This window comes from Shinella granuli, assembly GCF_004341885.1.
Taxonomy (GTDB): domain Bacteria; phylum Pseudomonadota; class Alphaproteobacteria; order Rhizobiales; family Rhizobiaceae; genus Shinella; species Shinella granuli.
Window position 1 is genome coordinate 1 of the sequence record NZ_SLVX01000015.1, and the last position, 55,235, is coordinate 55,235.

Below are 55,235 nucleotides of genomic sequence, written 5' to 3' on the forward strand. Positions count from 1 at the left end.
TACAAGGTATGACCGCTGCGCTCACACATTCTTTTCCGCCATCTGCATCGCAGCAACAGTTATATTCTGGCTAAATCAATGAGTCCTGACCATAGCAAATCGGCTTCAAGGGCCGATGCGATGAACCATTCGCCCTAGATAACAACCTCGTGTGACAAATGCCAGAAGCCCCGCCACAAAAAAGTGCGGGGCTTCCTTACCATTTCAGCGGTGTTGCGCGTTCGCCGCGCCCGGTTTGCGGCCTATCCGGCACGCTGGCGGCTGCGGCTTGCCGCCGTGCGACGGCGGCTCACCTGCTTGCGCGGGCGCTTGGCCGGCGTCTTCTCCGGCTTCAGCACGGCTTCTATGATGTCACCGAGGAGCCCGCCGGACGCTTTCTTGCCCGTCGTCGTCTTGCGGCGCGTGCGCTTCGTCGAGGCCTTGCGCACGCCGGTCTTCTTCAGCACCTCCTTGAGGGCTGCATCGACCACGCCGTTGACGAGTTCCTTGATGAGATCGGCCATGGCTGGATCAGTCCGGGATCGAGGTCTGCAGGGCAAGGGCATGCAGGATGCCGCCCATATTGCCCTTCAGCGCATCGTAGACCATCTGGTGCTGCTGCACGCGGGTCTTGCCGCGAAAGGCTTCCGCGACGACTTCGGCGGCGTAGTGATCGCCGTCGCCGGCAAGATCGCGGATGACCACCTTCGCTCCGGGAATGCCGGATTTGATCATGTCTTCGATATCGCCGGGTGACATAGGCATGTGAACTGCTCCCTTATCGTTATTCCGCGGCGGCAGCGGCGGTGCCGTTGCCATCCATGAAGTCAGGGAACCACGATTCATGGGTGTCGCGCAATTGTTCAATCGGCAGCGACAGCAGGCCGTCCACGACGAGCGCATCGCCACCGACCGTGCCGAGGCGGCGGAACGGCACGCCCGCGCCTTCCGCATTGGCGCACAGGAAGTTGGCGAGATCGGCCGGGACGGCGATCACGTAGCGGGCCTGGTCTTCGCCGAAGAGCAGCGCATGGGCCGGGCCGTTGCTTCCGGAAAGGTCGACCTTGGCGCCCTTGCCGGAGGCCATCGCCATTTCCGCGAGCGCGACGGCGAGACCGCCGGAGGAGATGTCGTGGCAGGCGGTGACCTGGCCGTTGCGGATGGCCGAGCGCACGAAATCGCCGTTGCGGCGTTCGGCGTGGAGGTCCACCTCCGGCGCCGGGCCGTCGACAAGGCCGAGCACGTCGCGCAGATAGACGGACTGGCCGAGATGGCTGCCGTCGACGCCGATCAGCACGAGCTGGTCGCCGTCCTTCGCGCCGCCGATCCTCGCCATGGCGGACCAGTCCGGCAGCAGGCCGACGCCGGCAATGGTCGGGGTCGGCAGGATGGCGATGCCGTTCGTCTCGTTGTAGAGCGAGACATTGCCGGAGACGATCGGGAAATCGAGGGCGCGGCAGGCTTCGCCGATGCCCTGGATGGCTTTCACGAACTGGCCCATGATTTCCGGCTTTTCCGGATTGCCGAAGTTGAGGTTGTCGGTGGAGGCGAGCGGCTCCGCGCCGGTTGCCGTGATGTTGCGCCAGCATTCGGCGACGGCCTGCTTGCCACCCTCGAACGGATCGGCCTCGACATAGCGCGGGGTGACGTCCGAGGAGAAGGCGAGCGCCTTGGTGGGATGGCCCTCGACGCGCACGACGCCGGCGTCACCGCCGGGGATCTGCAGCGAATTGCCCTGGATCAGCGTGTCATACTGCTCGTAGACCCAGCGCCGGCTCGACTGGTTCGGCGAGCCGACCAGCTTCAGCACGGCCTGGCCGTAATCGCCCGGTTCGGTGACGAGGTTTGCCGGCAGCGGCGCGGGCTTGCCCGGTTCGCGCCAGGGGCGGTCGTATTCCGGTGCCTGGTCGCCGAGGTCCTTGATCGGCAGGTTGGCGACTTCCTCGCCCTGGTGCAGGATGCGGAAGCGCAGGTCGTCCGTCGTCTTGCCGACGATGGCGAAGTCGAGGCCCCACTTGACGAAGATCGCCTTGGCGACCTCTTCCTTGGCGGGTTCGAGAACCATGAGCATGCGCTCCTGGCTTTCCGACAGCATCATCTCGTAAGCTGTCATTCTCTCTTCGCGCACCGGCACGAGATCGAGATTGAGTTCGATGCCGAGGTCGCCCTTGGCGCCCATTTCGACGGCCGAGCAGGTGAGGCCGGCCGCGCCCATGTCCTGGATGGCGATGACGGCGCCGGTCTGCATCAGCTCGAGGCAGGCTTCCAGCAGGCACTTTTCGGTGAAGGGATCGCCGACCTGCACGGTCGGGCGCTTTTCCTCGATCGACTCGTCGAATTCGGCCGATGCCATGGTGGCGCCGCCGACGCCGTCGCGGCCGGTTTTCGCGCCGAGATAGACGACCGGAAGGCCGACGCCCTTGGCTTCCGAGAGGAAGATCGCGTTCGACTTGGCAAGGCCCGCGGCAAAGGCGTTGACGAGGATGTTGCCGTTGTAGCGCGGGTCGAATTCCACTTCGCCGCCGACGGTCGGCACGCCGAAGGAATTGCCGTAGCCGCCGACGCCGGCGACGACGCCGGAAACCAGGTGACGGGTCTTCGGATGGTCGGGCGCGCCGAAACGCAGCGCGTTCATCGCCGCGACCGGGCGCGCGCCCATGGTGAAGACGTCGCGCAGGATGCCGCCGACGCCCGTCGCCGCGCCCTGGTAGGGCTCGATATAGGACGGGTGGTTGTGGCTCTCCATCTTGAAGACGACGCAGTCGCCGTCATCGATATCCACCACGCCGGCATTTTCCCCGGGGCCCTGGATGACGCGCGGACCCTTGGTCGGCAGCGTGCGCAGCCAGCGCTTGGAGGACTTGTACGAGCAGTGCTCGTTCCACATGGCCGAGAAGATGCCGAGTTCGGTGAAGGTCGGCTCGCGGCCGATCAGCGAGAGGATGCGGTCGTATTCATCCGGCTTCAGCCCATGGGCGGCAATCAGCTCCGGGGTGATCGGGCGGGTGTTCGAAATGGTCATCGTCGCTCGTCTTGTCGTGGAGGGCAGGATTGCGGTCTCTTTAACCTATGCCGCCCGGCAGCGCGACAGGAAAATGTCCCCGATCACAGGCGAAACGGCGCGTTTTCAGGCCGGGCTGTCATAGCCCGTCGGGCCATGGGCGATGAGACGGCGCAGCCGCGAGAGGCCGGTGACGACATCCGCGCGGCTTTCCGGCGAGGACAAGCCGATGCGCACGCGGTAGAACGTCTTCTCCGAACGGCCGGCCTTGAACTCGTCCTCGTCGTCGATGAGGATGTCCTCGGCGAAGGCCGCCTGGCGGAACGTGCCGGACAGCCACGGGTCCGGCAGCTTCAGCCAGAGGAAGGGCACGCGCGGGTGCGAGTTGAAATCGAGCCCCGCGAAGATGTCGCGGGCATGCGCCTCGCGCGCCTCGACCTCCGCGGAGACCTTCGCGCGGATGGCGTCCGCCATGCCGGACAGCACCAGCCGGGCGCCGAGTTCGGCGAGCAGGTAGGGCAGGCCGCCGCTCACCATCTTGTGGGCGATGCGCACGCGCTGGGCAAGGTGCGGCGGACAGGCGATCCAGCCGCCGCGCACGCCCGCCGCCACGCTCTTCGACAGGCCGCCGACGAGGAAGGTCCGGTCCGGCGCGATTTCCGCCAGGAGCGGAATGCCGGCGTCGATCGTGCTGCCATAGAGATTGTCCTCGATGAGGAAGACATTGTGCCGCCGGGCGATGGCGGCGATGGCGCGGCGCCGATCTTCGGGCATGACGGCGAGCGTCGGGTTCTGGCCCGACGACATCAGGAAGGCGAGCTTGGGATGCTGCTGCACGCAGACGCGCTCGAAATCCTCCGGGATCACGCCGTGGGCATCCGATTCGACCAGCACCGTCTGGCGGCCGATGAGGGCGGTGCCGCGGCTCACCTGCGAATAGGTGACGTGTTCGAAGACGATGCGGTCGCCGGGCGCGGTGATGACCGAGACGGCGGCGATGACGGCGGCATGGGCGCCGAGCGTCGGCACGATGCTCTCGATCGCCGGCTGCCAGTCGTCCCGCCTCAACCAGCGCCGCCCGGCCTCCAGCCATTGGACCGGGAAGTTCCGGGTGTAGCTGGCGATCTCGTTCGGCTGCTCCCGGCAGATGTCCGTGAGGATGTCGGTGATCGCGGTCGACTGGCCGACATCGGTGGCGGCCGTCGTGTCGAAGCGCAATTTGCCGGGCGGTGCATTGGCCGCGCGGGTGCCGACCAGCCGGGCGCTGACCGGATCCATGGCCGCCGGATCATTGTCCTGCGTCGAGCCGAGCACATAGGTGCCGCGGCCGACCTCGCCGCTGACGAGGCCGCGCTCGCGCACCATCGTATAGGCGCGGCTGACGGTGCCGATGGTCACGCCGATGTCATAGGCGAGGTTGCGCTGCGGCGGCAGCTTGCTGCCGGCGGCGAGCGCCCCGGTGCTGATTGCCTGCTCGATCTGGTCGGCGATGCGCACATACAGCGGGCCATCGGAGGCCTGGAGATCGGGAAGCCAATTTGTCATGGTGCCAATTCTTAGATTGCACCGCACTGAGAGTCAATTATTTCCTGAATGCACCGTTTGTCACGAGAGCTTGTGACGCTTCAGGAGAGACGACTATGGCAATCGATACAATATTCACCGCGGCAGAGCCCGGCAGGCCCGGTGGCCTGCGCGCGATGCTGCGTCGCGCCTGGCACACAGGCCGTGCCTGGAGCGTCACGCGGCGCACGCGCCACGCGCTGGTGGAAATGACGGACGATGAGCTCCGCGACATCGGCGTCAGCCGTGCCGAAGCAGCGCGGGAGATCCGCAAGTCGATCTATTGGGATTGACGGCTGCCGTCAGCAGCCCTTGCCGCCGGCGGCCCAGCGCTTGACGTCGGTCGCGATGCGCGGGCCGACGGCCTCGCCCATCATCGGGCCGAAGGCATCGAGCCTGGCCGGGTTGCCCTCCGCCTGCACGACGAGCAGCGGGCGCGATTCCGGTGAATTGCGGTGGACGACGAGGATGCGCGGGCGACCGGAGAAGGAGTTCAGCTCCGGCGCGAGGCGATAGGCCTTGAAGGCCGGGTCGCCCGACTTGAACCAGCAGCTGTTCGCCGCGAGCGCGACGCGCTCCATGGTCGGCAGGGCGGCGCCGTTGACCTGCGGTGCCGGGGTCTTCGCCTGGCAAGCCGCCAGAGCCGCAACGGCGAGGAGCGGCAGGAAGAGCTTGGCGGCAGGAAGAGAGCGCATGGAGGGCCTTTCGGGGGTGGACATGCGCCCTTGATAGCAACAGGGCGTTAAGAGAGCCTGACGAAACGGCGCGCGGGCCGGCGGCATCCGTTTCCGTCATCCGAGCCGATGCTCTCGGCATCGACATACATCTGCGGGCCGGTGACGATCCGCGATCATCTCGGCCCGAAAGATTTCCTGCGGTTGTCAGGCCGCGATGACGTCGAGCACCGAGGCGAAGAGGCCGCGACCGTCGGAACCGCCATGGGCGGCCTCGATGAGGTTTTCCGGGTGCGGCATCAGGCCGAGCACGTTGCCCCTTGCGTTCATCACGCCGGCAATGTCGTTGATCGAGCCGTTTGGGTTGGTGCCTTGCGCATAGCGGAACACGACCTGGCCATTGCCTTCGATGGCGGCCAGCGTCTCGGCGTCGGCGAAATAGTTGCCGTCGTGATGGGCGACCGGGCAGCGGATGATCTGGCCCTTCTCATAGGCGCGGGTGAAGTCGGTCTCTGCATTGGCCACTTCGAGCTTCACCTCGCGGCAGACGAATTTCAGCGAGGCATTGCGCATCAGCGCGCCGGGCAGGAGGCCGGATTCGAGCAGGATCTGGAAGCCGTTGCACACGCCCAGCACCTTCACGCCGGCCTCGGCCTTCGCCTTGATCGCCTGCATGACGGGCATGCGGGCGGCAATCGCGCCGCAACGCAGGTAGTCGCCGTAGGAGAAACCGCCCGGGATGACGATCAGGTCGACATCCGGCAGCTCCGTTTCCGTCTGCCAGACGGTGACCGGCGCCTGGCCGGAGATCTTGGTCAGCGCCGCGATCATGTCGCGGTCACGGTTGAGGCCGGGAAGTTGGACGACGGCGGACTTCATGGGTGTGGTTCAAACCTTGCCTGGGCCTCGGCGAGTTCACGCAGTTCGAGGCGGTTTTCGATACGGTCGAGGCGCTGGTCCACGCGGTCCAGGCGCGAGTAGATGTGATGCACATCCTGCTGGATGGTCACGATGTTACCGCGCATCGTGATCATCTCGCTGCGGAGGTCGGCCAAACCCCTGTCCAACTTGTCCATGCGGACATGAAAGCTTTTCAGCAATTCATGGAGCAGGTCGTTTGTCGCATCCGCCATTTGCCATCTCCTTCAACCGTCAGGCGAGGGCGATAGTATAGTTCTCGATTACCGTGTTGGCCAGCAGCTTGTCGCACATGGCCTTGAGGTCGGCTTCGGCCTTGACGCGGTCGGCGGTGGCGAGCTCCAGGTCGAAGACCTTGCCCTGGCGGACCTGGCCGACGCCGTCGAAGCCGAGGCTGCCGAGGGCGCCCTCGATCGCCTTGCCCTGCGGGTCCAAAACACCGTTCTTGAGCGTAACCGTTACGCGTGCCTTGATCATGTCTGTCTGTCCATCCTTGGAAGGCGTGTTACTTCACCAGAACCGGGCCGGTGCCGCGCACGGGCTCGTTCTCGTTGATGATGCCGAGGCGGCGGGCCACTTCCTGGTAGGCTTCGACCAGGCCGCCCATGTCGCGGCGGAAGCGGTCCTTGTCCATCTTCTCCTGGGTGGCGATGTCCCAGAGGCGGCAGCTGTCCGGCGAGATCTCGTCGGCGATGATGATGCGCATCATGTCGCCTTCGTAGAGCCGGCCGCACTCGATCTTGAAATCGACGAGCTGGATGCCGACGCCGAGGAAGAGGCCGGAGAGGAAGTCGTTGACGCGGATGGCGAGCGCCATGATGTCGTCGAGTTCCTGCGGGCTCGCCCAGCCGAAGGCGGTGATGTGCTCTTCGGAGACCATGGGGTCTTCCAGCGCATCGGCCTTGAAATAGAATTCGATGATCGAGCGCGGCAGCACGGTGCCTTCCTCGATGCCGAGACGCTTGGAGAGCGAGCCGGCGGCGACGTTGCGCACGACCACTTCCAGCGGGATGATCTCGACTTCCTTGATCAACTGCTCGCGCATGTTGAGCCGGCGGATGAAGTGGGTCGGGATGCCCATCTTGTTGAGCTGGGTGAAGATGTACTCGGAGATCCGGTTGTTCAGCACACCCTTTCCGTCGATGACATCGTGTTTCTTCTTGTTGAAGGCGGTGGCGTCATCCTTGAAGAACTGGATCAGCGTGCCCGGCTCGGGACCCTCGTACAGGATCTTGGCCTTGCCCTCGTAGATACGGCGGCGACGGTTCATGGATTTTATCTCTGTTGTTGGCGCGCTTGGGCCGCGCAGGTGTCGTTCGTTTGCGCTCCCATAAACGAAATGCCGCAGTTTAACAATCGCTGTCACGGCCGATCCCCCGTTTTCCGGGAAGTACGGACCTCACGAAAGTTCGCATTGCACTTTTGCCGTTGTTTTGATTTATGGGCGGAAAGCCTAACGGGTCAGAGAATCTACGGGAGCCATAGATGACCAGCATGCAGGATCGGGAAAAGGCCTTCGAGGCCAAGTTCGCGCTGGACGAGGAGCTGCGCTTCAAGGCCGAAGCACGCCGCAACAAGCTGGTCGGCCTGTGGGCTGCCGGCCTGCTCGGTAAGACGGACAGCGATGCGGACGCCTATGCCAAGGAAGTCATTGCCGCCGATTTCGAGGAAGTCGGCCATGAGGACGTCGTGCGCAAGATCAAGGCCGATTTCGACGCGGCCGGCGTTGCCCGCAGCGAAGACGAGATTCGCGTCCAGATGATCGAGCTCCTGGCCGTCGCCATCGCGCAGCTCGAAGTGGGCTGACCGGCGTTTGCGCCAGCAGGCCGTGCCATTCAAAGCCGTCCGGTCCGCCGGGCGGCTTTTCTCGTTCTAGCGGGTGACGGCGCGGCGGACCTCGTTCTGGAGGTCGCGTGCATTGCCGCCCTGGTGGCGCCATTCCTGGCGCTGGACGAATTCCGGAATGGCGCCTGCCGGCATGGGCCGGGCGAGCGCATAGCCCTGCAGGATGTCGCAGCCGAGATCGCGCATGATGGCGACATGGGCCGACGTCTCGACGCCTTCGGCCACCACCTCGATGTTCAGCGAGCGGCCGATCTCGACGATGGTGCCGACGAGCTTGCGCTGGCCGGGCGAGCGGCTGACCGGCTTGACGAGCTGCCGGTCGATCTTCAGCCGGCGCGGCGAGAGCTTCATCAGGCTGATGATCGAGGCATGGCCGGTGCCGAAATCGTCTATCTCGATATCGATGCCGAGCTTGCGCATCTCGGCGAGGTTTTCCAGCACGGTGCGGTCGCAATCGTCGAGGAAGATCGATTCCAGGAGTTCGAAGGACAGGGATTTCGGGCGGATGGCCAGCGTTTGCAGCGAGCGGGCCAGCTCCGGATCGTGCAGGCGCTTGGAGGAGACGTTGACCGAGATCTTCTCGATGCCGAGGTCGAGCGCCTGCCAGCAGGCATAGTCGGCAAGCGATTTTTCGAGCACGATGCGGTCTATCATCGCCACGCAGTCGAGATCCTCGGCGATCTTCAGGAAGGTGTCGGGCGCGAGGATGCCGCGGGTCGGGTGGTCCCAGCGCGCCAGCGTCTCGACGCCGACGACGTCGAGCGTGCGGGCACAGAACTGCGGCTGATAGTAGGGCAGGAAGCGCTGCTGCTCGATGCCCGTGAGGATTTCGTCGGCCGTCTTCTTGTTGACGATGATCTGTGCCTGGAAATCGCTGGTGAAGAATTCATGCCGGCTGCGCCCGCGGTTCTTGGCGCGATAGAGCGCGAGATCGGCATTGACGAGGAGCTGCTTGGCATCGATGGCGTCGCCCGACTGGCTGGCGATGCCGACGCTCGCGCCGAAGCGGCAGATATGGCCGTTGAAGGTGACGGGCTTGCGCATCGCCGCCACGATCGCCTCGGCGAGCATGGCGAGGTTGCGTCCGGCCGAGCCGGTCGACAGGAAGACGAACTCGTCGCCGCCGATGCGGGCGACGAAATCACCGGGGCCTTTCAGCTCATTGAGCACGCCGGCGGCGTGGACGAGCATCTGGTCGCCGGCAAGATGCCCGAGCGTGTCGTTGATCTCCTTGAAGCGATCGAGATCGATATGCAGCACGGCAAGGCGGCTGCCGCTCTGCTTTGCCTCCCGTGCGGCCGCCTCGATGGCGGCGTCGAGATAACGGCGGTTCGGCAGGCCGGTCAGGTGATCGTGCAGGGCCGTGTATTCGATGCGTGCCCGGGCGGCCTCCAGTTCGGCATTGCGCGCTTCCGCCAGCTCCTTGGCATGCTGCAGCTCCTCCTGGAGCCGCATGTCGTCGGTGATGTCCCAGTTCACGCCGATGAGGCGCGGCGCGCCTGCCATGTCGACATAGGGGGCCGCGCGGCTGCGGATATGGCGGATTTCGCCATCGCCGCGGATGATGCGGAACTCGTTGGCGAAATCCTGGCTGCGGAAGAGGCTGTCGCTGACCTTTGCCTTTGCCTTCGACTGGTCCTGCGGATGAAGCGCCCGTTCCCAGGTGCCTGCGTCCGGCTTTTCCGTCACGCCGTACATCTCGATCATGCGATTGTCCCAGCGCACGTCGCCGGTTTGCAGGTTGACATCGAAGACGCCGATGCGCGAGACGCCGAGGGCCAGTTCCAGCCGGCGGGAGAGCTGGGCGAGGCGCTCTTCCGCCTCCTTGCGCTCGGTTATGTCCGTGTCGGTGCCGGCGATGCGGCTCGGCTTGCCGTCCGGCCCGTAGTCGACGACGGCGCCGCGGCTCTCGATCCAGACGAAGTGACCGTCCTTGTGACGCTCGCGATAGGAGAACACGTTGAACGGCGTCTGGCCGGTTTCCTGCTTGTGGATCTCCTCCAGGACATGCGCCCGGTCGTCGGGATGCACGCATTGAAGCCAGTCCTCCAGGGAGGATTCGATGGGGTCGTCCGGCTGCAGGCCGCGGATCGCCCGCCACTGGCGGGAATAGAAGAGGTCGCCGCGGGCGAAATCATGGTCCCAGACGCCTTGGCCGGCGGATTCGAGCGCATGGTTCCAGCGGCTTTCGCGCTCCGCCAGTTCGAGCGCGTTGCGCTTGCGCTCGTCGATGTCGGTGGTCTGGATGAGGAGGGCGGGCGCTGGCGGCTCGCCGGGCAGGACCGGCGCCTCGACGAAGGATGCCAGCACCCAGAATTCGGTGCCATCGGGCCGCTGCAGGCGGATTTCCCACGGCGCCTGTTCGGCAGGGCCCGGACGCATCGCAAAGGCGATGACGGCGCGGTCCTTGGGCGAGACGCAATCGGGGAACGGAGGAAGGGTGGAGGGGCAGGAGACGCCGAAGGGCCGCAGGAACGCCCCGTTCGCCTCGAGGATGCGCCCCTCGGCATCAAGCGCGGCGAAGCCGAATCCGGACCGCGCAAAAAGCCGGCGATAAAACGGCTCGCGCTCCGTTTCATGCACGGCAATGGAGGTCGAACCGGATGGTTTGGCCATGAAACGCGGCGCCTGCTTGGAACTCAACGGGGCCAGCGTGCAGGATTTCTATGAAATTCCTCTTAATGAGGCCGGAAGGTGCCCGTCATTCGGGCGCCTTGAGCCGGCTCAGGAACTGGGCGAAGACCATCGTGCCCTCCGGCCAGGGACCATGGCCGGACTCCGTGTTGATATGCCCGGCCTCTCCCGCATCGAGCAGCAGTGCCCCCCAGGCGGCGGCGATGTCGTCGGCATGCTCGTAGGTGCCGAAGGGATCGTTGCGGCTTGCGACGACGAGCGAGGGGAAGCGGAGCGGCTCGCGCGGATAGGGGCCGAAGGTCATCAGGTGCTTCGGCCGGATGCCCTCGTTGGCGACATCGGGCGGCGCGACGAGAAAGGCGCCGGCCACCTTGTTGCCGAGATGCGGGGCGGCATGGATCGCCGCTGCCACGCCCAGCGAATGGGCGACGAGCACGACGGGGTTGCTGGCGGCCGCGACCTCTTCGATCACGCGTTGCACCCAGTCCTCGCGCACGGGCTTGGACCATTCGGCCTGCTCGACGCGCCGCGCCGAACCGAGCTTGGACTGCCAGCGGCTCTGCCAATGCTCGGGCCCGGAATTGGTGTAGCCGGGGATGATGAGGATTTCTGCTTCTGAGGCTTTCATGCGCCGGCATGTGCGTTCACGAAGTGCTGAAGTCAAGGGGGAGGGACAAATCAACCGGCCGGGTGTATGATCCGACCCCTTCAATGCCAATCACGGCACGCCCTGGTGGCGGACGATTGCCTTCCATGCGCGCGCGCCAAGACGGTCTCGAACCGGCAAGGAGGAATTGTCATGGCGACCTTTCATGTGATGGCAGGCCACGATCAGATGGCGGCGCGCCCGGCGATCCGGCGGATCGGCATTTCCGACGTGATGGATGCGCTTCGTCGCGGCTTCGACGATTTTCGCGCCAAGCCGTCCCACTATGTCTTCCTCAGCCTCATCTATCCGATCGCGGGCGTGGTGCTCGTCACCTGGAGTTCCGGCGTCAACATGCTGCCGCTGATCTTTCCGCTGGTGGCCGGTTTTGCGCTGCTCGGACCGTTCTTCGCCATCGGCCTCTACGAGATCAGCCGGCGGCGCGAGCGCGGCATGGATGCCTCCTGGCGCCATGCGCTGGAGGTGCGCAACTCGCCGGCCCTGCCGTCCATCCTTGCCGTCGGCGCCATGCTGATGGCGCTGTTCATCGCCTGGCTGGTCTTCGCGCAACTGCTCTATACCAGCCTGTTCGGGCCGGAACCGCCGCAGTCGCTCGCCCTGTTCCTCGCCTCCGTCTTCGGTTCGGAGAACGGGTTGCTGCTGATGCTAGCCGGCAATGCCATCGGCTTCTGCTTCGCGCTCGTCGTCCTGGCAACGACGGTGGTCACCTTTCCGCTGCTGCTCGACCGGGATGTCGGCGCCGTGGCGGCCATCGAGACCTCGCTGCGCGCCACTCTGGTGAACCCGGTGCCGGTCGCCTGCTGGGGGCTGATCGTCGCCGCGCTGCTGGTCGTCGGCTCCGTCTCGGTCTTCGTGGGGCTCGCCGTGATCATGCCGATCCTCGGCCATGCCACCTGGCATCTCTATCGCAAGATTGTCGTCGACGAGCAGCGATGACGCCGTTTTGCGGGCGGCACGCGCCAGGAGGAGAGTGCAAGGCCGCCCGTCAGAGGGGAGCGATGGCGCCAATGGCGCCATCGCCGTTTCCGGCCCTCATCTGTCCAGCGGATAACACCTGTCGGTGGAAAAGGCGCCGTCCTTGAAGCCGATCTGGCAGATGACGACCGTGTCGTCCTTCTCCAGGAAGACCGCATAGCTTTCGGCGATCGGCGACACATTGATGATGTCGTAGCCGGCGGCCAGGAGTTCGACGACGGATTGCGGTGTCTGTGCCTGCGCCGTTCCGGCGAAGAAAGCCACGGCAAGAAGCGTGGCGGCAGGAAACCTCATGTTCAGCCCCCCAGGAAGGCGTGCGCCATTGCACGCAAGGGAAGTCTAATACAGAAGGGCCGGCCGGCGAAGAGGCTTCGCCGGCCGATCGCGAAAGCGTGGGTTACACGGTGCCGAAGACGCGGCGGAAGATCGTGTCGACGTGCTTGGTGTGGTAGCCGAGATCGAATTTTTCGCGGATCTGCTCCTCGGAAAGGGCGGCGCGCACCTCGGCGTCGGCCAGCAGTTCTTCCAGGAAGTCCTTGCCCTGTTCCCAGACCTTCATGGCGTTGCGCTGCACGAGGCGGTAGGAATCCTCGCGCGAAACGCCGGCTTGCGTAAGGGCAAGCAGGACGCGCTGCGAGTGAACGAGGCCGCGGAACTTGTTGAGATTCTTCATCATGTTGTCCGGATAGATCACCAGCTTCTCGATGATGCCGGCAAGCCGGTTCAGCGCGAAGTCGAGCGTGATCGTCGTATCCGGGCCGATGCCGCGCTCGACGCTGGAATGGGAGATGTCGCGCTCGTGCCAGAGCGCCACGTTCTCCATGGCCGGGGTGACGGCCATGCGCACGAGGCGGGCGAGGCCCGTCAGGTTTTCCGTCAGCACCGGGTTGCGCTTGTGCGGCATGGCGGACGAGCCCTTCTGGCCGGGCGAGAAGAATTCCTCCGCTTCCAGCACTTCCGTGCGCTGCATGTGGCGGATCTCGATCGCGACGTTCTCGATGGACGATGCGATGACGCCGAGCGTGGCGAAGAACATGGCGTGGCGGTCGCGGGGGATGACCTGCGTGGAGACCGGCTCGGGCACGAGGCCGAGCTTGGCGCAGACATGTTCCTCGACGCGCGGGTCGATATTGGCGAAGGTGCCGACGGCGCCGGAGATCGCGCCCGTGGCGATTTCCGCGCGGGCGGCGACGAGGCGGGCGCGGCCCCGGTCCATCTCGGCGTAGAAGCGGGCGAGCGTCAGGCCCATCGTCGTCGGCTCGGCATGGATGCCGTGGCTGCGGCCGATGCGGATCGTGTCCTTGTGCTCGAAGGCGCGGGCCTTCAGCGCGGCGAGCACGCGGTCCATGCCGGCAAGCAGGATGTCGGCGGCGCGCACGAGCTGGATGTTGAAGGTCGTGTCGAGCACGTCGGAGGAGGTCATGCCCTGGTGCACGAAGCGGCTGTCCGGGCCGACGAATTCGGCGAGGTGCGTCAGGAAGGCGATGACGTCATGCTTGGTGACGGCCTCGATCTCGTCGATGCGGGCGACGTCGAATTCGGCCTTGCCGCCCTTCTCCCAGATCGTCTCGGCGGCCGATTTCGGGATGACGCCGAGCTCGGCGAGCGCATCGCAGGCATGGGCTTCGATTTCGAACCAGATGCGGAACTTCGTTTCGGGCGACCAGATGGCGACCATGTCCGGTCGGGAATAGCGAGGGATCATCGGCTCTTGGCTTTCCTTGGCAGGGTGGGAATTGCCGCCGCTTTAGCAAAGATGGCCGGCAAGCTCAACGGATGGATCGGGGGATGGATCGGGAGAGCCACAGGCTGGCGCCTGCAACGACGGGCAATCCGACCGGCAGGTACAGGCTGAGGCCCATGACGAGGAACTGGTAGACGGCCCCGGCAATGGTGAAGACGAACTGGTAGATCCAGATGCGCGTGCCGGGCGCATGGTGCCATTGCGCGTAGAACAGCCGGTAGTCCAGGGCGAAGAGGAAGGCCGTCACGGCGATGGTGCCGAGGCTGAGCAGCGCGAAATGGGCGGCAAAGCGGGTTTCGAACGGCCGGTGGCGGGTGAGGAACCGCGCCAGCGGCAGGGCGAGGGGCCAGGCGACAAGGCCGCCGGCAAAATAGATTACGAGGATCCGCACGAGCTGGAAGTTTTCGGCGCGCCCCTGCAGCGTCAGCGACAGAAGGGCGCCGGCCGCCATCAGCGCGCCCCAGCCGAGGGCGCCGCCGAGACAGACCGGCAGCGACGGGAAGATCGGCGCGGACGGCTGCCGCCTTGCGGCATCAGGCCCGTCCCGTCCCGTCGCGGCCAGCTCCATGGTCAGGGCCGGAAGGGCACGGCGATCCAGCGGCCGTCGCTGCCCTCGAAGCCGAAGCTGCGCAACAGGACGAGCGCGACATGGACCGGGTCGCCGTCGATCGGATTGAAGGTGAACGCGCCGGAAACCTGATAGGAAAGCGGGCAGGCGCGGCTGTCGGGCACGTGCGCATCCTCATGCAACACCGTGTCGGCCGCTTCGCCGTCGCGCCTGACGAGCGTCAGGCGGAATCCCTTGCCGCCCTCCGGCGTGATGTCACGGCACTTTTCGGAGCGCGCCAGCGGGATTTCCTCCAGCGCGAGGGCGAAGCTGCCGCCCGGCGTCGGTTCGATGGCGTGCTGCAGATATTCTATGCGGCTCCTGTCGGCGCCGACTTCGCCCATCGGGTTGAAGGCGGCCATCACGCCGGGATGGGAGAGCACCTTGTGCGTCTCGATCAGCGCCCCGGCCTTGTCGCGGCTTTGCGCGCGCGCCTGGGCGATATCCGCCGCTTCGTCGTCGATCCGCACGCGGATCGGCGTGCCCGAGAGATAGGCGTCCTTTTCCGTGTCGATGAAATAGACGTTGGAATAGGGAAAGCCCGAGCCGTCCTGGACGCCGAATTCCTCGAAGGCGTAGACCTTGCCGTCCGGCGAGAAGCCGAGCGACTGGAAGGTGGAGAAATCGCCGGCCGTGGCCGCGCTCGCCGCCAGCAGGCATGCCGCAAGGGCGCTTGCCGCCTTCCGCAACATCGTCACGCCCGCGCCCCCTCCGCATTGCTGCGCAGAGTGTCGATGGTTTTGCGATAGGCGTCAACATGACCGCCGCTGAAGATCGCCGAGCCCGCGACGAAGACATTGGCGCCGGCCGCGGCGGGCAGGGCGATCGTATCGACGGCGATGCCGCCGTCGACCTCAATGTCGATCGGCCGGTCGCCGACCATTTTCCGAACGCGGCGCAGTTTTTCCTGCATGGCCGGGATGAACTTCTGGCCGCCGAAGCCGGGATTGACCGTCATGACGAGGATGAGGTCGATCTTGTCGAGCAGGTAGTCCAGCACGCTTTCCGAGGTGGCGGGGTTGATCGACACGCCGGCGCGCTTGCCGAGTGCGCGGATCGCCTGCAGCGAGCGGTCGAGATGCGGGCCGGCCTCGGCATGCACGGTGATGCCGTCGCAGCCGGCCTTCGCGAAGGCTTCGAGATAGGGATCGGCGGGCGCGATCATCAGGTGGCAATCGAAGAAGGCGTCGGTGTGCGGGCGCAGCGCCTTGATGACATCGGGACCGAAGGAGATGTTCGGCACGAAATGGCCGTCCATGATGTCGAGATGGATCCAGTCCGCCCCGGCCGAAACGACGTCGCGCACTTCCTGACCCAGCTTGGCATAGTCGGCGGCGAGGATGGAGGGCGCGATCCGGATGGGATGGGTCATGTCAGGCTCCGTCAAGAAGGAATTTGGCGTCGCCATACCATTCCCGGCAGGGGGGAACAACGGTCGAATTACCGCAGCGCCCAGCTCGGCAACATGTCGCCGGGCATCGGCGTCGCATCGTGCACGCCGCGGGCGATGGCGCGGGCCATGGTGGCGGCCGCAGTGGCGCAGAGCGTGATGAAGTCCTCCGGCGCCGGCCGGCGGCCGCTCCTGCCGGTCGAAAGCGCGAAGACGAGGTCGCCGTCGAGCGGCGTATGGGCCGGCCAGAGGGCACGGGCGAAGCCGTCATGGGCGGCGATCGCCAGCCGCTTGGCCTCGGCCTTGGTGAGGACCGCATCGGTGGCGATGACGGCGATCGTCGTGTTCTCCGTGCCGGTCGGCCGCCGGGACAGTTTCGTGCGCGGCGTGCGGGCATCCGCTGGGAAGGGGAAGGGCAGGCCGAGGCCGCCGAATTCGTCCGCCTCCTCGAAGGGCGCCGCCCAGAAATGCCGCGTATCGCCGATGGTGGCGGAGCCGAGCGCATTGACCGCGACAAGCGCGCCGATGGTGAAGCCGCCCTCGACGACGCTGGAGGCGGTGCCGAGCCCGCCCTTGCAGGTCGCCGTCAGCGCGCCGGTGCCGGCGCCGACGCTGCCGGTGGCAAAATCCGCCGTCGCCTCGGCAAGCGCCGCATGGCCGAGCTCGCGATAGGGCGGATAGCGGCCCCAGTCCTTGGCGCCGCCGTTCATCAGGTCGAAGAGGATGGCGGCCGGCACGATCGGCACGCGGTGCGGGCCGACGGCAAAGCCGCGTCCCCTTTCGCGAAGGCCCGCCTGTACCCCCGATGCCGCATCGAGCCCGAAGGCCGAGCCGCCGGACAGCACCAGCGCATCGACGGCCTCGACCGTGTTGTGCGGTTCCAGGAGATCGGTCTCGCGCGTGCCCGGCGCGCCGCCCAGCACCTGCACGGCGGCCGTCGCCGGTTCCTCGCAGAGGACGACGGTGACGCCGGAGCGAAGCACATGATCCGTGGCGTTGCCGACCGTGAGCCCGGCGACATCCGTCAGGCGGTTCTTCGGGCCGGGCCGCATCATTCGCTCCCCGTTGCCGTGTCGGCCGGCACGAAGGCGCCGGCGCGCCAGACGAGCAGGCGATAGGGATTTTCCGCGAGTTCGTGGTCGGCCCCGAAGGCGACGGTGCCGATCGCCGTCGCGAAGGGCGTGCCGGAAAGCGCCGCCGCAAGATCGCTGCCGCGGCTTGCCGCCGTCGCAAGGACGGTGACGGCGGCATGGGCGGGCAGCACATAGCCTTCCGCGAAAATGTCCTTTTCCTTCATCGCCGCCGCGACGGCCTCGCCCTCCGGCAAGGCCTGGTAGTCCGGCAGCGCGATCGCCCCGACGCCGTCGGTCATCGGCACGAGCGGATCGGCGCCCATCAGGGCCTCGCCGCCGATAAGCGCCAGCGCCACCTTCTCCGTCCCGGCATCGCGCGCGATCACCGCCATATCCGTCCGGTCGCCGCCGACGAAGACGCGTGTGACGCCTGTCTGGGCGAGGCGGCGCACGAGGGTGAGCTGCTGCTCCTGCGCCGGGCGATAGGTGTCGACGAAGGCGGCCTTCATGCCGACCTCCTCCAGTCGCAGCCGGATCGTCTCGACCAGCTCGCGGGCATGGATCGTGCCGTCGTCGATGAGCGCGAAGGGCTCGGCCTTCCAGTCCCGGACGATGATCTCGACCGCCTTGTCGGCCTCCGCCTTCGGGCCGGGGGCGAGGCGGAAGAGCGGCCAATTCTTCTTCAGCGCATCCTCCATGAGGATGCCCGAGCGCACGGAAAGCGTGATCGCCGGCACCTTCGCCTCGGCAAGGGCGGGCAGGGCGGCGGCAAGCCCCTCCGTGCAGAGGAAGCCGACCGCGGCAACGGCATCCGCCGCCAGGATCGCCTTGCCGATCGCCGCGCCGTCGCTCTCATCGCAGGCCTCGGGAATTTCCACCACCGTGTCGCCGTTCGCCTGCGCGGCGAAGCGGGCGCCGTCGCGCACCTGCTGGCCGAGGATGGCGAGCGGCCCTTCCGCCGGCGCGACCACGGCGAAGGTGAGGCCGGCCGCGGCCGCGGGAGAGGCGGCAAGCACCAAGGCGCCGAGCAGGCTGGCAAGGAAGGCGGTTCTCATTCTCAATCCATCGATCGCGATGACGCTCTTTGTAAGGATCGGGCCGGCAGCGTCAAAGAGAAATATGGCCGCCTCGTCTCCGGCAGGACAGGAAAATTCGGGAACGGGGGTTACATTTTGCTTCATTTTCGCCATGTATCTCCTGTGGTGAAGGAGAATGCCGTGTTGGACAGATTGATGCTGGACCCGTCGCTCTACCGTGATGCGATGAGCCGCTATGCCGGCCATGTGCAGATCGTGACGACGGCGCATGCGGGCGAAAAGCGCGGCGTGACGATCACCGCCGCCTGCTCGGTGTCGGACAATCCGGCCATGGTGCTCGCCTGCGTCAACGCCTCCAATCCGAAGAACGCGATCTTCTCCAGAAGCGGCAATTTCGCGCTCAACACGCTTTCCGCCAGCCAGATCGACCTTGCCAACGCCTTTTCCGGCCGCGACCCGGCGCTGACGGCGGAGCAGCGCTTCTCCATGGGCAACTGGCAGGAGCTGGTGACCGGCGCGCCCGTGCTGAAGGATGCGCTGGCCGCCTTCGATTGCCGGCTTGTCGAGCTCAAGGTCATGGCGACGCACATGGTGATGATCGGCGAGGTGATGGGCGTCTCCTTCGGCGAGCCCGGAGAGGCCCTTCTCTATATGGACCGGGGCTACCGCACGCTATAAGTTCGTTCTTCCAGACGGAGGAACGGCGTGGCCTATCAACGCGGAAACATCCCGCAATCCATCGACGAAACCGTGGAGATGCTGGCGGCGGGCAACTATCTCGCTGGACGGTCGCTGGCGACCGTCTTGTTCCTCGCACTGCGCATGAAGCGGCCGCTCTTCCTGGAGGGCGAGGCCGGCGTCGGCAAGACGGAAATCGCCAAGGTGCTCGCCGCCGCACTCGACCGCCCGCTGATCCGCCTGCAATGCTACGAGGGCCTCGACATCTCCTCGGCGGTCTATGAGTGGAATTATCCGGCGCAGATGCTGGAGATCCGCCTTGCCGAGGCTGCCGGAACCACGGATCGCGGCCGCATCGAAGCCGATATCTTCTCCGAGCGCTATCTCATTCGCCGCCCCGTGCTGCAGGCACTCTCCTCGCCGGATGGCCGGGCGCCGGTCTTCCTGATCGACGAACTGGACCGCACCGACGAGGCCTTCGAAGCCTTCCTCCTCGAAGTGCTGTCCGATTTCCAGGTGACGGTGCCGGAGCTCGGCACCATCCGCGCCGCCGAGCCGCCCATCGTCATCATCACGACGAACCGCACCCGCGAGGTGCACGATGCACTGAAGCGCCGCTGTCTCTACCACTGGGTCGATTATCCCGCCGCCGCGCAGGAGCTGGAGATCATCCGCCGCAAGGTGCCGGGCTGCAACGCGGCGCTCTCGCGGGAGGTCGTCGCCTATGTGCAGAAGCTGCGCGGGCTCGATCTCTTCAAGAATCCGGGCGTCGCCGAAACCATCGACTGGGCGAGCGCGCTCACCGAGCTCGACCGCGTCGCGCTCGACCCGGAAACCGTGTCCGACACGCTCGGGACGCTGCTCAAGTACCAGGACGACATCGCCCGCATCGAGGGCGCGGAGGGGCGTAGGCTGCTGGATGGCGTGAAGGCCGATCTGGCGGCGGCGGGCTGAGCGATGACAGCGGCGGCGGACAACGGCCTGTCGGGCGCGGCCTTCGAGGGACGGCTTGCCGACAATATCGTGTTCTTCGCCCGCGTGTTGCGCAAGGCGGGCCTGCGCATCGGGCCGGCGGCGGTGACGGATGCCATCGAGGCGGTGCGGGCGATCGGCATCGGCGAGCGCGAGGAATTCTATACGGCGCTGCATGCGACGCTGGTCAAGCGGCACGAGGACGACGCGGTCTTCGACGAGGCGTTCCGGCTGTTCTGGCGCTCGCGCGACCTCGTCGGCAAGATGATCGCGCTGATGTCGCCGGTGGTGCGGCGCGAGGCGGAGCGGGAAAAGCGCAAGGCGGGCGAGACGCGCGTCTCCGATGCGCTGTTCGGCGGCCGGCAGGACGAGCGGCGCCTGCGCGACGAGCCGGACATCGAGGTCGATGCCCGGTTCACCGCCTCCGGCAGCGAGGTGCTGCGCAAGACCGATTTCGCGCAGATGTCCGCGGCCGAGCTTGCCGCCGCCAAGCGCGCCATCGCCGGCCTCGTGCTGCCTCTCGACGAGGTGCGCACGCGCCGCTTCCGCCGCTCCACCCGGCCGGTGGCGATCGACGCGCGCGCCACCATGCGCCATGCCATGCGCACCGGCGGCGCGCTGATCCTGCCGCGCCACCGGGAGCCGAAGACGGTGCATCCGCCGCTCGTGGTGCTGGCCGACATTTCCGGCTCGATGAGCCAGTACACGCGCATCTTCCTGCATTTCCTGCATGCGCTCGGCGAGCACCGCCGCCGCCTGCACGCCTTCCTGTTCGGTACGCGGCTCAGCAATGTCACGCGCCAGATGCGCCACCGCGATCCCGATATCGCGGTGGAGGCGTGCAGCCAGTCGGTCAGCGACTGGTCCGGCGGCACGCGCATCGGCGAGACGCTGAAGGAATTCAACCGGCTCTGGTCGCGCCGCGTGCTGGGGCAGGGCGCCGTCGTGCTGCTCATCACCGACGGGCTGGAGCGCGAGGGCATCGACCTCCTGGAAAGGGAGATGGACCGGCTGCACCGCTCCTGCCGGCGGCTCGTCTGGCTCAATCCGCTCCTGCGCTTCGAAGGGTTCGAGGCGCGGGCGCGCGGGGTGCGGGCGATGCTGCCGCATGTCGACGAATTGCGGCCGGTGCACAATCTGGAGGCCATGGCCGACCTGGTGGCGGCGCTTTCCGGCGAGGCGCCGCGCGGCACCGGCGATCCGCGGCGTTTCCTGCCGGCGGCATGAGGAGGGGAGAATGGAGACCAACGACGTGTTCGATCCGCTGGCCATCGCTGAACGCTGGATGGACGACGGGCGCATGGTGGCGCTCGCCACGGTCATCGAGACCTGGGGGTCGGCGCCGCGCCCGGTCGGCAGCCATCTGGTGATCGACGGCGAGGGCAATTTCCACGGCTCGGTTTCCGGCGGCTGCGTCGAGGGCGCCGTCATCGGCGAGGCGATGGAGGTGATTGCGGACGGCGAGCCGCGGCTCCTGGAATTCGGCGTCGCCGACGAGACCGCCTGGCGCGTCGGCCTGTCCTGCGGCGGGCGCATCCGGGTCTATGTGGAGCGAGTCGGCTGATGGATCCCTATCTCCTGCGCAAATTGAACGCGGAGCGCGCCGCCCGCCGCGCCGTCATCCACCTGACCGATCTCGGCGACGGCCGCGACCGGGTGATCCGCGAGGGCGATCCGGTCGCCGGCCCGCTCGGCGAGGCGATCGCGCGCGCCTTCCGCTCCGGCCGGTCCGGCCTTGTGGAGGTCGAGGATCGAAAATTCTTCCTCAATGTCCACCTGCCGCCCGCCCGCATCGTCGCCATCGGCGCGGTCCATATCAGCCAGGCGCTGGCGCGGATGGCCGGCGTCGCCGGTTTCGACATCACCATCATCGACCCGCGCACCGCCTTTGCCACGGAAGAGCGCTTTGCCGGCCTCGACCTTGCCGCCGACTGGCCGGAGGATGTGCTGAAGGCGCGGCCGCTCGATGCCTATACCGCCCTCGTCGCCGTCACGCACGATCCGAAGATCGACGATTTTCCGCTGTCGCAGGCGCTCACCACCGGCTGTTTCTATGTCGGCGCGCTCGGCAGCCGGAAGACCCATGCCAAGCGCGTCGAGCGTCTGACGGCGCTGGGGCACGGCGCGGCGGAGATCGCCCGCATCTCTGCGCCCATCGGCCTCGATATCGGCGCCGCGAGCCCGGCGGAGATCGCCGTCGCCATCCTGGCCGACATCGTGGCGCATCTGCGCCGGCGCCCCCTCCTCGGGGCCGGACCATGATCTTCGGGGAGGTTCCGGTGTCCGGGGCGCTGGGCGCGCGGCTGGCGCATGGCGTGCGCGTGGCGGGCCTGTCGCTGCACAAGGGGCATGTGGTGACGCAGGCGGATTGCGACGGGCTGCTGGCCGCCGGTGTCGCGACCCTCATCGCCGTGCGCCTCGAAGCCGGCGATCTCGACGAGGACGCGGCGGCAGCGCTGATCGCCGGAGCGATCCCGCCGGACCACCTGACCTTCACCCCGCCCGCGACCGGCCGCATCAATCTCCATGCCGCCGCCAACGGGCTCTTCGTCGCCGACCGGGCGGCCATCGACCGGTTCAACCGGGTCGATCCGGCCATCACCATCGCCACCCTGCCGGACCATGCCAGCGTGACGGCCGGCGACATGGTGGCGACGATCAAGATCATTCCGCTGGCGGTGGCCGGCGATCTCGCACGCAAGGCGGCGGCGGTGCTGGCCTCCAGCCGGGCGCTGGAGGTCAAGCCGTTCGTGCCCCGCCGCGTCGGGCTCGTCGCGACGGAACTGCCGACGCTGAAACCCTCCGTGATGGACAAGACGCGCCGGCTGCTCGAACAGCGCCTGCATCCCTCCGGCAGCCGCCTGACCGGCGAGGTGCGGGTGCCGCACCAGGCATCCGGCGTCGCCGAGGCGATCCGTGCGGCGGTGGCAGACAACGACCTCGTGCTCGTCTTCGGAGCTTCCGCCGTCACCGACGGCAACGATGTCATCCCCGCAGCCATCCGGGCCGCCGGCGGTGTGGTCGAGCATGTCGGCATGCCGGTCGATCCCGGCAACCTGCTGGTCCTCGGCCGCGTGGGCGCGGTGCCGGTCATCGGCGCGCCCGGCTGCGCGCGCAGCCCGAAGGAAAACGGTTTCGACTGGATCCTCGCCCGCATCCTCGCCGGGGAAACGCCCGGCCCCACCGAGATCACCGGCATGGGCGTCGGCGGCCTTCTCGCCGAGATCCCGAGCCGGCCACAGCCGCGCGATGTCCGGGCAGAGGAACGGCCGCTCTCCGTCGCGGCACTGGTGCTCGCCGCCGGCCGCGCCAGCCGCATGCACGGTCGCCACAAGCTGCTCGCCGCCTTCGACGGCAAGGCGCTCGTCCGCCGTTCGACGGAGGCGGCGCTGGCAGCCCGGCCGGCGCGCGTGCTGGTGGTGACGGGACACCGGGCGCAGGAGGTGGAGGCGGAGCTTTCCGGCCTCAAGGTCGATCTCGTGCGCAATCCCGATCATGCGCAGGGCATGTCGACCTCGCTGCGGGTGGGCGTCGCCGCGCTCGGCCCGGGCTGCGACGGCGTCGCCGTCATGCTGGCCGACATGCCGCATGTCACCGGCGAGGACGTGCGCCGGCTGCTCGATGCCTTTGCCGCGGCCGGCGGCCATGCCATCGTGCGGGCGGTCTCCGGCGGAAAGCGCGGCAATCCCGTCGTGCTGCCGCGCACCACCTTCGCCGCGATCCTGCAGCTTGAAGGCGATGTCGGCGCGCGCCATATCGTCGAGAGTGCCGGGCTCGACATCGTCGACGTGGAGATCGGCGCGGCGGCGCATATCGACGTCGACACGCCGGAGGCGGTGCTGGCCGCGGGCGGGGTCCTGAAAGGGTAGGGCATGGATCGGGACGCGATCGAGGAGATGTTCCAGGCGCTGGGACCGGTGACGATCAAGCGCATGTTCGGCGGCAAGGGCATCTACCACCAGGGCCGCATCCTGGCGCTGGAAGTCTATGACGAGATCCTGCTCAAGGCCGACGCGGTCAGCGCCCCGGATTTCGCGGCCGCCGGCTGCCGGCAATGGTTCTATGACGGCAAGAGCGGCAAGCCGGTGAAGATGCCCTACTGGTCCATTCCGGACGAGGCCTTCGACGATCCCGACCTCATGGCGCTCTGGGTGCGCCGGGCCTACGCGGCGGCGCTGCGGGCGAAATAACCGCAGCCCGGAAAACGCGGCATTCAAACTTGACTTATATTGTCATGTTGTCCATTACCGATCGGTCCGCGCGTCAAAATTGCGCTGGCAGAGTGCGGTGAGGTCTCCATGAAACAGGTTCGTTTTCACGCGTCAACGCTTCTTGCGGGCACGGCCATGGCGCTTGCGCTGCTGGCAGCCGCCGGACCCGCCACCGCGCAGGACGCGACGGCGACCGATCTCCAGCAGATCAACGTGGAAGGCGATGGCAATGGCGACGGCATCGTCGACGTTCCGGCCGGCGTCTCGACCGCCGACCGCGAGAAGATCCAGGACCGCTATGCCGGCGACGTGATGCAGGTCCTGCGCTCCGCACCGGGCACCTTCACGCGCGAGCCGGCGGACCAGCCGGGCATCACCGTCAACATCCGCGGCATGCAGGGCATGGGCCGCGTCAACAGCATGATCGACGGCGTGCCGCAGACCTTCAGCAACCTGTCCGGCCATGGCGGCACCTTCGACAGCCTGCTTTATGTGGAACAGAACATGCTGGTCGGCGTCGACGTGACGCGGGGCGCCGTCTCGGGTGCCGAGGGCATGGGCACGCTGGCGGGCGCGGCCAATTTCCGCACGCTCGACGTCGACGACGTGCTGCTGCCCGGCAGGGACTACGGCGTGATGACCTCGGTGCGCGCCGGCAGCAACGGCTTCGACTATTCGCGTCTTCTCAGCGGCGCCGTGCGCACCGAGATGGGCGAGGGCGAGATCGGCATCGTCGGCGCGCTCAGCGACACGAAGAAGAGCCCCTACGAGAACGGCTCGGGCATTCTCTACCCGAATGCCGGCGACCAGCACCCGAAATCGGGCCTCTTCAAGGTCAACCTGTCGCCGAACGCCGATCACAAGCTGTCGCTCGGCGGCATCTGGTACGGCAACGAGTTCCTGCCGGGCAGCTCCGGCTACAACTGGATCGTCGAGAACCAGACCTATACGGCGAAATACAGCTACCAGCCCGGCAGCGACCTGATCGACCTCTCGATCAACGCCTATCTCAACATCACCGATCTCGAATTCGACGGCACCAACGGCAATGTCAGCACGTTCGACGGCCGCAAGGGGACCAACACGACGACCGGCTTCGACATTTCCAACCGCATGCGCTTCGATCTCGGCGAGGAAACGGAGCTGAAGCTCACCTATGGCGGCGCCTACAGCCGCGACCGCTACGAGGGCAACGCCAAGCGCGGCGCCAATCCGGACGGGACGCTGGTGAAGGCGGGCGTCTTCAGCGAGGCGACGATCTCGCACGGCATCTTCGACCTGACCGGGGGCCTGCGTTACGACTACTGGTCGCTCGAAGGCGTCAGCGGCTACGACGCGCCGGGCACGAACGGCTGCGCTGCCGGAGGCGATCCGTGCCCGATGGAGACGCTGTCGCGCGACGGCGGCGACCTCAACCCGAAGGTCACCCTCTCGGCGCGCCCGCTCGAATGGCTCCAGCCCTATGTGACCTATGCCCATACCGCCCGCCCGCCGACGGCGGCCGAGATGTTCTATCCCGGCGGCCACAGCTTCGACGGCTCCTCCGACCCGGTCAACAACAATCCCAACCTCGTGCCCGAAAAGAGCCGCGGCTGGGAGTTCGGCGTCAACATGACGACGGACGACCTCCTGACGCCGGGCGATTCCGCCTGGTTGAAGGTCGGCTATTTCCACAACCGCATCCGCGACTACATCACCTATGACATCGACACGGACGGCGCGGCGCGCTGGGTCAACGTGGATGGCACGACGGTGATGAAGGGGCTTGAAGTGGAGGGCGGCTACGATGCCGGCCGCTATTATGCCGGCTTCTCGCTGACGCTCGCCGACACCAAGCAGCCGGAAGGTTCCGCCGCCGGCGTCGGCAGCGACACGGGACGGCTGCCGGACGATTTCCTGACCATCGACGCCGGCATGCGCTTCCTGGAGGAAACGCTCACCGTCGGTGGCCGGATGCGTTATGTCGGCAAGAGCAAGCAGGCCTATATCAACCAGAGCATGGCCTTCGACGTCGACGCCTATACGCTGTTCGACGCGCATGCCTCCTGGCAGGTCAACGAGAACGCCAAGATCTTCTTCAATGTCGAGAACGTCTTCGACACGACCTACATGAAGGCAAATTCAGGCCTGATGGACAATTACGGCGGCGTCAAGAACGGCCGCGGCCGCACCTTCATCATCGGCGCGACGGCCCGGTTCTGATCATTTCCGCAAGGCTTTCACCGCATCGGCGGCAAAGCGCGAGAGCGGCGCGGGCAGGGCGTCGAGGGAGAACCAGCCGAATTCCGGCAGCTTCTCCGGCTCCATGACGCGCGGCTCGCCGGAGAAATCTTCCGTCACATAGATGAGCGACAGCCAGTGCTGGCGTTCGTCCGCGATGATCTGCTCGGAAATGCACAGGAAATCGACGGCGCCGATGGTCAGCCCCGATTCTTCCTCCGCCTCCCGGCGGGCGGAATCCACGGCGCGCTCCATGTGGTCGATCTTGCCGCCGACGATGTTCCATGCGCCGGCCTCCGGCGCGCGCAGGCGCCGGTAGAGCAGGAGCTTGCCCTCACGCAAAATCGCCAGGCCGCAACCGAGGCCTGGCACATCGATGCCTGGAATGGACATTCCGGGAGATCAGGCCTTGCCGGCGATCAGCATGAAGGCCGGAACCTCGTCGCCGAAACCGAGCGGCGTCGGGCCGTCATCGTCGTCGCGGCGGTAACGGCTGCGGCGATCGCGGCTGTCGTCATTGGCCGGACGCGGTGCGGCATGGTTTGCGGCACGCGGATTGCGAGCGGGATTCTGCGGCCGCCCTTCCGCCTTGCGTTCAGCTTTCACGGCTTCCACCTTCTCTTCGCTCTCGCTGGTCTCGATGCGCGTTTCGGTTGCGCGGGGTTCGCCCTTGCGGCCACGGGAACGATCGCGGTCGCGGTCACGACCGCCCCGATCGCGGCCGCCACGGGGACGCTCGCGCTCCTCGCTCTCGGCCTGCGGCGGCAGGTCTTCGATGCCGCCGCTCAGCCATTCGATCTTCTGATCGATCAGCTTCTCGATGGCGTCGAGGAACTTCCCGTCGCGCTTGGATACCAGGGTGAAGGCGGCGCCCGAGCGGCCGGCACGGCCGGTGCGGCCGATGCGGTGGACATAGTCCTCGGCATGGATCGGGACGTCGAAGTTGAAGACGTGGCTCACATCCGGAATGTCGAGGCCGCGGGCCGCGACGTCGGATGCCACGAGAAGGGTGAGCTTGTTTTCCTTGAAATTGGCCAGCATCGTCGTGCGGGCCCGCTGGTCCATGTCGCCGTGCAGCGCGCCGACGGAGAAGCCGTGGCGGTCGAGCGAGCGGAAGAGTTCGGCGACGTCGACCTTGCGGTTGCAGAAGATGATGGCGTTCTTCAGGTCGTCCTGGGCGCGGATGAGATCGCGCAGCGTCGCGCGCTTCTCGTAGTCCTTGCCGTGCGTGGCGACGAGGCGCTGCGTCACGGTCTTGGCCGTGGAGGAGGGCGGTGCCACCTCGATGCGCTCGGGGTTCTGCAGGAAGCGGTCCGCGAGCTTCTGGATTTCCGGCGGCATGGTGGCCGAGAAGAACAGGGTCTGGCGGGTGAAGGGAATGAGCTTGGCGATGCGCTCGATGTCGGGGATGAAGCCCATGTCGAGCATGCGGTCCGCCTCGTCGATGACGAGGATCTCGACGCCGGTCATCAGCAGCTTGCCGCGCTCGCAATGGTCGAGCAGGCGGCCGGGGGTGCAGATCAGCACGTCCGCGCCGCGCTCCAGCTTGCGGTCCTGCTCGTCGAAGGAGACGCCGCCGATGAGGAGGGCGACGTTCAGCTTGTGGTTCTTGCCGTATTTCTCGAAGTTCTCCGCAACCTGGGCGGCAAGCTCGCGCGTCGGCTCCAGGATGAGCGTGCGCGGCATGCGGGCGCGGGCACGGCCCTTTTCGAGCAGCGTCAGCATCGGCAGAACGAAGGACGCGGTCTTGCCGGTGCCCGTCTGGGCGATGCCGAGAATGTCGCGCCGCGCTAGCGCCGGCGGAATGGCACCCGCCTGGATCGGGGTCGGGATCGTGTATCCCGCGTCGGTGACGGCGGACAGGACTTTCGGGCTCAGGCCAAGATCAGCAAAAGTGGTCAAAGGGAAAACAGTTTCCGTTCCGGTTCTTGCGAACGCAATGGGTTTCAGCGGCCCTATCGCCGCGAGGATGCAGCGCAAATATGCCGAAAGTGCCGGAAAGTCAAGGAAATCAGTGAATTTGGTAAATGCGCAAGCGATTTGAAGCCCATGGCCGATATTTTTGTCATACCAGAGCGCTTCACCTTGCGTTACGTCAATCCATATAGGTCGTCAGCTTCATGCCGGCGGTGAGGAAGCGCATGGGGTCGAGCGCCTTGCCGTCGCGGCGCACTTCATAGTGCAGATGCGGGCCTGTGGAGCGGCCCGTCGTGCCGGAAAGCCCGATCGGGGTGGAGGCTTCCACATGGTCGCCGACCTTGACGAGCACGCGGGAAAGGTGGGCGTAGCGCGTCGTCAGGCCGTTGCCGTGGTCGATTTCCACCATATTGCCATAGCCACCGTTGCGCGCGGCCACGACGACCGTGCCCGCGCCGGTTGCGCCGATCTGCGTGCCGGTGCGGGCGCGAAAGTCGATGCCGGCATGCAGCGCGAGGCGTCCGAGGAACGGGTCGGTGCGGTTGCCGAAACGGCTCGTGATGCTGCTGGCGGGCGAGGGGTTGCCGAAGGGCAGCTTTCGCGCGGTGCGGCGGGCATTGTCGAGGCGGTCCAATGCGGTGTCGAGATCGTTGATCGAGGTTTCGAACGGATCGGTGACGTCGACCGGTTCGACGAACGGGCCGCCGATCGCCGTTTCCGAATCGCCGCCCTCCGCCTTTTCGGCGACGTCGAAGCCGGTGCGGCGCAGGATGGTCTGGATGGCGTCGGCCGTTTCCGAGGCGCCGGCCGTCAGCGACTGGATTCGGTTGATCTGTTCGTGTTCCAGGTCCTTCAGCGAGAGCGTGACCTTGGAGAAGAGCCGGTCAGCGCGATCGGCGACCGATTCGTTCGTCGCGGCATAGGCAAGCTGCGCCGTTTTCTGCGAAGCGCTTCCGGTCGCGCCCATGATGGCATTGATGGCGCCCACCGCATCCGCCCGGCGCCCGTCCGTGACGGGAATCCCATCGGTAACGGGGGCGGCTGCGCCGGCATTTTCGGCGCGGTTCAGCAGGGCGTCGAGCTTGCCATGGCGGGCGGAGAGGGCGAGCTGTTGCTGCATCAGCTTCTCGACCTTCTCCTCGACGACCTGCTGGTCAAGGAGCTGGCGGCTGGTGACGCGGTCGACCTGTGCCCGCAGCGCGGAGATGCGGTCCTCATAATCGTGCTGCATGCGGGCCTGGCGCGCCATGGTGGCGCCGATCAGGTCGTCGCGCAGCACGAGATAGGACGTGGCGGCAAGGTAGCCGACGGTGAACATGCCGGCAAAGCAGAAGGCGACGGCAGCCATCCAGGGACGGATGGTCATGTGGCGGATCTTGTCGCCGCTCGCGAAGATCACGACATGCTGCTGCGCACGCTTTCCGAAGACGCGGTTTTCAGGACGCTCCGCCACCATTTGCTCCCCGACCGATTCTTGAAGGTCTCGTGCCGGAATTACACATTGTTAGGGTTAACAAAGGCTTTCCCGGCGGGTTGCGGGCGAGGAATATCAGCTTTGGCTGACGGAAACGAGCGAACGGTAGAAGGAAGGCGTCAGGCCGGCTTCGGCCCGCGCGACATCGTTGAAGGGCGGCTTGAGCGGCCCGCGGAAGTTCGTGCGTACCAGTTCCCTGAAGGTGGCCGAAGGGTCCTTCTTCTCGCGGGCGCAGAGGAAGCGGAACCATTTGGCGCCCACCGCCACATGGCCCTTCTCGTCGTTGTAGATGATGTCGAGGATGTCGGCGCTGGCGTCGTCCCCGGTCTCGCGCATCTTGGCCTGCAGCGTCGGTGTCACGTCGAGCCCGCGCGCCTCCAGGATCAGCGGCACGACGGCAAGGCGCGCGGTCAGGTCGTTGCGCGTGTCGTGCGCGGCCTGCCAGAGCCCGTCATGGGCCGGCAGGTCGCCATAATCGGCGCCGAGGTCGCGCAGGCGATCGCGGATCAGCCGGAAATGCTTGGCCTCCTCGAAGGCCACCTGCATCCAGCCGTCGAAGAAGGAATGCGGCACGCGCTCCGTCGTGAAGCGCGCGACGATGTCGAGCGCGAGGTCGACGGCATTGAGCTCGATATGGGCCAGCGCATGGAGAAGCGCGATGCGGCCCTTCAGCGTGTGCAGCGAGCGCTTCTCCATGTGCCTGGGCGGAATGAGCTCCGGTCTTTCCGGCCGGCCGGGCCGCGCCGGCAGGACCGGGTCGCGCGGCGAGCGCATCGAAAGTGTGCGGGCGAACCAGCGGCGTGCGGTCTCCTGCGCGAGCGCCGTCTTCAGGTCGAGATCGGCGGCCGCAATGGCCGCCGTGGTGCCGCCCCGAAGGCTTTTGATATGGGGAAGTTCCGTCATTTCAATTATTTGCCTTGAAAATTTAAAGCTTTCTGGCGGTTTCCAGCACGGCCTCGACATGGCCCTTGACCTTCACCTTCGGCCAGATCTCGGCGATCTTGCCGTTGGCGTCAACGAGCACGGTCGTGCGCTCGACGCCCATATAGGTGCGGCCATACATGCTCTTTTCCTTCCAGACACCGTAAGCCTCCAGCGTCTGGAGGCTCTCGTCCGAGGCGAGCGGCACGCCGAGCGCGTGTTTTGCGACGAACTTGTCGTGCTTCTTCACCGGATCGGGCGAAAGGCCGATGAGGGCGACGCCGGCGGCCTCGAAATCCGCTTTCGCGGCGGTAAAATCCTTCGCTTCCGTCGTGCAGCCTTCCGTGTCATCCTTGGGATAGAAGAAGAGGACGACGGGCCGGCCGCGGAATGCGGAGAGCGAAATGGTGCCGCCGCCATCGCGCGGAAGGGTGAAGTCCGGAGCTTCGACGCCCGGAGCCAGTTCTGCCATGGGATTTCCTTTCTTTGGCCGGCTTTTTGAGTCAAGGAGCCGGCCTCCCGATATATAGTGGCAGGCAGAATCGTCCAGCGGCGAGCGGACGGCAGGCAGCGATTCCATGGGATAACGCTGCGCAATGGGGCAAAGGAAACCAGCACGAGATGGCAGAACTCCGCGACGAGAAGGTCGTGTTCCGCAGAAAGGACATCGTTCCGCTGCACGAACTGCCGTCCGCGCAGGCGCATGACCCCATCGTCCTGCACGCGGTCGAGGCGAGCCGCACCGGCATCGCCTGCCGCATCATTGCCGCCACCGTCGCGCTCGTCCTGTTTCTCGGCGCCGTGCTCATCGGCCTCGTCGAGACCGGCCTCTTCGACAGCACGCTGAACGCGCGGGCCGTTGCCGCGCTCAACCAGGCACTCGGCACGCGCTACCGCGCCTCCGTCGACCACACCGTGCTGCGGCTTGCCGGTTTCAACGGGTTCGCGCTGAAGGCGGAGAATGTCCGCATCGTCGAGGTCGAATCCGGCAAGGAACTGGCGACGACCGATTCGATCGGCATCGTGCTCGACCCGCTCGGGCTCGCCTCCGGCCGCATCGCCGTCTCGCGGCTCGATGTGGACGGCGCGATGTTCAATGCCGCGCTGCTGCCGAAGAGCAAGCCGCTCGACCTGGCGGCGCTGCGCATTTCCGACGTGCCGGACTATCTCGAAACCACCTTCGAGCGGCTCGACGGCGTCAGCCACCTCATCGACACGAACGGCATGCAGACCGTCAAGGCGTCCGACCTCGGCGCGACCTTCCAGGGGCCGGACGGCAAGGCGGTGACGCTGGCCATCGCCAGCCTGCAGTTCACCCGCGACGGCGACGGCACCATGTCGATCGACGGGCATTTCACGATGGATGGCGCCGAGGGCGAGATCGACCTGACCGCCTCGGGCGCCGAGGGATCCGTCCGCACGCTGGACGGGTCGATCCGCAATGTGGCGCTCGGGAAATTCCTGCTCGGCAACGATGTCAACGGCAATGTGCATGCCGGCGTCGACACGACGGCGGATGTCTCGGTCCATGCGGTGCGCGAGATCGACGGGACGAAGCCCGAACTCGGCCTCGACGTCGCGCTCGCCGCGGGCTCCGTCTATGGCGATGGCATTGCGGCGGAGCTGCGCCCGTCCACCCTCACGGTCGGCTACAATTTCGACAAGGGCTCGATCGAGCTCGCCTCCCAGGATGCCGGCGTCGGCCAGTCGCATTTTCCCTTCACCGGCGGCCTCATCGACCTCGACCGGGTCTCCGACCGGCCGGACAAGGGGTTCGCCATCGACCTCGTCTTCAGCAACGCGGTGAGCCGTCCCGTCGATTCCAGCGAGGCACCGATCCGTTTCGATGCCAAGGTCAACGGCTACTATCTTCCGAAGACGAAGAACCTGCTGTTCGAGGAGATGGCCGTCTCCAGCGAGAAGGGCAATGTCGCCGGCTCGCTGGCCATGCGCTTCGGCGAGCGGGACCCGGAGATCAGCTTCGTGATGATCGCCAGCGAGCTGGAATCGGCCGCGGTCAAGCAGTTCTGGCCGTTCTGGATGGCCAAGACGGCGCGTAGCTGGGTGATCAAGAACATTTTCGGCGGCACCGTCACCAATGGCCGCATCGAATTCTACCTTGCCGAAGGCCGCGAGCGCCTGCCGGGCGTGCCGATGCATCTCGGTCCGGAGGAGTTGAAGATCGACTTCGACATCGAGGGTGCGCGCATGAACGTCGCCGGCGAAATCCCGCCGCTGCGCGACACGTCCGGCAAATTTCGCCTGCGCGGGCCGCGCACGGAGATCGCGATCAACGGCGGCACGGCCTATTTCCCGTCCGGCCGCTCCGTCGCGCTGACCGGCGGCACCTTCGTGCTGCCCGACAACTACAGCAAGCCGCTGATGGCGGACATGGACATCGATGTCGCCGGCAATGCCGACGCCATCGCCGAACTGGTGACCTACCGGCCGATCCGCGCCCTGCCGGCGACCGGCTTTGCGCCAAATGATTTCAGCGGCCAGGTGAAGGCCAAGGTGAAGGCGCATTTCGGCGTCATCGCCGCCCACGACCCGCCGCCGCCGCAATGGACGGCGGCCCTGACGCTCGACGATGTCGACCTCGCCAAGCCGATCGCCGGGCGCACCGTGACGGGCCTGCGCGGCCTTCTCGCCATCGATCCCCAGAAGGCCGACCTCAAGGCCAGGGGCGATATCGATGGCGTGACGCTCGACCTCGAACTGGCCGAGCCCGTCGGCAAGGCCGCCGGCTTCAAGCGCAGGACGGTGCTGTCCGGCACGCTCGACAACAAGGACCGCCGCAAGCTGCTGCCGGGCCTGGAGGACGTGGTCGAGGGGCCTGTCGAGGTGCGGCTGGAGCAGGAGGGCGACGGGCCGCGCACGGTGGAGGCGGATGTCGGCTCCGCCGCGGTCTCCATTCCGTGGATCGGCTGGACCAAGGGGGCGGGCATCGGCGGCAAGGTCACGCTGACGGCGGACACGAAGGAGGGCGTCACCCGCGTCTCCGATTTCCGCTTTGCCGGCGACGGGTTCAACGTGGCGGGCAATCTCACCTTCCGCGGCGCGCGGCTCGACGCGGCGAACTTCTCCACCGTCCGGCTTTCGGCCGACGACCGGTTCCGCCTGAAGGTGGAGCGCGGAAAGTCCGGCTATTCGGTCGTGGCGGATGGCGAGGCGGCCGATGTGCGCGCCGTACTGGCGCGCCTCAAGAATGCGACCGGCGGTGGCGGCGAGAAGCAGGACGTCACCATCCGGGCCGATCTCGCACGGGCCGTCGGCTTCAATGGCGAAACGCTCTCCAATGTCAGCTTCCGCTACAGCACGGCGGGCAGCCGCATTTCGGGCGTGGACCTCTCGGCGGTGACGAAGAGCGGCGCGCCCGTCGTGGCGCAACTTGCCAGCAATGGCGGCGCGGACGCTATCCAGCTCACCAGCGGCGATGCCGGTGCTGTCGCCCGTTTTGCCGATGTCTACAGCCACATGCGCGGCGGTCTCCTCAATGTCCGACTGCGCGAGACGGCGGGCAGCGGCTGGCGCGGATCCGTCGATATCAGGAACTTCTCGCTCGTCGGGGAGGAGCGCCTGCGCTCGCTCGTCTCGACGCCGGCCGGCGAAAGCGGGCGCAGCCTCAACGAAGCGGTGCGCCGCGAGATCGATGTCAGCGCCGTGAAATTCTCCCGCGGCTTTGCCCAGATACGCACCGGCGGCGGTGCGCTAAGCCTCGAAAACGGCGTGGTGCGCGGCGAAACGGTCGGCGCCACCTTCCAGGGCACGGTGCGCGATGCCAATGGCCGCACGGACATGACCGGCACCTTCATGCCGGCCTACGGCCTCAACCGGCTGTTCGCCGAACTGCCGCTGATCGGCATCCTGCTCGGCAACGGCAACGACCGCGGCCTGATCGGCATCACCTTCAAGCTCTCCGGTCCCTTCGACAAGCCGAAGCTGACGATCAACCCGCTGTCGATCATCGCCCCCGGCGTCTTCCGCAACATCTTCGAATTCCAATGAAAAAGGCCGCCCGGAGGCGGCCTTCGATCTGGTGGCAAGGTCCGCAAACCTCTCCTCCTACGTCATGGTCGGGCTTAAACCCGACCATCCACAACCCGTTGAAAAGAATGGATCCCCGGGTCGAGCCCGAGGATGACGGAGTGCTTGGAGCGATGTCTGCCATCAAACTGAAGGCCGCCTGGAGAGGCCTTCAGTTTCGTTTGCCCGGTCAGGCCGGACGCACCAGGATGTGCTTCTTCTTGCCCAGCGACAGCTTGACGACGCCGTCGGCGGAAACGTCGGCGCTGCCGATGACGCGGCGCTCGTCGGAAACGGTGGCATCGTTGATGCGCACCGCGCCGCCCTGCACATGGCGGCGGGCTTCGCCGTTGGAGGCGGCAAGGCCGGCCTTGACGATGAGGGTGAGGAGGCCGATGCCGGCTTCGAGCTCACCGGCGGACACCGCGATCGACGGCAGGTTTTCGGCGATCGCGCCTTCCTCGAAGGTCTTGCGCGCGGTCTCGGCGGCCTGTTCGGCGGCCTCGCGGCCGTGCAGCATCGCCGTCACCTCGGTGGCGAGGACCTTCTTCACCTCGTTGATCTCGGCGCCGCCGAGCGCGGAGAGCCGGGCGATCTCGTCCATCGGCAGCGTCGTGTAGAGCTTCAGGAAGCGCGAGACGTCCGCATCCTCGGTATTGCGCCAGTACTGCCAGAAGTCATAGGCCGACAGCATGTCCGGGTTGAGCCAGACGGCGCCGGAGAGCGACTTGCCCATCTTGGCGCCCGACGCGGTCGTCAGGAGCGGCGAGGTCAGCGCGTAGAGCTGCGGCGTGCCCATGCGGTGGCCGAGGTCGATGCCGTTGATGATATTGCCCCACTGGTCCGAGCCGCCCATCTGCAGGCGCACGTCGTAGCGCTTGTTCAGCTCGACGAAGTCGTAGGCCTGCAGGATCATGTAGTTGAATTCGAGGAAGGACAGCGAATGCTCACGGTCGAGGCGCAGCTTCACGCTGTCGAAGGAGAGCATGCGGTTGACGGAGAAATGCCGGCCGACATCGCGCAGGAATTCGAGGTAGTTGATGCCGAGCAGCCAGTCGGCATTGTTGATCATCAATGCGTCCTTCGGGCCCTCGCCATAGGTGAGGTAGTTCGAGAAGACCTTCTTGATGCTGGCGATGTTGCTGTTGATCGTGTCCGGCGTCATCAACTGGCGCGCCTCGTCCTTGAAGGACGGGTCGCCGACCATGCCGGTGCCGCCGCCCATCAGCGAGACCGGGCGGTGGCCGGTCTTCTGGAACCAGTGCAGCAGCATGATCTGGATGAGGCCGCCGGCATGCAGGCTCGGCGCCGTCGGATCGAAGCCGATATAGGCCGTCACGGTTTCCTTGGCGAGAAGGTCGTCGAGGCCGGTTTCATCGGAGATCTGGTGGATGAAGCCGCGCTCTTTCAGCGTGCGAAGGAAATCGGATTTGAATTCGGACATGGCCTGTCTCTCTTGCCGGGATGCTTTGGGCGGGATGTTGGCGGCCGGAGATAATTTTCCGGCGGACCGCCGGGCGTTTAGCACTGTTTCACCGCATAATCACTTCAAAAGTGATTCTGGAGCGGATGGCATGACGGGACTGCGGACGGCGATCGGTCTGATGAGCGGCACGAGCCTCGACGGCATCGACGTCGCGCTGCTGCGCACGGATGGCGAGGCCGTCGTCGAGCGCGGCCCCTGTCTTGCGCGGCCTTACGACGCCGCCTTCCGCCGCCGCCTTCAGGGCGCGCTGGAGACTGCCAAGAGGATCGGCAAGCGCGACGAACGGCCGGGCGATCTTGCCGCGGTCGAGCGCGCGCTGACGCTGCACCACGGCGAGGCCGTGCGCGCCTTCCTGGAGGAGAACGGGCTCGCGGCATCCGACATCGACGTCATCGGCTTTCATGGCCAGACCGTGCTGCACCGGCCGGATGCCGGCCTGACGGTGCAGCTCGGCGACGGCGGGCTGCTCGCCCGCGAGACCGGCATCGACGTGGTCTACGACATGCGGGCCAACGACATGGCGCATGGCGGGCAGGGCGCGCCGCTCATTCCCGCCTATCACGCCGCGCTTGCCGCCGGCCTTTCCGGTGCCACCGGCAAGGCGGTCGTCTTCGTCAATATCGGCGGCATTTCCAACATCACCTTCATCGGCGCGGACGGGGCGATCGTCGCCTATGACAGCGGTCCCGGCAACACGCTGATCGACCAATGGGTCGAGGCCCATGCCGGCATTCCCTACGACCAGGGCGGCATGATCGCCTCGGAAGGCCGTGTCGATCCCGGCCTTGCGGAGCGTTACCTTGGCCATGCCTTCTTCACCGATCCGGTGCGCCGCTCGCTCGACCGCAACGATTTCCGCCCGCCCGAGGGGTCGGATGCGAGCCTTGAGGACGGTGCGCGCACGCTGGCCCATGTCACGGCCGCGGCCATCCTGCGCTCGGCCCGCCACCTGCCGGAGCGGCCGAAGCTCTATGTCGTGTGCGGCGGCGGCCGGCTCAACCGGGTGATCATGGGCGACCTTGCGGCGCTTGCCGAGACGGAGAGGGCGGAGGTGGTGACGGCCGAGGCGCTCGGTCTCGACGGCGACAGCATGGAGGCGGAGGCCTGGGCCTATCTCGCCGTCCGCTCGCTCGGCGGCCTGCCGCTCACCTTCCCGGGCACGACGGGCGTGACGGCGCCCGTTTCCGGTGGCCTGTTACGGAAACACGCCGCCCGCGATTAACGCTTTTTTCGCGGGCGCCTTCTAGGATTCGTCAGGATCGTTCCGGGCGCTTTTGCACGGAGCGGCTTTTATCTTGCGTAGGGTGGCCAATGAGTGGCGCGGGCTTCGTGCTGGCGGTGAATTTTCTCATCGCGCAGTGTTTCTGCATGTTTTTCCTGGCGGTATCCGCCAGGAGCCGCAACCGCGTTGCCGCCCGCTGGTTTGCCGGCACCTATGCCGTCGCCTCGCTCGCCACCATCTTCGAATTCCTCGTCGCCTATGTGCCGCCGGCAAAGCTCTGGGCGATTCTCGCCTTCGCCGCCATGCTCGGCGGCATGCTGATGCTGCGCGTCGGCATCGGTCATCTCTACGGCCTTCGCACCAACCGCTGGGGCCTGGCGGGTATCTTCGTCGCCTTCGTCGCGCTCGATTATGCCATCTACGACCTGCCGCGCGGCACGCTCGCCCATGCGCTGCCCTACCAGACGCCGTTCGCGGTGGCGCTCGGCATGAGCGCCTTCGCCGCCTGGCGGGCGCGTCCGGCCAGTTTCGTCGACCGGGCGCTCATCGTCCTGCTTGCGCTGACCAGCGTGCATTTCCTCGCAAAAGCCTTCGCCGCCGTGCTCGCCGGGGCGGGCAACACGGCGGAGGACTATCTCGCCAGCCAGTTCGCGCTCGTCTCGCAGAGCATGGGCGCGGTGCTGATCGTCGCGGTCGGCCTGATGCTGCTCTGCGTGCTCGTGCTGGAGATCGTCGCGGAGGAGAAGGGCAATGCGGAGGTCGATCCGCTGTCCGGCCTCCTCAACCGCCGCGGCTTCGACAACCACATCGACGCGCTGCTTGCGGGCGCCGGGCCACATGGCCTCATCCTGTGCGACATCGATCATTTCAAGTCGGTCAACGACACCCATGGCCACCAGGGCGGCGACAGTGCCATCCGCGCCTTCGGCGAGGCGCTGCGTGTCGCGGCGCCGCCAGGTGCACTCGCGGCGCGCATCGGCGGGGAGGAGTTCGCGCTCTTCCTGCCGAACACAGGCAGGGAGGCGACGCTGCTCTTCGCCCAGACCCTGCGCGCCACCCGTGCCGTCGCCCCTATTCCCGGCCTGCCGCCGGCCGTGCGCATCACCGCCAGCTTCGGCGTCGCCGAGGTGACGCGCGGTGAACCGCTGCGCTTTGCCATGCGCCGGGCGGACGACGCGCTCTATGCGGCCAAGAATGCCGGGCGCGACTGCGTGCGCGAGGCGGAGCCGCCCGCGGTGGTGCTGGAGGTCGTCAAGCGCGCGACCTGAGGCGCGCGACCGGAAGGCAAAGAAAAAGCCCGGTGGACGTCACCGGGCTTCTTTGTTCTCTGTTCTCTTCTCGGCCGGTCAGCGGATGCGCTTGGCGGCCGGTTCCGGCGTCAGTTCGCCGGCAAGGCGGCGGTCCAAGTAGTCCTCGCATTCGGCCATCAGGGTTTCCGTCTGGCCGTTGAAGAAGTGGTTGGCGCCCGGCACCGTGCGGTGGGTGATCAGGATGCCCTTCTGCGTCTTGAGCTTCTCGACGAGGCCGTTGACATCCTTCTCCGGCGCCACCTTGTCGGAATCGCCGTTGATGATGAGGCCCGACGACGGGCAGGGGGCGAGGAACGAGAAGTCGTAGATGTTCGGCTGCGGGGCGATCGACATGAAGCCTTCGATCTCCGGGCGGCGCATCAGGAGCTGCATGCCGATCCAGGCGCCGAAGGAATAGCCGGCGACCCAGCAGCTCTTCGAATCGGGATGCAGGCTCTGCACCCAGTCGAGCGCCGAGGCCGCATCCGACAGTTCGCCGGCGCCATGGTCGAATTCGCCCTGGCTGCGGCCGATGCCGCGGAAATTGAAGCGCAGCGTCGTGAAACCGCGCTTCTGGAACATGTAGAAGAGCTGGTAGACGATCTGGTTGTTCATCGTGCCGCCGAACTGCGGGTGCGGATGCAGCACGATGGCGATCGGGGCGTTCTTCTGCTTGGACGGCTGGTAACGGCCCTCAAGGCGACCGGCGGGTCCGTTGAAGATGATTTCGGGCATTCTTACTCCGGCAAGTTCGCGTTCTGGAACGGATTCTTGTCAACTGAAGTCTTGACGAAACCAGTCAGCTTTTCTAGAACCTAGTTTAGAACCATTCGAAACTGTATAGGCGTCCAGGGGACGCCGTGAGCTTGGTGTCATAAGGCAAGCCCGACGGAAAATTCAAGGAAAATGCACGCCGCACCGAATGTATCGTGCGTGCATGGGTGAGAAATGACGAAGACGGAGCGCACATATCTGGACTGGAACGCCACGGCGCCCCTGCTGCCGGCGGCGCGCGAGGCCGTTCTTGCCGCGCTCGACAGCGTCGGCAACCCGTCTTCCGTGCATGGCGAGGGCCGGGCGCTGCGCATGCTGGTGGAAGCCGCGCGCCGCGACGTCGCCGCGCTGGTCGACACGGCTCCGGCCCATGTGATCTTCACGAGCGGCGCGACCGAAGCGGCCAACCTCGTCCTGACGCCCGATTACCGCATGGGCCGCACGCCGCTTGCCATCGGCCATCTCTATGTGTCCGAGATCGAGCATCCGGCGATCCGCGAGGGCGGGCGCTTTGCGCGCGATGCCGTGACGACGATCCCCGTCACCCGCGCCGGCCTCGTCGATCTCGATGCGCTGGAAACGCTTCTTGCGGGCCATGACAAGGCGAAGGGCCTGCCGATGGTGGCGGTCATGCTCGCCAACAACGAGACGGGCATCGTCCAGCCGGTGAAGGCGGCCGCCGAGACCGTGCGCCGCCATGGCGGCCTCCTCGTCGTCGATGCGGTGCAGGCCGTCGGCCGCGTGCCAGTCGATATGACGGCGCTCGACGCCGATTTCCTGATCGTCTCCTCGCACAAGCTGGGCGGCCCGAAGGGCGCCGGCGCGCTGGTCTCGCGCGGCGAGGTGCTGATGCCCGTGCCGCTGATCCGCGGCGGTGGGCAGGAGAAGGGGCACCGTTCCGGCACCGAAAACCCGGCGGCGCTTGCCGGCTTTGCCGCGGCCGCCCGGGCCGCGGCGACGGATCTTGCCGGGCGCAATGCGCGGATCGCCGCGCTGCGCGATGCCTTGGAGAACGGCATGCGGGCGGCGACGAACGACGTCGTCATCCATGGCGCGGATGTCGAGCGCATCGCCAACACCTCGTTCTTCAGCCTGCCGGGCCTGAAGTCGGAGACGGGGCAGATCGCCTTCGACCTTGAAGGCATCGCGCTTTCGGCGGGCTCCGCCTGCTCCTCCGGCAAGGTCGGGCAGAGCCATGTGCTTGTCGCCATGGGTTTCGATGCGGCGCTCGGCGGGCTTCGCGTGTCGCTCGGCCCCGCCTCGACCGAGGCGGATATAGACCGTTTTCTGGCTGCCTTTTCGCGCGTCGTGGCACGACGGCGGGCGGCCTGACGGGAATCTTGCGAGAACGCAAGTTTTCGCTTGCCAAAGGGTGGGAAAAGCCGCCTTTGGCGCTTACATAACCGGCGGGAGGCCCGCCACACGTTGACAAACTGCCGGACCTTGGATCCGGCAAGATTGGAGAACGATATGCCTGCGGTGCAGGAAACGATCGATCAGGTCCGTCAGATAGACGTCGACCAGTACAAATACGGCTTCGAGACGACGATCGAGATGGACAAGGCCCCGAAGGGCCTGTCCGAAGAGATCATCCGCTTCATCTCGGCCAAGAAGAGCGAGCCCGACTGGATGCTCGAATGGCGCCTGGAGGCCTATCGCCGCTGGCTGACGCTCGAAGAGCCGACCTGGGCGCGCGTCGACTATCCCAAGATCGACTTCAACGACCTCTATTACTATGCCGCGCCGAAGAACCAGACCGGCCCGAAGTCCATCGACGAGGTCGATCCCGAGCTTCTGAAGATGTACGAGAAGCTCGGCATTCCGCTGCGCGAGCAGGAAATCCTCGCCGGCGTGCAGACCTCGAAGATTGCTGTCGATGCCGTGTTCGATTCGGTCTCCGTCGTCACGACCTTCAAGGAAGAGCTGAAGAAGGCCGGCGTGATCTTCATGTCGATCTCGGAAGCCATCCGCGAGCATCCCGATCTCGTGAAGAAGTATCTCGGCACTGTCGTTCCGACGACCGACAATTTTTACGCGACGCTGAACTCCGCGGTCTTCACCGACGGCTCCTTCGTCTACGTGCCGAAGGGCGTTCGTTGCCCGATGGAACTGTCCACCTACTTCCGCATCAACGAGAAGAACACCGGCCAGTTCGAGCGCACGCTGATCATCGCGGAAGAGGGCGCCTATGTGTCCTACCTCGAAGGCTGCACCGCGCCGCAGCGCGACGAGAACCAGCTTCACGCCGCCGTCGTGGAACTGGTGGCGCTCGATGATGCCGAGATCAAGTATTCCACCGTCCAGAACTGGTATCCGGGCGACAAGGACGGCAAGGGCGGCATCTACAACTTCGTGACGAAGCGCGGCGATTGCCGGGGCAAGAACTCGAAGATCTCGTGGACGCAGGTCGAGACCGGCTCCGCGATCACCTGGAAGTATCCGTCCTGCATCCTGCGTGGCGACGGTTCGCGCGGCGAGTTCTACTCGATTGCCGTCTCGAACGGCCACCAGCAGATCGACAGCGGCACCAAGATGATCCATCTCGGCAAGAACACGTCGAGCCGCATCGTCTCGAAGGGCATTTCCGCGGGTTTCTCCAACAACACCTATCGCGGCCAGGTCTCGGCCCACCGCAAGGCGGAGAACGCGCGCAACTTCACCCAGTGCGACTCGCTTTTGATCGGCGACAAGTGCGGCGCGCACACCGTGCCCTACATCGAGGCGAAGAACGCGACCGCCCATTTCGAGCACGAGGCGACCACCTCGAAGATCTCCGAGGACCAGCTCTTCTACTGCCTGCAGCGCGGCATCCCGACCGAAGCGGCGATCGCGCTGATCGTCAACGGCTTCGTCAAGGAAGTCATCCAGGAACTGCCGATGGAATTCGCCGTCGAGGCGCAGAAGCTGATCGGCATCTCGCTGGAAGGCTCGGTCGGCTGATCGGGTGAAGGAATGTCCCGGCGGGTTCCGCCGGGGGGCCGGACAGGCCTTTCGATGAAGTTTCCGCGTGATCCGTTATAGTAGCGGATGCGGCTCTCATCTGGAGGCGACGACATGGATCCGGTCAATCTGACGTACTACGCCGTGGTTTGCGGTGGACTTGCAGCCTATTCGCCGACGCTCACGAACAGGATCGTGCGGTTGGCGCTGGGGTTCGGGGTAGGTGCCCTTTCGGCGACGCTCCTTCCGGTGGTCCACTTCTTCCTCGGCTTCTGAAACGAAGACGGGAGCGCGGGACGCGCTCCGAAGCCAGGATCGAGAACATGCTTGAAATCAAGAATCTGCACGCACGCATCGCCGAGGACGGCACCGAGATCATCCGCGGCCTGAACCTTTCCGTGAAGGCTGGCGAAGTCGCCGCCATCATGGGCCCGAACGGCTCGGGCAAGTCGACGCTCTCCTACATCCTCTCCGGCCGCGAGGACTACGAGGTCACCGAAGGCGACATCCTCTACAACGGCGAGAGCATCCTGGAACTGGATCCGTCCGAGCGTGCCGCCAAGGGCATCTTCCTCGCCTTCCAGTACCCGGTCGAAATCCCCGGCGTCGCCACCATGCAGTTCCTGAAGGTTGCGATGAACGAGCAGCGCAAGGCGCGCGGCGAGGCGGAGCTGACGACGCCGGACTTCATGCGCCGCGTCAAGGACGCCGCCGCGGAACTGAAGATCGCGCCGGAAATGCTGCGCCGTCCGCTGAATGTCGGTTTCTCCGGCGGTGAGAAGAAGCGCGCCGAAATCCTGCAGATGTCGCTCCTGGAGCCGAAGCTCTGCATCCTCGACGAGACGGATTCCGGCCTCGACATCGACGCGCTGAAGATCGTGGCCGACGGCGTTAATGCGCTGCGTTCGCCCGACCGCGCCGTCGTCGTCATCACCCACTACCAGCGCCTGCTCGACTATATCGTGCCCGATACGGTGCACGTTCTCTACAAGGGCCAGGTCATCAAGTCCGGCGACAAGACGCTGGCGCACGAGCTGGAAGCAAACGGCTACGCCGACATCATCGGCGCCGCCGCCTGACGGCTTGGCGAAGGAGTGATCTCATGAACATGCAGACAGGCATGAAGCTCTCCGTCGCCGAGACGGCGCTCTGCGAAGCCTACGACCACGCTATCGGCGAACTGCCGGGCGATGGCGCCGTGCTCGCCGCCCGCGACGTTCTCATCAGCGACTTCAAGGATGCCGGCCTTCCGACGCGCCGCGTCGAAGCCTGGCACTATACGGACCTCAAGGCGCTGCTGCGCGCCGTGCCGGCCTTCGATCCGGCAGCCTCCGCCGCCAGGTTCGAACCGCTGGTCGAAGGCTCGACGGTGCTCTCCGTCGTCAACGGCGTTGCGGATGGGCGGGGCTCGGTCGAGGGCGTGACGCTGCGCACCTTTGCCGATGCGCTTGCCGACGGCACGGCCGCAGGCGGCCTCGTCGCCCGCGACAGCGACGACACGATCGGCCGCATCAACGGTGCCTTCGTGCGCGACGGTTTCGTGCTGGATTTCCCCGCCGGCACCGAACTTGCAGCGCCGGTCGAAATCCAGACGGTGCAGAATGCCGGCCAGGTCCATACGCGCTTCCCGGTGACCTTCGGCGCGAACGCCAGGGCAACCATCATCGAGCGCCATGCGGCGGCCGGCGACAATGCCGCCTTCGTCACGACGATCAGCGACATCTCGCTTGCCGAGGGCGCGGATATCACCTGGGTCATCTTCCAGGGGCAGGGCGCGGCCGACACCCATCTCGGCCAGATCCGCATCACGCTCGGCACGGATGCGAAACTGCGCCTTTATGTGATCAATGCCGGCGGCAAGCTCGTGCGGCAGGAAATCCATGTCGTGGTGGCGGGCGAGGGCTCCGACCTCATCCTGCGCGGCATCAACCTGCTCGGCGGCGAGACGCATACCGACGTGACCTTCACGGTCGGCCACGACGTGCCGAACACGACGTCGACGGAAGTGATCCGCAACGTGATCTTCGATCGCGCCCGCGGTGTCTTCCAGGGCCAGATCCGCGTGGCGCCGGATGCCCAGAAGACCGACGCCAAGATGTCGTGCAACACGCTGCTGCTTTCCGACGAAGCCGACTTCTCGGCCAAGCCGGAGCTGGAAATCTTCGCCGACGACGTGCAGTGCGGCCACGGCGCGACCGTGATCGACATCGACCACGTACAGCTCTTCTACCTGATGGCCCGCGGCATCCCGGAAAACAAGGCGCGCGCCATGCTGGTCAACGCCTTCGTCGCCGAGATCGTCGAGGAGCTGGAAGACGAGCCGCTGGTCGAGGCGCTGGAAGGCGTCATCGCCGGCTGGCTCGACAAGCACGCCTGATCGGTCGCGATCCCGGCGGGACCCGCATGATGGCCGGTCCGGGATCGCGCAAACAAGCAAAGGGCGTTTTCGCGGTTCTGAGGAACAGGAACGCTCCAGGGCACGCCTGACATAGGACGAACGAGATGGAACACGCCCCCGCACTGGCCTACGACGTCGAGGCGATCCGCAAGGATTTCCCGATCCTGACGAAGACGGTCTACGGCAAGCCGCTGGTCTATCTCGACAACGGCGCCTCGGCGCAGAAGCCGCAGTCCGTGATCGACGCGATCGCATATGCCTATTCCAACGAATACGCCAATGTGCATCGCGGCCTGCACTTCCTGTCGAACGCCGCCACGGACGCCTACGAGGCGGCGCGCGAGAAGGTGCGCCGTTTCCTGAATGCCTCCTCGGTCGACGAGATCATCTTCACGAAATCCTCGACCGAAGCGATCAACACGGTCGCCTACGGTTACGGCATGCCGAAGATCGGCGCGGGCGACGAGATCGTGCTGTCGATCATGGAGCACCATTCCAACATCGTGCCCTGGCACTTCATCCGCGAGCGGCAGGGCGCGAAACTCGTCTGGGCGCCGGTGGACGATACGGGCGCCTTCCACATAGAAGACTTCGAGAAGTGCCTGACGGAGCGCACCAAGCTCATCGCCATCACGCATATGTCGAACGCGCTCGGCACCATCGTGCCGGTCAAGGAGATCTGCCGCATCGCCCGCGAGCGCGGCATTCCGGTGCTGGTCGACGGCTCGCAGGGCGCCGTGCACATGCCGGTGGACGTGCGCGACATCGATTGCGACTGGTACGTGATGACCGGCCACAAGCTCTACGGCCCGTCGGGCATCGGCGTGCTCTACGGCAAGATGGATCGCCTCAAGGAGATGCGGCCCTTCCAGGGCGGCGGCGAGATGATCGTCGACGTGACCGAGGACATCGTCACCTACAACGACCCGCCGCACCGCTTCGAGGCCGGAACGCCGCCGATCGTGCAGGCGATCGGGCTCGGCCATGCGCTCGACTACATGGAGAAGATCGGCCGCGCGGCGATCGCCACCCATGAGGCGGATTTGCGCGACTATGCCCATGAGCGGCTGTCGGCGATCAATTCGCTGAAGATCTTCGGCACGGCGCCGGGCAAGGGCTCGATCTTCTCCTTCGAGCTGGAAGGCATCCATGCCCATGACGTCTCGATGGTCATCGACCGGGCAGGGGTGGCGGTGCGCGCCGGCACCCATTGTGCCCAGCCGCTCTTGAAACGCTTCGGCGTCACCTCCACATGCCGGGCATCGTTCGGCCTGTACAACACGCGCGCCGAAGTCGATGCCCTGGCCGACGCGCTCGACCATGCCCGCAAGTTTTTCGCCTGAGGAGTAGGCCCATGTCCCTCGACACAACGGAAGACAAGAGCGACGTCCGCGACGGCATCGTGCATTCGGCGATCCCGGCCGACGAGCTGGCGCGCCTTTCCGACGATATCATTTCCGCGCTGAAGACCGTCTACGACCCGGAAATCCCGGCCGACATCTTCGAGCTCGGCCTGATCTACAAGATCGACATCGAAGACGACCGCATGGTCAAGATCGACATGACGCTGACGGCGCCCGGTTGCCCCGTGGCCGGCGAAATGCCGGGCTGGGTGGAGAACGCCGTGGGCGCGGTCGAGGGTGTGTCCGGCGTCGAGGTCAAGATGACCTTCGATCCGCCGTGGACGCCGGACCGCATGTCGGAAGAGGCCCAGGTCGCCGTCGGCTGGTATTGAAGCGAGGGCAAACTCTCAGCGCTGTGACTTGATCCGTTAACCCGCCAACACTAGATTCAGAGTCGCAGACCGCCGGGCCTTGAACCCGGCCGGCGAAGGAGAAGCGGCCCATGGCCTTTGCAGTGATGACACTTACCGATGCGGCGGCAGACCGCGTCAAGGCGATCGTCGACAATGCCGGCGGCGATGCAAAAGGCATTCGAGTCGGCATCAAGAAGGGCGGTTGCGCCGGCATGGAATATGCCATCGACCTCGTGACCGAGCCCAATGCCAAGGACGACCTGATCGAGCACAAGGGCGCCAGCGTCTGGGTCGCGCCGGAAGCGGTGCTCTACCTTCTCGGCACGCAGATGGATTTCGAGGTGACGACGCTGCGCTCCGGCTTCACCTTCCACAACCCGAACCAGACATCCGCCTGCGGCTGCGGCGAATCGGTCGAGCTGAAGCCCGCCGATCTTGCGGCCCTTGCCGCCTCCGGCCAGCCGACGGTTCGTGCCGGCTGAGTCTGGGACGCGCGAACGGCGCGCCTTGCGGCTTTTCTTTGGCGGCGGTTTTGCCTAGTCTCCCACGCGGCCCGAAAATCCGGTGCCGCGTGATCGCCAGGGAGAGGGGCGCGAGCGATGGACGGCTTTGCCGCGACACTGTACCAGAACCTGCCCTTTCCCGTCGTCCTCGTCGATGCCGAGGCGCGTCTCCTTTCCCATAACGATGCGGCCGCCCGCACCTTCGGCTGGAATCGCGACGACCGGGATCCGGCGGGCACGGCCGTGCTCGCGGGCGAAGGGGCCGCTGCCCGCCTTGCCCGCCAGGCCGCGGGCGGGCGCGAAAACACCCATGCCCTCTGCTTCCGCCACGACAACGGCACCACCTTCGACGCGACGGCCCATGTGATCGCCCTGCCGGATGCGGCCGGCGGTCCGGCCTATGCGATCCTCCTGCGCAGCCTCCTGAGCGGGGGCAGCCATGGCGAGCAGATCCTGCTCGGCCAGCGTATCGCCGCAGCGCTCGACACCATGACCGAGGGGTTTGCGATCTTCGACGAGGCAGAGCGCCTGGTCATGTTCAACCGCTCCTACAAGGAGCGGTGCGGGCCGGCCCGCGACGCCGTGCGCGTCGGCGTCACCCTCGAAAGCATTACGCGCGCGAACATCCGCGCCGGCATGTTTCCCGGCATCCGCGAGGGAACGCCGGAGGCCGAGGCGATGGTGCAGGCGCGCCTGGAAAGCCACAGACGGACCGGCAGCGGCGGAACGGTCTTCGAATTCGGCAAGGACCGGTGGATCCGCGGCGAGAGCCATGTGGCCGAGACCGGCGACATCGTCGCGCTGCGCGTCGATGTCTCGGAACTGAAGCGCGCCGAGGCGGCGCTGGAGAAGAAGCAGCGCGAATACCTGTCGCTGCTACAGATCCTGCCCGACATGATCCTGCGCTTCGATCGCGACCTGACGATCCGTTTCGCCAATGACAAGTACGCCCATTTCGTCGGCTCGACGACGGACGAGCTGATCGGCCGTTACCTGCCGGATATCGCCTGCGCACCGGAAACGACCGCGGCGCTGATGGACGTCGAAAACTACACCCGCGCCGCGCCCGTCAAGACCGTGGAGATCTGCATCGAGGGGCATGACGGCCAGATGATGTGGATGCTCTGGACCGCCGTCGCGATCTTCGACGGGGAGGGTGTCTGCGAGGTCGTCTGCGTCGGGCGCGACATCACCGAGGCCAAGCGCCAGCAGCATCAGGTGGAAGCCCAGACGAAAGAGCTGCGCCGGAAGAACGAGGCGCTGGACCAGTTCACCGCCACGGTCTCGCATGACCTGAAGGCGCCGCTGCGCCATCTGTCCATGTTCGCCGAGATGATCTCGGAGGACCTGCATCGCGGCGACATCGCCGAGCTGCCGCATTATGCCGACCATGTGCGCAAGAGCGCCGCGCGCATGCGCCGGATCATCGACAGCCTGCTGGAATTCTCGCAGATCGCCTATCGCATCGCCGCGCCGAAGCCGGTTTCGCTCTCCGACGTCGTGCGCGATGCGCTGGCGCTCCTGGAAAGCCATGTGCGGGAGGCCGACGGGCGCGTCGAGGTTGCGCCGATGCCGGAGGTGATGGGCGATCCCGAGCTCCTGAAGCGGCTGGCGCAGAACCTCATCGGCAATGCGTTGAAATATCGCCGGCCCGACGATCCTCCCGTCGTGCGCGTCTATTGCCGCGAGAGCGCTGACGGCACGCAGTTCATCGTCGAGGATGACGGCATCGGTATCGATCCACAGCATGTCGGGCGGATTTTCGAGGTGTTCCAACGCCTTCACCGCGACGAGACGGTGTATCAGGGCACCGGTGTCGGACTCGCGCTGGCGCGCCGGATCGTCGAGAGCCACAACGGGGTGATAACGCTTGACACGCAGTATGGTCCGGGGGCACGCTTCATCGTGACGTTTCCGAAACCCGTAAAATCAAAGGGGAACGATCGTGGGAGGCTCGGCTAGAAAGCTGATCGTCGTGGACGACGACCCGGTGGACGTGCGCTTCGTCATGCGTGCCTTCAGCGATGCCGGCAGCATGATCGAGATCACCCACGTCGCCGACGCGGAACTGGCGAGCGACCGGCTGGACCGCGAGGCCTTCGACTATATCCTTCTCGACATCAACATGCCCGGCACCAGCGGCATGGACCTGCTCAAGCGGCTGCGCGGGCGCGCCCGCACGGCGGTGACGCCCGTCATCATGCTGTCCTCGTCCTCCAGCACCGCCGACGTCAACCGCGCCTATGAGAACGGCGCCAATGCCTATGCCGTCAAACCCTCGACGCTGAGCGGCTACCGCGATTTCGCCGAAGGCTTTACCCGCTTCTGGGTGGACGTCGCCGTCTCGCCCTGATCCTTCCCTGCCCGCAATGAAAAACCCCGGCCGATGGCATCGGCCGGGGTTCATCAAGCTGAGGGAAAACCTTGCCCCATCTACCGTCGTCATTCTCGCCCCTGAGCCGGGAATCCACATCCGCGGTGTGCCGGCAGGGGATGGTCGGGTCGAGCCCGACCATGACGAAGGAAGGGTCGGAGCGACGTCCTACTCGGCAGCCTCCGCATAATCCTCCAGCGGCGGGCAGGAGCAGACGAGGTTGCGGTCGCCATAGACATTGTCGACGCGGTTGACGGGCGACCAGTATTTGTCGACGCGGAAGGCGCCCGGCGGGTAGCAGGCCTGCTCTCGCGAATAGGGGCGATCCCATTCGCCGACGAGGTCTTCCACCGTATGGGGGGCGTTCTTCAGCGGGTTGTTGACCTTGTCCATCCGGCCTTCCTCGATGGCGCGGGCCTCCTCGCGGATCGCCAGCATCGCCTCGCAGAAGCGGTCGATCTCGGCCTTGGTCTCCGATTCGGTCGGCTCGATCATCAGCGTGCCGGCGACCGGCCAGCTCATGGTCGGGGCGTGGAAGCCGCTGTCGATCAGGCGTTTCGCAACGTCGTCGACGGTGACGCCGGCGCTGTCGGCGAGCGGGCGCGTGTCGATGATGCATTCATGCGCCACACGGCCCTTGGAGGACGCATAGAGCACGTCGTAAGCGCCCTTCAGGCGGGCGGCGATGTAGTTGGCGTTGAGGATCGCCACCTTCGTCGCCTGCGTCAGGCCCTCGCCGCCCATCATCAGGCAGTAGCTCCAGGAGATCGGCAGGATGGAGGCCGAGCCAAAGGGGGCGGCCGAGACCGCTCCCGCCTCGCCGGTTGTCGGGCTGCCCGGCAGGAAGGGCGCAAGATGCGCCTTGACGCCGATCGGGCCCATGCCGGGGCCGCCGCCGCCATGCGGGATGCAGAAGGTCTTGTGCAGGTTGAGGTGGCTGACGTCGCCGCCGATATCGCCGGGACGGGCCAGACCCACCATGGCGTTCATGTTGGCACCATCGATATAGACCTGGCCGCCGTGCTTGTGAACGATCTCGCAGATCTCGCGCACGTTCTCTTCAAAGACGCCATGCGTGGAGGGATAGGTGATCATGCAGCATGACAGGTTGTCCGCATGCTGCTCGGCTTTCGCGCGAAAATCCTCCATGTCGATGTCGCCATTGTCGGACACTTTCACGACGACGACCTTCATGCCGACCATCTGGGCCGATGCCGGGTTGGTGCCGTGCGCGGAGGTCGGGATGAGGCAGACGTCGCGGTGCGTGTCGCCATTGGCGAGGTGATAGGCGCGGATCGTCAGCAGGCCGGCATATTCGCCCTGCGCGCCGGAATTCGGCTGCATGGAGACGGCGTCGTAGCCGGTGATGTCGCAGAGCTTCTGTGACAGGTCCTCGATGAGGTATCGGTAGCCCTGCGCCTGGTCGGCGGGAACGAAGGGATGGATCTCCGCAAATTCCGGCCAGGTGATCGGCAGCATTTCCGCCGTGGCGTTCAGCTTCATTGTGCACGAGCCGAGCGGGATCATCGCCCGGTCGAGCGCCAGGTCCCGGTCGGAGAGGCGGCGGATGTAGCGCACCATCTCGCTTTCCGCGCGGTTCATGTGGAAGATCGGATGCGTCAGATATTCGCTGGTGCGCAGCAGGTCCTCGGGCAGCCGGTAGTCCGGCTCGAACTCGGCCACCTCGAAATTCCCGCCGAAGGCGCGCCAGACGGCTTCCAGCGTGACGGGGCGCGAGCGCTCGTCGAGGCTGATGCCGATGCGGTCTTCGCCGATCTTGCGCAGGTTCACCTCTTCCGCGACGGCGGTCTTCAGGATGATGCCCTGCAGCTTGCCGACATGCACGGTGATCGTGTCGAAGAAGACGTCGGGCTCGACGGTATAGCCGAGCTTTTCGAGGCCCTTGGCGAGGCGCACGGTCTTCTGGTGCACGCTCTGGGCGATCGCCTTCAGGCCCTGCGGGCCGTGGAAGACGGCGTACATCGAGGCCATGACGGCGAGCAGCACCTGCGCGGTGCAGATGTTCGACGTCGCCTTTTCGCGGCGGATGTGCTGTTCGCGGGTCTGGAGCGACAGGCGGTAGGCGCGGTTGCCGCGCGCATCGATGGAGACGCCGACGAGGCGGCCGGGCATGGAGCGCTTGTAGGCGTCCTTGACGGCCATGTAGGCCGCATGCGGCCCGCCATAGCCCACCGGAACGCCGAAACGCTGGGTGGAGCCGATGGCGATGTCCGCATCCATGTCGCCGGGCGATTTGAGGAGGGCGAGCGCCAGCGGATCGGCCGCGACGACGGCGATGGCGCCGGTCTGGTGCAGGCGGGCGATCAGGCCGGAGAAATCGCGCACATGGCCGTAGGTGCCGGGATACTGGAAGATCGCGCCGAAGACGTCGACGGGGTCGAGATCGGTGAAGGGATCGCCGACAATGATCTGCCAGCCGAGCGGTTCGGAACGGGTCTTCAGCAGCGCGATGGTCTGCGGGTGGCAGTTCTCGTCGACGAAGAAGGCCTTGGCCTTCGACTTCGAGACGCGCTCGGCCATGGCCATGGCTTCGGCGGCGGCCGTGGCCTCATCGAGCAGCGAGGCATTGGCGACATCGAGGCCGGTGAGGTCGCAGACCATGGTCTGGTAGTTGAGCAGCGCTTCCAGGCGCCCCTGGCTGATTTCCGGCTGGTAGGGCGTATAGGCCGTGTACCAGGCGGGGTTTTCCAGGATGTTGCGCTGGATGACCGGCGGGGTGATCGTGCCGTAATAGCCCTGGCCGATCAGCGAGACGAGTTTCTTGTTCTGGTTGGCGGTCTCGCGCAGCTTGTCGAGCGCCTCGCGCTCGGTCATCGGCGCGCCCCATTCGAGCGGCTTTTCCTGGCGGATCGATTTCGGCACGGTGTCGTCGATCAGCGCGTCGAGGCTGTCATAGCCGATCACCTTCAGCATCGCCTCCATCTCCTTCGGCGAGGGGCCGATATGGCGACGGTTGGCGAAGTCGTAGGGCTGGTAATCGGTGAAGGCGAAATCCTTGGGGAGAGACATCAGCCGACAAGCTCCTTGTAGGCGGCTTCGTCGAGCAGGCTGTCCGCATCGGCCGGGTTGGCGAGCTTCAGCTTGAAGAACCAGCCGGCGCCCTGCGGGTCGCTGTTGACGAGGGAGGGATCGGCGGTGATCGCCTCGTTGACTTCGACGATCTCGCCGTCAAGCGGACAATAGACGTCGGAGGCCGCCTTGACGCTCTCGACGGTGGCCGCATCGCCGCCCTTCTCGAAGGTCGCGCCGACTTCGGGCAGTTCCACGAAGACGAGGTCGCCGAGCTGTTCGGCCGCATGGACCGTGATGCCGACGGTCGCGACGCCGCCTTCGATCTTCAGCCACTCGTGTTCTTCGGTGAATTTCAGCATGTCTGTTCCTCTCTATGGGAAGGGTCGTTCGTTCTTTCGCCCCTCATCCGCCTGCCGGCACCTTCGGCCCGCAAGCGGGGCGAAGGAACCTGCCGCGCCCTCGCGTCTCCCTTGCCCCGCTTGCGGGGAGAGGGCGGGGTGAGGGCAATAGCTGGGCGGATCGGGTCATGGTCAGCGCTTGAAGGTGTTTTTCACGAAAGGCATCGCCGCCACGGTGATCGGCAGGAATTTTCCGCGCACGCCGGCATAGAGCTGCGTGCCGGGCGCGATGGCGGATTTGGTGACGTAGCCCATGGCGACGGGGCCGTCGGCATTCGGGCCGAAGCCACCGGAGGTGACGGTGCCGACGACGTCCTCGGCGTCGGTGGCGAGCACCGCACCGCCGCGCACCGGCGCACGGCCCTCCGCCTTCAGGCCGACGCGGCGGCGGGATGCGCCGTTTTCGAGCTGATCGAGGATGACGGCCGCGCCCGGAAAGCCGCCGGGGCGCGCGCCGCCCGTGCGGCGCACCTTCTGGATGGCCCATTCGAGACCGGCTTCCACCGGGGTCGTCGTCGTATCGATGTCGTTGCCGTAGAGGCAGAGACCGGCTTCGAGACGCAGCGAATCGCGCGCGCCAAGGCCGATCGGCAGCACGTCCGGATGGTCGAGCAGGCGGCGACAGACCGCTTCGGCAAGGCTGGCGGGAATGGAGATCTCGAACCCGTCCTCGCCCGTATAGCCCGAGCGCGAGACGATGCAGTCGGCATCGTGCAGGTCGCAGGCGCGCACGTCCATGAAGCGCATGGAGGAGACGTCCGCCCACAGTTCGGCGAGCACGGCCTCGGCATGCGGGCCCTGCAGCGCGATGAGGGCGCGGTCGTCGTGTAGCGTCAGCTCGCAGGTGTCGCCGATCTTCGCCTGCATATGGGCGAAATCCGCCTCCTTGCAGGCGGCGTTGACGACGACGTAGAAATGGTCGCCGCGATTGGCGATCATCAGGTCGTCGAGGATGCCGCCCGCATCATTGGTGAAGAGGGCGTAGCGCTGGCGGCCCTCGCCGAGGCCGAGGACATCGACCGGCACCAGCGTCTCCAGCGCACGGGCGGCGTCCGCATTGTCGCCGGAGCGGGCACGCACGGTGACCTGGCCCATATGGGACACGTCGAAGAGGCCGGCGCTCGCGCGGGTATGCAGATGTTCCTTCATCACGCCGGCGGCATATTGCACCGGCATCTCGTAGCCGGCGAACGGCACCATGCGGGCGCCGAGCGAAATGTTCAGCGCATGAAGCGGGGTTTTCTTGAGTTCAGACGATCCGTCCAAAAGGCGCCCTCCAGTCCTGTGGCGCCCCCTATCCAACGGGCACCGGCTCACAATCCCGGCGCTTTCGCACCGCTCTCCTGAGCCCCCTCTGTCCCTTCGCCTGAGATTGTTATCCCTTCGGCGAGCGCTCGAAAAACGCTTCTCTCCAGAGTTCCGACGGCACCTTGCTGGTCCTTTTGCCTGAGAGTTTCCGGGGCGGTTGCTCCTTCGGCACCGGCCATGCCCTTGGTCGGGCGGCCGGCTTCTCCCAGCGAGGTCGCCCCCAGATAACGGCGTTGCCTGCGCTTTGGCAAGAGCGTTGCGTCGCTCCCAAGCGAATTTTTGTCGTAGCGGGAAAGGGCCGGGGAAAGAGGCTGCGAAAAGAAAAAGCCCCCGAAGGGGCCTGAGGTCGCAGGACGGCTGTTTCCGAGGGGAGGATCAGGCCGATTCCGGCAAGGCGGGCAGCTCGTTCTCGTCATAGAGGCGCTGCGCCTCGGCAACCGTCACCTGCGGCGCGCCGCCGGGAGCGGTGATCAAGGCCAGGGCCAGGGCCGGCGGATGGATGACGTTGAGCGCGGCGATCGCGCGGGCATCCCCGCGCACCTTCGCATCCTCGCTCCAGGCATGGATGCGCTCCTCGAAAAGCGTGTTCGCACGCGTCTGCGACCGCATCCCCTGCGATGCATAGGCGGCCGTTGCCGGCGAAACTGTCACGATCTGTGTCATGGCGTTCAACGGAGTTGGTTTTCGTTGTCGCAATTTAACAGTTGCATCTTTCCGGGGTGTGAATTGCCATGGTTGCATTTTCATCGAATTTTAACGGTCTGTACGATTATCGGCCGGCCTTGCCTTTGCCGGCGGAATTCCGCCATAAGAGATGTGGAACGCCGCCGGAATCGGGCGGGAACAAGCATGCCGCCGATGGCGCGGGAGGACCGATGAAGCCGATTTTCGTGCAATTGCAATGCGCTCCGGGCAAGACTTACGAGGTCGCCGATGCGCTTTACGCTACGGAACTCATTTCGGAGCTCTATTCGACGAGCGGCGACTATGACCTTCTCCTGAAGATCTATGTCGACAGCGAGGAGGATATCGGCAAGTTCATCAACGACCACGTCGCCTCCATCCCGGGCATCGTGCGCTCGCTGACGACGCTGACCTTCCGCGCATTCTGACGCGCGCCGTTTCCAATATTCCCCTTCGCCCGTTCTTGCGCTAAAGCACGGCGCAACGAAAGAAGGCGAAGATGGCAGGCATCGAACACAAGCAGGTGGAGAATGACGAGGCGGGC

At 66.1% G+C, this 55,235-nt stretch carries 55 protein-coding genes, 1 pseudogene and 1 riboswitch (1 of these 57 running past the window's edge); of the genes and pseudogenes, 27 read left to right on the forward strand and 29 right to left on the reverse strand.

All coding sequences use genetic code 11. From position 1 onward, the window contains the following. Nucleotides 1-82, forward strand: a pseudogene (locus EV665_RS20775) (transposase); the annotation flags it as partial. Between the two features lie 160 nt (nt 83-242). Here EV665_RS20775 and EV665_RS20780 read toward each other — a convergent pair. The 4 genes from EV665_RS20780 to EV665_RS20795 form a co-directional block, all read right to left on the reverse strand. Continuing rightward, complete coding sequence (locus EV665_RS20780) at nt 243-503, reverse strand: hypothetical protein (protein WP_064330140.1); 261 nt, start codon at nt 501-503, stop codon at nt 243-245. 7 nt (nt 504-510) lie between these two features. Next, on the reverse strand, nt 511-744 hold the full coding sequence (locus EV665_RS20785) for a BolA/IbaG family iron-sulfur metabolism protein (RefSeq protein WP_064330139.1): 234 nt from the start codon (nt 742-744) through the stop codon (nt 511-513). A gap of 19 nt (nt 745-763) precedes the next feature. Beyond that, on the reverse strand, nt 764-3,001 hold the full coding sequence (purL, locus tag EV665_RS20790; RefSeq protein WP_133035533.1) for a phosphoribosylformylglycinamidine synthase subunit PurL: 2,238 nt from the start codon (nt 2,999-3,001) through the stop codon (nt 764-766). 105 nt (nt 3,002-3,106) lie between these two features. Further along, nucleotides 3,107-4,525 carry an aminotransferase-like domain-containing protein gene (locus tag EV665_RS20795; protein ID WP_133035534.1) on the reverse strand — a complete coding sequence of 473 codons (1,419 nt, stop codon included), beginning with the start codon at nt 4,523-4,525 and terminating at the stop codon, nt 3,107-3,109. A 95-nt stretch (nt 4,526-4,620) separates the two neighbouring features. Between EV665_RS20795 and EV665_RS20800 the strand changes: the two genes are divergently transcribed. Continuing rightward, entirely contained in the window at nt 4,621-4,836 is a 216-nt protein-coding gene (locus EV665_RS20800; protein ID WP_133035535.1) for a DUF1127 domain-containing protein, read from the forward strand. Between the two features lie 9 nt (nt 4,837-4,845). Here EV665_RS20800 and EV665_RS20805 read toward each other — a convergent pair whose 3' ends face one another. The 5 genes from EV665_RS20805 to purC form a co-directional block, all read right to left on the reverse strand. Next, nucleotides 4,846-5,238 carry a hypothetical protein gene (locus EV665_RS20805; protein ID WP_133035536.1) on the reverse strand — a complete coding sequence of 131 codons (393 nt, stop codon included), beginning with the start codon at nt 5,236-5,238 and terminating at the stop codon, nt 4,846-4,848. 186 nt (nt 5,239-5,424) lie between these two features. Continuing rightward, nucleotides 5,425-6,096, reverse strand: coding sequence for a phosphoribosylformylglycinamidine synthase subunit PurQ (purQ, locus tag EV665_RS20810; RefSeq protein WP_064330134.1), 672 nt, complete (start codon nt 6,094-6,096; stop codon nt 5,425-5,427). Beyond that, nucleotides 6,093-6,350 carry a hypothetical protein gene (locus EV665_RS20815; protein WP_064330133.1) on the reverse strand — a complete coding sequence of 86 codons (258 nt, stop codon included), beginning with the start codon at nt 6,348-6,350 and terminating at the stop codon, nt 6,093-6,095. The genes purQ and EV665_RS20815 overlap by 4 nt, the downstream gene beginning before the upstream one ends. A gap of 19 nt (nt 6,351-6,369) precedes the next feature. After that, on the reverse strand, nt 6,370-6,612 hold the full coding sequence (gene purS, locus EV665_RS20820; protein WP_133035537.1) for a phosphoribosylformylglycinamidine synthase subunit PurS: 243 nt from the start codon (nt 6,610-6,612) through the stop codon (nt 6,370-6,372). Nucleotides 6,613-6,640: 28 nt separating this feature from the next. Then, nucleotides 6,641-7,405, reverse strand: coding sequence for a phosphoribosylaminoimidazolesuccinocarboxamide synthase (gene purC, locus EV665_RS20825; protein WP_064330132.1), 765 nt, complete (start codon nt 7,403-7,405; stop codon nt 6,641-6,643). Between the two features lie 215 nt (nt 7,406-7,620). Here purC and EV665_RS20830 point away from each other — a divergent pair, with 215 nt between their 5' ends. Further along, on the forward strand, nt 7,621-7,941 hold the full coding sequence (locus tag EV665_RS20830) for a DUF1476 domain-containing protein (RefSeq protein WP_064330131.1): 321 nt from the start codon (nt 7,621-7,623) through the stop codon (nt 7,939-7,941). Between the two features lie 66 nt (nt 7,942-8,007). Here EV665_RS20830 and EV665_RS20835 read toward each other — a convergent pair whose 3' ends face one another. Both EV665_RS20835 and EV665_RS20840 read right to left on the reverse strand, forming a co-directional pair. Next, nucleotides 8,008-10,596 carry a sensor domain-containing protein gene (locus EV665_RS20835; RefSeq protein WP_133035538.1) on the reverse strand — a complete coding sequence of 863 codons (2,589 nt, stop codon included), beginning with the start codon at nt 10,594-10,596 and terminating at the stop codon, nt 8,008-8,010. An 85-nt stretch (nt 10,597-10,681) separates the two neighbouring features. Next, entirely contained in the window at nt 10,682-11,242 is a 561-nt protein-coding gene (locus EV665_RS20840) for an RBBP9/YdeN family alpha/beta hydrolase (protein WP_133035539.1), read from the reverse strand. A gap of 171 nt (nt 11,243-11,413) precedes the next feature. Here EV665_RS20840 and EV665_RS20845 point away from each other — a divergent pair, with 171 nt between their 5' ends. Next, entirely contained in the window at nt 11,414-12,217 is an 804-nt protein-coding gene (locus EV665_RS20845) for a DUF2189 domain-containing protein (protein ID WP_133035540.1), read from the forward strand. Nucleotides 12,218-12,313: 96 nt separating this feature from the next. Here EV665_RS20845 and EV665_RS20850 read toward each other — a convergent pair whose 3' ends face one another. From EV665_RS20850 to EV665_RS20880, 7 genes are all read right to left on the reverse strand, one after another. Beyond that, nucleotides 12,314-12,550 (reverse strand): hypothetical protein, encoded by a 237-nt coding sequence (locus EV665_RS20850; RefSeq protein ID WP_133035541.1) that lies wholly within the window; start codon nt 12,548-12,550, stop codon nt 12,314-12,316. A 103-nt stretch (nt 12,551-12,653) separates the two neighbouring features. After that, complete coding sequence (gene purB, locus EV665_RS20855; protein ID WP_133035542.1) at nt 12,654-13,961, reverse strand: adenylosuccinate lyase; 1,308 nt, start codon at nt 13,959-13,961, stop codon at nt 12,654-12,656. Between the two features lie 64 nt (nt 13,962-14,025). Next, the gene (locus EV665_RS20860) at nt 14,026-14,568 is read right to left on the reverse strand and encodes a hypothetical protein (protein WP_245507778.1); all 543 of its coding nucleotides are present in this window, start codon (nt 14,566-14,568) and stop codon (nt 14,026-14,028) included. A 2-nt stretch (nt 14,569-14,570) separates the two neighbouring features. Then, a complete protein-coding gene (locus tag EV665_RS20865; RefSeq protein WP_245507782.1) occupies nt 14,571-15,299 on the reverse strand; it encodes a DUF2259 domain-containing protein in 729 nt (242 codons plus the stop codon). Nucleotides 15,300-15,301: 2 nt separating this feature from the next. Further along, the gene (rpe, locus tag EV665_RS20870; RefSeq protein ID WP_133035544.1) at nt 15,302-15,979 is read right to left on the reverse strand and encodes a ribulose-phosphate 3-epimerase; all 678 of its coding nucleotides are present in this window, start codon (nt 15,977-15,979) and stop codon (nt 15,302-15,304) included. 68 nt (nt 15,980-16,047) lie between these two features. Beyond that, on the reverse strand, nt 16,048-17,052 hold the full coding sequence (locus tag EV665_RS20875; protein WP_162853119.1) for a P1 family peptidase: 1,005 nt from the start codon (nt 17,050-17,052) through the stop codon (nt 16,048-16,050). Beyond that, nucleotides 17,049-18,125, reverse strand: a complete 1,077-nt coding sequence (locus EV665_RS20880; protein ID WP_133035545.1) for an ABC transporter substrate-binding protein — start codon at nt 18,123-18,125, stop codon at nt 17,049-17,051. The genes EV665_RS20875 and EV665_RS20880 overlap by 4 nt, the downstream gene beginning before the upstream one ends. Nucleotides 18,126-18,302: 177 nt before the next feature. Between EV665_RS20880 and EV665_RS20885 the strand changes: the two genes are divergently transcribed. From EV665_RS20885 to EV665_RS20920, 8 genes are all read left to right on the forward strand, one after another. Continuing rightward, nucleotides 18,303-18,785 (forward strand): flavin reductase family protein, encoded by a 483-nt coding sequence (locus EV665_RS20885; protein ID WP_133035618.1) that lies wholly within the window; start codon nt 18,303-18,305, stop codon nt 18,783-18,785. A 78-nt stretch (nt 18,786-18,863) separates the two neighbouring features. Then, nucleotides 18,864-19,739: an AAA family ATPase gene (locus EV665_RS20890; protein WP_064332513.1), complete on the forward strand. Its 876-nt coding sequence runs from the start codon at nt 18,864-18,866 to the stop codon at nt 19,737-19,739. A gap of 3 nt (nt 19,740-19,742) precedes the next feature. After that, nucleotides 19,743-20,984, forward strand: a complete 1,242-nt coding sequence (locus EV665_RS20895) for a vWA domain-containing protein (protein ID WP_133035547.1) — start codon at nt 19,743-19,745, stop codon at nt 20,982-20,984. Between the two features lie 10 nt (nt 20,985-20,994). After that, the gene (locus EV665_RS20900; RefSeq protein WP_064330120.1) at nt 20,995-21,321 is read left to right on the forward strand and encodes an XdhC family protein; all 327 of its coding nucleotides are present in this window, start codon (nt 20,995-20,997) and stop codon (nt 21,319-21,321) included. Further along, the gene (locus tag EV665_RS20905) at nt 21,321-22,019 is read left to right on the forward strand and encodes an XdhC family protein (protein WP_133035548.1); all 699 of its coding nucleotides are present in this window, start codon (nt 21,321-21,323) and stop codon (nt 22,017-22,019) included. The genes EV665_RS20900 and EV665_RS20905 overlap by 1 nt, the downstream gene beginning before the upstream one ends. Beyond that, a complete protein-coding gene (locus EV665_RS20910) occupies nt 22,016-23,626 on the forward strand; it encodes an NTP transferase domain-containing protein (RefSeq protein ID WP_133035549.1) in 1,611 nt (536 codons plus the stop codon). The genes EV665_RS20905 and EV665_RS20910 overlap by 4 nt, the downstream gene beginning before the upstream one ends. A gap of 3 nt (nt 23,627-23,629) precedes the next feature. After that, a complete protein-coding gene (locus tag EV665_RS20915) occupies nt 23,630-23,947 on the forward strand; it encodes a TfoX/Sxy family protein (protein WP_133035550.1) in 318 nt (105 codons plus the stop codon). A gap of 108 nt (nt 23,948-24,055) precedes the next feature. After that, nucleotides 24,056-26,170: a TonB-dependent receptor domain-containing protein gene (locus EV665_RS20920; protein WP_133035551.1), complete on the forward strand. Its 2,115-nt coding sequence runs from the start codon at nt 24,056-24,058 to the stop codon at nt 26,168-26,170. Here the strand turns inward: EV665_RS20920 and EV665_RS20925 are convergent, their stop codons facing one another. The 5 genes from EV665_RS20925 to EV665_RS20945 form a co-directional block, all read right to left on the reverse strand. Further along, nucleotides 26,171-26,581: an NUDIX hydrolase gene (locus EV665_RS20925; RefSeq protein ID WP_064330115.1), complete on the reverse strand. Its 411-nt coding sequence runs from the start codon at nt 26,579-26,581 to the stop codon at nt 26,171-26,173. It abuts the gene before it with no gap. Between the two features lie 9 nt (nt 26,582-26,590). Beyond that, nucleotides 26,591-28,090 (reverse strand): DEAD/DEAH box helicase, encoded by a 1,500-nt coding sequence (locus EV665_RS20930; RefSeq protein ID WP_064330114.1) that lies wholly within the window; start codon nt 28,088-28,090, stop codon nt 26,591-26,593. 193 nt (nt 28,091-28,283) lie between these two features. After that, on the reverse strand, nt 28,284-29,561 hold the full coding sequence (locus tag EV665_RS20935; RefSeq protein ID WP_133035552.1) for a M23 family metallopeptidase: 1,278 nt from the start codon (nt 29,559-29,561) through the stop codon (nt 28,284-28,286). 93 nt (nt 29,562-29,654) lie between these two features. Next, nucleotides 29,655-30,482 carry a ferritin-like domain-containing protein gene (locus EV665_RS20940; RefSeq protein WP_133035553.1) on the reverse strand — a complete coding sequence of 276 codons (828 nt, stop codon included), beginning with the start codon at nt 30,480-30,482 and terminating at the stop codon, nt 29,655-29,657. A 22-nt stretch (nt 30,483-30,504) separates the two neighbouring features. Then, on the reverse strand, nt 30,505-30,972 hold the full coding sequence (locus EV665_RS20945) for a peroxiredoxin (RefSeq protein WP_133035554.1): 468 nt from the start codon (nt 30,970-30,972) through the stop codon (nt 30,505-30,507). A 149-nt stretch (nt 30,973-31,121) separates the two neighbouring features. Here EV665_RS20945 and EV665_RS20950 point away from each other — a divergent pair, with 149 nt between their 5' ends. Continuing rightward, complete coding sequence (locus EV665_RS20950) at nt 31,122-34,508, forward strand: YhdP family protein (RefSeq protein WP_133035555.1); 3,387 nt, start codon at nt 31,122-31,124, stop codon at nt 34,506-34,508. A 208-nt stretch (nt 34,509-34,716) separates the two neighbouring features. On the opposite strand, the gene tyrS is transcribed toward EV665_RS20950, so the two are convergent. Continuing rightward, nucleotides 34,717-35,970 carry a tyrosine--tRNA ligase gene (gene tyrS / locus EV665_RS20955; RefSeq protein ID WP_133035556.1) on the reverse strand — a complete coding sequence of 418 codons (1,254 nt, stop codon included), beginning with the start codon at nt 35,968-35,970 and terminating at the stop codon, nt 34,717-34,719. Nucleotides 35,971-36,100: 130 nt separating this feature from the next. Between tyrS and EV665_RS20960 the strand changes: the two genes are divergently transcribed. Beyond that, nucleotides 36,101-37,234 (forward strand): anhydro-N-acetylmuramic acid kinase, encoded by a 1,134-nt coding sequence (locus tag EV665_RS20960; RefSeq protein ID WP_133035557.1) that lies wholly within the window; start codon nt 36,101-36,103, stop codon nt 37,232-37,234. 89 nt (nt 37,235-37,323) lie between these two features. After that, nucleotides 37,324-38,502: a GGDEF domain-containing protein gene (locus tag EV665_RS20965; RefSeq protein ID WP_133035558.1), complete on the forward strand. Its 1,179-nt coding sequence runs from the start codon at nt 37,324-37,326 to the stop codon at nt 38,500-38,502. Nucleotides 38,503-38,580: 78 nt separating this feature from the next. Here the strand turns inward: EV665_RS20965 and EV665_RS20970 are convergent, their stop codons facing one another. Then, nucleotides 38,581-39,258 carry an alpha/beta hydrolase gene (locus EV665_RS20970; RefSeq protein ID WP_023516508.1) on the reverse strand — a complete coding sequence of 226 codons (678 nt, stop codon included), beginning with the start codon at nt 39,256-39,258 and terminating at the stop codon, nt 38,581-38,583. Between the two features lie 213 nt (nt 39,259-39,471). Here EV665_RS20970 and EV665_RS20975 point away from each other — a divergent pair, with 213 nt between their 5' ends. From EV665_RS20975 to EV665_RS21015, 10 genes are all read left to right on the forward strand, one after another. After that, nucleotides 39,472-40,629: a cysteine desulfurase family protein gene (locus EV665_RS20975; RefSeq protein WP_133035559.1), complete on the forward strand. Its 1,158-nt coding sequence runs from the start codon at nt 39,472-39,474 to the stop codon at nt 40,627-40,629. A 138-nt stretch (nt 40,630-40,767) separates the two neighbouring features. Then, nucleotides 40,768-42,237: a Fe-S cluster assembly protein SufB gene (gene sufB / locus EV665_RS20980; protein ID WP_064330104.1), complete on the forward strand. Its 1,470-nt coding sequence runs from the start codon at nt 40,768-40,770 to the stop codon at nt 42,235-42,237. Nucleotides 42,238-42,351: 114 nt separating this feature from the next. After that, nucleotides 42,352-42,513, forward strand: a complete 162-nt coding sequence (locus EV665_RS32390) for a hypothetical protein (protein ID WP_162853120.1) — start codon at nt 42,352-42,354, stop codon at nt 42,511-42,513. A 47-nt stretch (nt 42,514-42,560) separates the two neighbouring features. After that, the gene (gene sufC, locus EV665_RS20985) at nt 42,561-43,316 is read left to right on the forward strand and encodes a Fe-S cluster assembly ATPase SufC (protein ID WP_064330102.1); all 756 of its coding nucleotides are present in this window, start codon (nt 42,561-42,563) and stop codon (nt 43,314-43,316) included. A 23-nt stretch (nt 43,317-43,339) separates the two neighbouring features. Beyond that, nucleotides 43,340-44,614, forward strand: a complete 1,275-nt coding sequence (sufD, locus tag EV665_RS20990; protein ID WP_133035560.1) for a Fe-S cluster assembly protein SufD — start codon at nt 43,340-43,342, stop codon at nt 44,612-44,614. A 125-nt stretch (nt 44,615-44,739) separates the two neighbouring features. Continuing rightward, entirely contained in the window at nt 44,740-45,978 is a 1,239-nt protein-coding gene (locus EV665_RS20995; protein ID WP_064330100.1) for a cysteine desulfurase, read from the forward strand. A gap of 11 nt (nt 45,979-45,989) precedes the next feature. Then, nucleotides 45,990-46,370 carry an SUF system Fe-S cluster assembly protein gene (locus EV665_RS21000; RefSeq protein WP_064330099.1) on the forward strand — a complete coding sequence of 127 codons (381 nt, stop codon included), beginning with the start codon at nt 45,990-45,992 and terminating at the stop codon, nt 46,368-46,370. A 110-nt stretch (nt 46,371-46,480) separates the two neighbouring features. Beyond that, the gene (gene sufA / locus EV665_RS21005) at nt 46,481-46,873 is read left to right on the forward strand and encodes a Fe-S cluster assembly scaffold SufA (protein ID WP_064330098.1); all 393 of its coding nucleotides are present in this window, start codon (nt 46,481-46,483) and stop codon (nt 46,871-46,873) included. Between the two features lie 117 nt (nt 46,874-46,990). Further along, a complete protein-coding gene (locus EV665_RS21010) occupies nt 46,991-48,856 on the forward strand; it encodes an ATP-binding protein (RefSeq protein ID WP_133035561.1) in 1,866 nt (621 codons plus the stop codon). Then, the gene (locus EV665_RS21015) at nt 48,840-49,247 is read left to right on the forward strand and encodes a response regulator (protein ID WP_064330096.1); all 408 of its coding nucleotides are present in this window, start codon (nt 48,840-48,842) and stop codon (nt 49,245-49,247) included. The genes EV665_RS21010 and EV665_RS21015 overlap by 17 nt, the downstream gene beginning before the upstream one ends. Nucleotides 49,248-49,436: 189 nt before the next feature. Here the strand turns inward: EV665_RS21015 and gcvP are convergent, their stop codons facing one another. From gcvP to EV665_RS21035, 4 genes are all read right to left on the reverse strand, one after another. Continuing rightward, entirely contained in the window at nt 49,437-52,298 is a 2,862-nt protein-coding gene (gcvP, locus tag EV665_RS21020; RefSeq protein ID WP_133035562.1) for an aminomethyl-transferring glycine dehydrogenase, read from the reverse strand. Beyond that, nucleotides 52,298-52,660 carry a glycine cleavage system protein GcvH gene (gene gcvH, locus EV665_RS21025; protein ID WP_064330094.1) on the reverse strand — a complete coding sequence of 121 codons (363 nt, stop codon included), beginning with the start codon at nt 52,658-52,660 and terminating at the stop codon, nt 52,298-52,300. The genes gcvP and gcvH overlap by 1 nt, the downstream gene beginning before the upstream one ends. A 171-nt stretch (nt 52,661-52,831) precedes the next feature. Next, nucleotides 52,832-53,965, reverse strand: coding sequence for a glycine cleavage system aminomethyltransferase GcvT (gene gcvT, locus EV665_RS21030; RefSeq protein WP_133035563.1), 1,134 nt, complete (start codon nt 53,963-53,965; stop codon nt 52,832-52,834). A gap of 158 nt (nt 53,966-54,123) precedes the next feature. Beyond that, nucleotides 54,124-54,225, reverse strand: a riboswitch (glycine riboswitch). Between the two features lie 157 nt (nt 54,226-54,382). Further along, a complete protein-coding gene (locus EV665_RS21035) occupies nt 54,383-54,658 on the reverse strand; it encodes a hypothetical protein (RefSeq protein ID WP_133035564.1) in 276 nt (91 codons plus the stop codon). A 224-nt stretch (nt 54,659-54,882) separates the two neighbouring features. Between EV665_RS21035 and EV665_RS21040 the strand changes: the two genes are divergently transcribed. Beyond that, the gene (locus EV665_RS21040; protein ID WP_024271053.1) at nt 54,883-55,119 is read left to right on the forward strand and encodes an Lrp/AsnC ligand binding domain-containing protein; all 237 of its coding nucleotides are present in this window, start codon (nt 54,883-54,885) and stop codon (nt 55,117-55,119) included. 71 nt (nt 55,120-55,190) lie between these two features. Continuing rightward, nucleotides 55,191-55,235, forward strand: the 5' portion of a protein-coding gene (locus EV665_RS21045) for an RluA family pseudouridine synthase (RefSeq protein ID WP_133035565.1). Its footprint extends 948 nt past the window's final position; only the first 45 of its 993 coding nucleotides appear in the window; its start codon is at nt 55,191-55,193; its stop codon lies beyond the right edge, outside the window.

What these genes read in the sequence shown, in the direction of transcription:
- EV665_RS20905 (WP_133035548.1), top strand. Translation starts at nt 21,321, where the DNA reads ATGGATCCCTATCTCCTGCGCAAATTGAACGCGGAGCGCGCCGCCCGC.
- EV665_RS20785 (WP_064330139.1), bottom strand. Translation starts at nt 744, where the DNA reads ATGCCTATGTCACCCGGCGATATCGAAGACATGATCAAATCCGGCATT.
- EV665_RS20915 (WP_133035550.1), top strand. Translation starts at nt 23,630, where the DNA reads ATGGATCGGGACGCGATCGAGGAGATGTTCCAGGCGCTGGGACCGGTG.
- gcvH (WP_064330094.1), bottom strand. Translation starts at nt 52,660, where the DNA reads ATGCTGAAATTCACCGAAGAACACGAGTGGCTGAAGATCGAAGGCGGC.
- EV665_RS20920 (WP_133035551.1), top strand. Translation starts at nt 24,056, where the DNA reads ATGAAACAGGTTCGTTTTCACGCGTCAACGCTTCTTGCGGGCACGGCC.
- EV665_RS20875 (WP_162853119.1), bottom strand. Translation starts at nt 17,052, where the DNA reads ATGATGCGGCCCGGCCCGAAGAACCGCCTGACGGATGTCGCCGGGCTC.
- sufB (WP_064330104.1), top strand. Translation starts at nt 40,768, where the DNA reads ATGCCTGCGGTGCAGGAAACGATCGATCAGGTCCGTCAGATAGACGTC.
- EV665_RS20925 (WP_064330115.1), bottom strand. Translation starts at nt 26,581, where the DNA reads ATGTCCATTCCAGGCATCGATGTGCCAGGCCTCGGTTGCGGCCTGGCG.
- gcvP (WP_133035562.1), bottom strand. Translation starts at nt 52,298, where the DNA reads ATGTCTCTCCCCAAGGATTTCGCCTTCACCGATTACCAGCCCTACGAC.
- EV665_RS20910 (WP_133035549.1), top strand. Translation starts at nt 22,016, where the DNA reads ATGATCTTCGGGGAGGTTCCGGTGTCCGGGGCGCTGGGCGCGCGGCTG.
- EV665_RS20815 (WP_064330133.1), bottom strand. Translation starts at nt 6,350, where the DNA reads ATGGCGGATGCGACAAACGACCTGCTCCATGAATTGCTGAAAAGCTTT.
- purS (WP_133035537.1), bottom strand. Translation starts at nt 6,612, where the DNA reads ATGATCAAGGCACGCGTAACGGTTACGCTCAAGAACGGTGTTTTGGAC.
- EV665_RS20960 (WP_133035557.1), top strand. Translation starts at nt 36,101, where the DNA reads ATGACGGGACTGCGGACGGCGATCGGTCTGATGAGCGGCACGAGCCTC.
- EV665_RS20795 (WP_133035534.1), bottom strand. Translation starts at nt 4,525, where the DNA reads ATGACAAATTGGCTTCCCGATCTCCAGGCCTCCGATGGCCCGCTGTAT.
- EV665_RS21000 (WP_064330099.1), top strand. Translation starts at nt 45,990, where the DNA reads ATGTCCCTCGACACAACGGAAGACAAGAGCGACGTCCGCGACGGCATC.
- EV665_RS20950 (WP_133035555.1), top strand. Translation starts at nt 31,122, where the DNA reads ATGGCAGAACTCCGCGACGAGAAGGTCGTGTTCCGCAGAAAGGACATC.
- EV665_RS21010 (WP_133035561.1), top strand. Translation starts at nt 46,991, where the DNA reads ATGGACGGCTTTGCCGCGACACTGTACCAGAACCTGCCCTTTCCCGTC.
- purL (WP_133035533.1), bottom strand. Translation starts at nt 3,001, where the DNA reads ATGACCATTTCGAACACCCGCCCGATCACCCCGGAGCTGATTGCCGCC.
- sufA (WP_064330098.1), top strand. Translation starts at nt 46,481, where the DNA reads ATGGCCTTTGCAGTGATGACACTTACCGATGCGGCGGCAGACCGCGTC.
- EV665_RS20780 (WP_064330140.1), bottom strand. Translation starts at nt 503, where the DNA reads ATGGCCGATCTCATCAAGGAACTCGTCAACGGCGTGGTCGATGCAGCC.
- EV665_RS20995 (WP_064330100.1), top strand. Translation starts at nt 44,740, where the DNA reads ATGGAACACGCCCCCGCACTGGCCTACGACGTCGAGGCGATCCGCAAG.
- EV665_RS20860 (WP_245507778.1), bottom strand. Translation starts at nt 14,568, where the DNA reads ATGGAGCTGGCCGCGACGGGACGGGACGGGCCTGATGCCGCAAGGCGG.
- EV665_RS20900 (WP_064330120.1), top strand. Translation starts at nt 20,995, where the DNA reads ATGGAGACCAACGACGTGTTCGATCCGCTGGCCATCGCTGAACGCTGG.
- purB (WP_133035542.1), bottom strand. Translation starts at nt 13,961, where the DNA reads ATGATCCCTCGCTATTCCCGACCGGACATGGTCGCCATCTGGTCGCCC.
- rpe (WP_133035544.1), bottom strand. Translation starts at nt 15,979, where the DNA reads ATGACCCATCCCATCCGGATCGCGCCCTCCATCCTCGCCGCCGACTAT.
- EV665_RS20890 (WP_064332513.1), top strand. Translation starts at nt 18,864, where the DNA reads ATGCTGGCGGCGGGCAACTATCTCGCTGGACGGTCGCTGGCGACCGTC.
- EV665_RS20970 (WP_023516508.1), bottom strand. Translation starts at nt 39,258, where the DNA reads ATGCCCGAAATCATCTTCAACGGACCCGCCGGTCGCCTTGAGGGCCGT.
- tyrS (WP_133035556.1), bottom strand. Translation starts at nt 35,970, where the DNA reads ATGTCCGAATTCAAATCCGATTTCCTTCGCACGCTGAAAGAGCGCGGC.
- EV665_RS20975 (WP_133035559.1), top strand. Translation starts at nt 39,472, where the DNA reads ATGACGAAGACGGAGCGCACATATCTGGACTGGAACGCCACGGCGCCC.
- purQ (WP_064330134.1), bottom strand. Translation starts at nt 6,096, where the DNA reads ATGAAGTCCGCCGTCGTCCAACTTCCCGGCCTCAACCGTGACCGCGAC.
- EV665_RS20830 (WP_064330131.1), top strand. Translation starts at nt 7,621, where the DNA reads ATGACCAGCATGCAGGATCGGGAAAAGGCCTTCGAGGCCAAGTTCGCG.
- EV665_RS20965 (WP_133035558.1), top strand. Translation starts at nt 37,324, where the DNA reads ATGAGTGGCGCGGGCTTCGTGCTGGCGGTGAATTTTCTCATCGCGCAG.
- EV665_RS20880 (WP_133035545.1), bottom strand. Translation starts at nt 18,125, where the DNA reads ATGAGAACCGCCTTCCTTGCCAGCCTGCTCGGCGCCTTGGTGCTTGCC.
- EV665_RS20940 (WP_133035553.1), bottom strand. Translation starts at nt 30,482, where the DNA reads ATGACGGAACTTCCCCATATCAAAAGCCTTCGGGGCGGCACCACGGCG.
- EV665_RS20885 (WP_133035618.1), top strand. Translation starts at nt 18,303, where the DNA reads ATGCTGGACCCGTCGCTCTACCGTGATGCGATGAGCCGCTATGCCGGC.
- EV665_RS32390 (WP_162853120.1), top strand. Translation starts at nt 42,352, where the DNA reads ATGGATCCGGTCAATCTGACGTACTACGCCGTGGTTTGCGGTGGACTT.
- EV665_RS21040 (WP_024271053.1), top strand. Translation starts at nt 54,883, where the DNA reads ATGAAGCCGATTTTCGTGCAATTGCAATGCGCTCCGGGCAAGACTTAC.
- sufC (WP_064330102.1), top strand. Translation starts at nt 42,561, where the DNA reads ATGCTTGAAATCAAGAATCTGCACGCACGCATCGCCGAGGACGGCACC.
- EV665_RS20935 (WP_133035552.1), bottom strand. Translation starts at nt 29,561, where the DNA reads ATGGTGGCGGAGCGTCCTGAAAACCGCGTCTTCGGAAAGCGTGCGCAG.
- purC (WP_064330132.1), bottom strand. Translation starts at nt 7,405, where the DNA reads ATGAACCGTCGCCGCCGTATCTACGAGGGCAAGGCCAAGATCCTGTAC.
- EV665_RS20800 (WP_133035535.1), top strand. Translation starts at nt 4,621, where the DNA reads ATGGCAATCGATACAATATTCACCGCGGCAGAGCCCGGCAGGCCCGGT.
- EV665_RS20805 (WP_133035536.1), bottom strand. Translation starts at nt 5,238, where the DNA reads ATGCGCTCTCTTCCTGCCGCCAAGCTCTTCCTGCCGCTCCTCGCCGTT.
- EV665_RS20835 (WP_133035538.1), bottom strand. Translation starts at nt 10,596, where the DNA reads ATGGCCAAACCATCCGGTTCGACCTCCATTGCCGTGCATGAAACGGAG.
- EV665_RS20850 (WP_133035541.1), bottom strand. Translation starts at nt 12,550, where the DNA reads ATGAGGTTTCCTGCCGCCACGCTTCTTGCCGTGGCTTTCTTCGCCGGA.
- EV665_RS20945 (WP_133035554.1), bottom strand. Translation starts at nt 30,972, where the DNA reads ATGGCAGAACTGGCTCCGGGCGTCGAAGCTCCGGACTTCACCCTTCCG.
- EV665_RS20895 (WP_133035547.1), top strand. Translation starts at nt 19,743, where the DNA reads ATGACAGCGGCGGCGGACAACGGCCTGTCGGGCGCGGCCTTCGAGGGA.
- EV665_RS20840 (WP_133035539.1), bottom strand. Translation starts at nt 11,242, where the DNA reads ATGAAAGCCTCAGAAGCAGAAATCCTCATCATCCCCGGCTACACCAAT.
- EV665_RS20865 (WP_245507782.1), bottom strand. Translation starts at nt 15,299, where the DNA reads ATGTTGCGGAAGGCGGCAAGCGCCCTTGCGGCATGCCTGCTGGCGGCG.
- EV665_RS20845 (WP_133035540.1), top strand. Translation starts at nt 11,414, where the DNA reads ATGGCGACCTTTCATGTGATGGCAGGCCACGATCAGATGGCGGCGCGC.
- sufD (WP_133035560.1), top strand. Translation starts at nt 43,340, where the DNA reads ATGAACATGCAGACAGGCATGAAGCTCTCCGTCGCCGAGACGGCGCTC.